Annotated in this window: 54 protein-coding genes and 1 pseudogene (1 of these 55 only partly in view); 17 read left to right on the forward strand and 38 right to left on the reverse strand. The window is 70.9% G+C overall.

Going from position 1 to position 55,546, the window contains the following annotated elements:
* Positions 1-46: 46 nt before the first annotated feature.
* The gene (locus tag ACIQM3_RS15235; protein WP_401623878.1) at positions 47-607 is read left to right on the forward strand and encodes a TetR/AcrR family transcriptional regulator; all 561 of its coding nucleotides are present in this window, start codon (positions 47-49) and stop codon (positions 605-607) included.
* Between the two features lie 73 nt (positions 608-680).
* Here ACIQM3_RS15235 and ACIQM3_RS15240 read toward each other — a convergent pair whose 3' ends face one another.
* A complete protein-coding gene (locus tag ACIQM3_RS15240) occupies positions 681-2,213 on the reverse strand; it encodes a PQQ-dependent sugar dehydrogenase (RefSeq protein ID WP_401623880.1) in 1,533 nt (510 codons plus the stop codon).
* Positions 2,214-2,447: 234 nt separating this feature from the next.
* Complete coding sequence (locus ACIQM3_RS15245) at positions 2,448-3,041, reverse strand: TetR/AcrR family transcriptional regulator (RefSeq protein ID WP_401623882.1); 594 nt, start codon at positions 3,039-3,041, stop codon at positions 2,448-2,450.
* 110 nt (positions 3,042-3,151) lie between these two features.
* On the opposite strand from ACIQM3_RS15245, the gene ACIQM3_RS15250 reads away from it, so the two are divergent.
* Positions 3,152-4,114 (forward strand): alpha/beta fold hydrolase, encoded by a 963-nt coding sequence (locus tag ACIQM3_RS15250; RefSeq protein WP_401623884.1) that lies wholly within the window; start codon positions 3,152-3,154, stop codon positions 4,112-4,114.
* Between the two features lie 43 nt (positions 4,115-4,157).
* Here ACIQM3_RS15250 and ACIQM3_RS15255 read toward each other — a convergent pair whose 3' ends face one another.
* The gene (locus ACIQM3_RS15255) at positions 4,158-6,521 is read right to left on the reverse strand and encodes a GH92 family glycosyl hydrolase (protein ID WP_401623886.1); all 2,364 of its coding nucleotides are present in this window, start codon (positions 6,519-6,521) and stop codon (positions 4,158-4,160) included.
* A 276-nt stretch (positions 6,522-6,797) separates the two neighbouring features.
* Here ACIQM3_RS15255 and ACIQM3_RS15260 point away from each other — a divergent pair, with 276 nt between their 5' ends.
* Positions 6,798-8,066 carry an MFS transporter gene (locus tag ACIQM3_RS15260; protein WP_401623888.1) on the forward strand — a complete coding sequence of 423 codons (1,269 nt, stop codon included), beginning with the start codon at positions 6,798-6,800 and terminating at the stop codon, positions 8,064-8,066.
* 15 nt (positions 8,067-8,081) lie between these two features.
* Here the strand turns inward: ACIQM3_RS15260 and ACIQM3_RS15265 are convergent, their stop codons facing one another.
* The 4 genes from ACIQM3_RS15265 to ACIQM3_RS15280 all read right to left on the reverse strand — a co-directional run bounded on the left by ACIQM3_RS15265 (position 8,082) and on the right by ACIQM3_RS15280 (position 12,954).
* On the reverse strand, positions 8,082-8,879 hold the full coding sequence (locus ACIQM3_RS15265; protein WP_401623890.1) for a VOC family protein: 798 nt from the start codon (positions 8,877-8,879) through the stop codon (positions 8,082-8,084).
* Positions 8,880-8,961: 82 nt separating this feature from the next.
* Complete coding sequence (locus ACIQM3_RS15270) at positions 8,962-10,320, reverse strand: carboxyl transferase domain-containing protein (protein ID WP_401623892.1); 1,359 nt, start codon at positions 10,318-10,320, stop codon at positions 8,962-8,964.
* Positions 10,313-11,770, reverse strand: coding sequence for an acyl-CoA synthetase (locus ACIQM3_RS15275; protein ID WP_401623893.1), 1,458 nt, complete (start codon positions 11,768-11,770; stop codon positions 10,313-10,315). Before ACIQM3_RS15275 ends, ACIQM3_RS15270 begins: the two co-directional genes overlap by 8 nt.
* 44 nt (positions 11,771-11,814) lie before the next feature.
* A complete protein-coding gene (locus ACIQM3_RS15280; protein ID WP_401624363.1) occupies positions 11,815-12,954 on the reverse strand; it encodes an MFS transporter in 1,140 nt (379 codons plus the stop codon).
* Between the two features lie 233 nt (positions 12,955-13,187).
* Here ACIQM3_RS15280 and ACIQM3_RS15285 point away from each other — a divergent pair, with 233 nt between their 5' ends.
* Positions 13,188-13,619: an Lrp/AsnC family transcriptional regulator gene (locus ACIQM3_RS15285; RefSeq protein WP_401623895.1), complete on the forward strand. Its 432-nt coding sequence runs from the start codon at positions 13,188-13,190 to the stop codon at positions 13,617-13,619.
* Here the strand turns inward: ACIQM3_RS15285 and ACIQM3_RS15290 are convergent.
* From ACIQM3_RS15290 to ACIQM3_RS15300, 3 genes are all read right to left on the reverse strand, one after another.
* Positions 13,597-15,102, reverse strand: a complete 1,506-nt coding sequence (locus ACIQM3_RS15290; RefSeq protein WP_401623897.1) for a GAF domain-containing protein — start codon at positions 15,100-15,102, stop codon at positions 13,597-13,599. The two genes, ACIQM3_RS15285 and ACIQM3_RS15290, sit on opposite strands and share 23 nt — an antisense overlap.
* 15 nt (positions 15,103-15,117) lie before the next feature.
* Positions 15,118-16,158 carry a rod shape-determining protein gene (locus ACIQM3_RS15295; RefSeq protein WP_401623899.1) on the reverse strand — a complete coding sequence of 347 codons (1,041 nt, stop codon included), beginning with the start codon at positions 16,156-16,158 and terminating at the stop codon, positions 15,118-15,120.
* A 132-nt stretch (positions 16,159-16,290) separates the two neighbouring features.
* On the reverse strand, positions 16,291-16,869 hold the full coding sequence (locus ACIQM3_RS15300; protein ID WP_401623901.1) for a hypothetical protein: 579 nt from the start codon (positions 16,867-16,869) through the stop codon (positions 16,291-16,293).
* Positions 16,870-17,088: 219 nt separating this feature from the next.
* On the opposite strand from ACIQM3_RS15300, the gene ACIQM3_RS15305 reads away from it, so the two are divergent.
* Entirely contained in the window at positions 17,089-17,682 is a 594-nt protein-coding gene (locus ACIQM3_RS15305) for a hypothetical protein (protein WP_401623903.1), read from the forward strand.
* Between the two features lie 31 nt (positions 17,683-17,713).
* Here ACIQM3_RS15305 and ACIQM3_RS15310 read toward each other — a convergent pair whose 3' ends face one another.
* The gene (locus tag ACIQM3_RS15310) at positions 17,714-18,148 is read right to left on the reverse strand and encodes a MarR family winged helix-turn-helix transcriptional regulator (protein WP_401623905.1); all 435 of its coding nucleotides are present in this window, start codon (positions 18,146-18,148) and stop codon (positions 17,714-17,716) included.
* Positions 18,149-18,261: 113 nt separating this feature from the next.
* On the opposite strand from ACIQM3_RS15310, the gene ACIQM3_RS15315 reads away from it, so the two are divergent.
* Positions 18,262-19,281: an NADP-dependent oxidoreductase gene (locus ACIQM3_RS15315; RefSeq protein ID WP_401623907.1), complete on the forward strand. Its 1,020-nt coding sequence runs from the start codon at positions 18,262-18,264 to the stop codon at positions 19,279-19,281.
* Positions 19,282-19,343: 62 nt separating this feature from the next.
* Here the strand turns inward: ACIQM3_RS15315 and ACIQM3_RS15320 are convergent, their stop codons facing one another.
* Complete coding sequence (locus ACIQM3_RS15320; protein ID WP_401623909.1) at positions 19,344-19,814, reverse strand: MSMEG_6728 family protein; 471 nt, start codon at positions 19,812-19,814, stop codon at positions 19,344-19,346.
* A 116-nt stretch (positions 19,815-19,930) separates the two neighbouring features.
* Here ACIQM3_RS15320 and ACIQM3_RS15325 point away from each other — a divergent pair, with 116 nt between their 5' ends.
* The gene (locus ACIQM3_RS15325) at positions 19,931-20,359 is read left to right on the forward strand and encodes an organic hydroperoxide resistance protein (protein ID WP_401623911.1); all 429 of its coding nucleotides are present in this window, start codon (positions 19,931-19,933) and stop codon (positions 20,357-20,359) included.
* Positions 20,360-20,535: 176 nt separating this feature from the next.
* The gene (locus tag ACIQM3_RS15330) at positions 20,536-22,053 is read left to right on the forward strand and encodes an alpha-N-arabinofuranosidase (RefSeq protein ID WP_401623913.1); all 1,518 of its coding nucleotides are present in this window, start codon (positions 20,536-20,538) and stop codon (positions 22,051-22,053) included.
* 54 nt (positions 22,054-22,107) lie between these two features.
* Here the strand turns inward: ACIQM3_RS15330 and ACIQM3_RS15335 are convergent, their stop codons facing one another.
* The 7 genes from ACIQM3_RS15335 to ACIQM3_RS15365 form a co-directional block, all read right to left on the reverse strand.
* Positions 22,108-23,274, reverse strand: coding sequence for an aldose epimerase family protein (locus ACIQM3_RS15335; protein ID WP_401623915.1), 1,167 nt, complete (start codon positions 23,272-23,274; stop codon positions 22,108-22,110).
* Positions 23,275-23,301: 27 nt separating this feature from the next.
* Positions 23,302-24,543 (reverse strand): multiple monosaccharide ABC transporter permease, encoded by a 1,242-nt coding sequence (mmsB, locus tag ACIQM3_RS15340; protein ID WP_401623917.1) that lies wholly within the window; start codon positions 24,541-24,543, stop codon positions 23,302-23,304.
* Positions 24,540-26,090: a multiple monosaccharide ABC transporter ATP-binding protein gene (gene mmsA / locus ACIQM3_RS15345; RefSeq protein ID WP_401623919.1), complete on the reverse strand. Its 1,551-nt coding sequence runs from the start codon at positions 26,088-26,090 to the stop codon at positions 24,540-24,542. The genes mmsB and mmsA overlap by 4 nt, the downstream gene beginning before the upstream one ends.
* 32 nt (positions 26,091-26,122) lie before the next feature.
* Positions 26,123-27,232, reverse strand: a complete 1,110-nt coding sequence (chvE, locus tag ACIQM3_RS15350; RefSeq protein WP_401623921.1) for a multiple monosaccharide ABC transporter substrate-binding protein — start codon at positions 27,230-27,232, stop codon at positions 26,123-26,125.
* A 130-nt stretch (positions 27,233-27,362) separates the two neighbouring features.
* Positions 27,363-28,346 (reverse strand): hypothetical protein, encoded by a 984-nt coding sequence (locus tag ACIQM3_RS15355; RefSeq protein WP_401623923.1) that lies wholly within the window; start codon positions 28,344-28,346, stop codon positions 27,363-27,365.
* Between the two features lie 111 nt (positions 28,347-28,457).
* Positions 28,458-29,477 (reverse strand): zinc-binding dehydrogenase, encoded by a 1,020-nt coding sequence (locus tag ACIQM3_RS15360; RefSeq protein WP_401623925.1) that lies wholly within the window; start codon positions 29,475-29,477, stop codon positions 28,458-28,460.
* Positions 29,474-30,628 (reverse strand): mandelate racemase/muconate lactonizing enzyme family protein, encoded by a 1,155-nt coding sequence (locus tag ACIQM3_RS15365; protein WP_401623927.1) that lies wholly within the window; start codon positions 30,626-30,628, stop codon positions 29,474-29,476. The genes ACIQM3_RS15360 and ACIQM3_RS15365 overlap by 4 nt, the downstream gene beginning before the upstream one ends.
* Before the next feature lie 111 nt (positions 30,629-30,739).
* On the opposite strand from ACIQM3_RS15365, the gene ACIQM3_RS15370 reads away from it, so the two are divergent.
* On the forward strand, positions 30,740-31,531 hold the full coding sequence (locus ACIQM3_RS15370) for an EI24 domain-containing protein (RefSeq protein ID WP_401623929.1): 792 nt from the start codon (positions 30,740-30,742) through the stop codon (positions 31,529-31,531).
* A 42-nt stretch (positions 31,532-31,573) separates the two neighbouring features.
* Here ACIQM3_RS15370 and ACIQM3_RS15375 read toward each other — a convergent pair whose 3' ends face one another.
* The 3 genes from ACIQM3_RS15375 to ACIQM3_RS15385 form a co-directional block, all read right to left on the reverse strand.
* The gene (locus ACIQM3_RS15375) at positions 31,574-33,508 is read right to left on the reverse strand and encodes a flavin monoamine oxidase family protein (RefSeq protein WP_401623931.1); all 1,935 of its coding nucleotides are present in this window, start codon (positions 33,506-33,508) and stop codon (positions 31,574-31,576) included.
* 125 nt (positions 33,509-33,633) lie between these two features.
* Entirely contained in the window at positions 33,634-34,626 is a 993-nt protein-coding gene (locus ACIQM3_RS15380) for an aldose epimerase family protein (protein ID WP_401623933.1), read from the reverse strand.
* 11 nt (positions 34,627-34,637) lie between these two features.
* A complete protein-coding gene (locus ACIQM3_RS15385) occupies positions 34,638-35,543 on the reverse strand; it encodes an SGNH/GDSL hydrolase family protein (RefSeq protein WP_401623935.1) in 906 nt (301 codons plus the stop codon).
* A 362-nt stretch (positions 35,544-35,905) separates the two neighbouring features.
* Between ACIQM3_RS15385 and ACIQM3_RS15390 the strand changes: the two genes are divergently transcribed.
* Entirely contained in the window at positions 35,906-36,400 is a 495-nt protein-coding gene (locus tag ACIQM3_RS15390) for a DUF3145 domain-containing protein (protein ID WP_401623936.1), read from the forward strand.
* A 102-nt stretch (positions 36,401-36,502) separates the two neighbouring features.
* Here ACIQM3_RS15390 and ACIQM3_RS15395 read toward each other — a convergent pair whose 3' ends face one another.
* The 6 genes from ACIQM3_RS15395 to ACIQM3_RS15420 all read right to left on the reverse strand — a co-directional run bounded on the left by ACIQM3_RS15395 (position 36,503) and on the right by ACIQM3_RS15420 (position 42,128).
* Positions 36,503-37,114, reverse strand: coding sequence for a hypothetical protein (locus tag ACIQM3_RS15395; protein ID WP_401623938.1), 612 nt, complete (start codon positions 37,112-37,114; stop codon positions 36,503-36,505).
* Positions 37,115-37,225: 111 nt separating this feature from the next.
* Positions 37,226-38,488 carry a beta-ketoacyl-ACP synthase II gene (gene fabF, locus ACIQM3_RS15400; RefSeq protein ID WP_401623940.1) on the reverse strand — a complete coding sequence of 421 codons (1,263 nt, stop codon included), beginning with the start codon at positions 38,486-38,488 and terminating at the stop codon, positions 37,226-37,228.
* 79 nt (positions 38,489-38,567) lie between these two features.
* Positions 38,568-38,816: an acyl carrier protein gene (locus ACIQM3_RS15405; RefSeq protein ID WP_014045780.1), complete on the reverse strand. Its 249-nt coding sequence runs from the start codon at positions 38,814-38,816 to the stop codon at positions 38,568-38,570.
* 63 nt (positions 38,817-38,879) lie between these two features.
* The gene (locus ACIQM3_RS15410) at positions 38,880-39,911 is read right to left on the reverse strand and encodes a ketoacyl-ACP synthase III (RefSeq protein WP_401623942.1); all 1,032 of its coding nucleotides are present in this window, start codon (positions 39,909-39,911) and stop codon (positions 38,880-38,882) included.
* 13 nt (positions 39,912-39,924) lie between these two features.
* Positions 39,925-40,839: an ACP S-malonyltransferase gene (locus ACIQM3_RS15415; protein WP_401623944.1), complete on the reverse strand. Its 915-nt coding sequence runs from the start codon at positions 40,837-40,839 to the stop codon at positions 39,925-39,927.
* A gap of 89 nt (positions 40,840-40,928) precedes the next feature.
* The gene (locus tag ACIQM3_RS15420; protein ID WP_401623946.1) at positions 40,929-42,128 is read right to left on the reverse strand and encodes a PucR family transcriptional regulator; all 1,200 of its coding nucleotides are present in this window, start codon (positions 42,126-42,128) and stop codon (positions 40,929-40,931) included.
* 78 nt (positions 42,129-42,206) lie between these two features.
* Here ACIQM3_RS15420 and ACIQM3_RS15425 point away from each other — a divergent pair, with 78 nt between their 5' ends.
* Both ACIQM3_RS15425 and ACIQM3_RS15430 read left to right on the forward strand, forming a co-directional pair.
* The gene (locus ACIQM3_RS15425) at positions 42,207-42,878 is read left to right on the forward strand and encodes a pirin family protein (protein ID WP_401623948.1); all 672 of its coding nucleotides are present in this window, start codon (positions 42,207-42,209) and stop codon (positions 42,876-42,878) included.
* A gap of 142 nt (positions 42,879-43,020) precedes the next feature.
* Positions 43,021-43,863: an endonuclease/exonuclease/phosphatase family protein gene (locus ACIQM3_RS15430; RefSeq protein WP_401623950.1), complete on the forward strand. Its 843-nt coding sequence runs from the start codon at positions 43,021-43,023 to the stop codon at positions 43,861-43,863.
* A gap of 37 nt (positions 43,864-43,900) precedes the next feature.
* Here the strand turns inward: ACIQM3_RS15430 and ACIQM3_RS15435 are convergent, their stop codons facing one another.
* The 4 genes from ACIQM3_RS15435 to ACIQM3_RS15450 form a co-directional block, all read right to left on the reverse strand.
* Positions 43,901-44,554, reverse strand: a complete 654-nt coding sequence (locus tag ACIQM3_RS15435; RefSeq protein WP_401623951.1) for a response regulator — start codon at positions 44,552-44,554, stop codon at positions 43,901-43,903.
* A gap of 1 nt (position 44,555) precedes the next feature.
* The gene (locus ACIQM3_RS15440) at positions 44,556-45,740 is read right to left on the reverse strand and encodes a sensor histidine kinase (RefSeq protein WP_401623953.1); all 1,185 of its coding nucleotides are present in this window, start codon (positions 45,738-45,740) and stop codon (positions 44,556-44,558) included.
* 4 nt (positions 45,741-45,744) lie between these two features.
* Positions 45,745-47,949 carry an MMPL family transporter gene (locus ACIQM3_RS15445; protein WP_401623955.1) on the reverse strand — a complete coding sequence of 735 codons (2,205 nt, stop codon included), beginning with the start codon at positions 47,947-47,949 and terminating at the stop codon, positions 45,745-45,747.
* A gap of 165 nt (positions 47,950-48,114) precedes the next feature.
* Positions 48,115-48,741 carry a DUF4232 domain-containing protein gene (locus ACIQM3_RS15450; RefSeq protein WP_401623957.1) on the reverse strand — a complete coding sequence of 209 codons (627 nt, stop codon included), beginning with the start codon at positions 48,739-48,741 and terminating at the stop codon, positions 48,115-48,117.
* 350 nt (positions 48,742-49,091) lie between these two features.
* Between ACIQM3_RS15450 and ACIQM3_RS15455 the strand changes: the two genes are divergently transcribed.
* Positions 49,092-49,664 carry a 1,4-alpha-glucan branching protein gene (locus ACIQM3_RS15455; RefSeq protein ID WP_401623959.1) on the forward strand — a complete coding sequence of 191 codons (573 nt, stop codon included), beginning with the start codon at positions 49,092-49,094 and terminating at the stop codon, positions 49,662-49,664.
* A gap of 86 nt (positions 49,665-49,750) precedes the next feature.
* On the opposite strand, the gene ACIQM3_RS15460 is transcribed toward ACIQM3_RS15455, so the two are convergent.
* From ACIQM3_RS15460 to ACIQM3_RS15470, 3 genes are all read right to left on the reverse strand, one after another.
* Positions 49,751-50,020 carry a hypothetical protein gene (locus tag ACIQM3_RS15460; RefSeq protein ID WP_401623961.1) on the reverse strand — a complete coding sequence of 90 codons (270 nt, stop codon included), beginning with the start codon at positions 50,018-50,020 and terminating at the stop codon, positions 49,751-49,753.
* 142 nt (positions 50,021-50,162) lie between these two features.
* Positions 50,163-50,669 carry an HAD domain-containing protein gene (locus ACIQM3_RS15465; protein ID WP_401623962.1) on the reverse strand — a complete coding sequence of 169 codons (507 nt, stop codon included), beginning with the start codon at positions 50,667-50,669 and terminating at the stop codon, positions 50,163-50,165.
* 63 nt (positions 50,670-50,732) lie between these two features.
* Positions 50,733-51,161 (reverse strand): MarR family winged helix-turn-helix transcriptional regulator, encoded by a 429-nt coding sequence (locus ACIQM3_RS15470; protein ID WP_401623964.1) that lies wholly within the window; start codon positions 51,159-51,161, stop codon positions 50,733-50,735.
* Positions 51,162-51,327: 166 nt separating this feature from the next.
* Between ACIQM3_RS15470 and ACIQM3_RS15475 the strand changes: the two genes are divergently transcribed.
* Entirely contained in the window at positions 51,328-52,155 is an 828-nt protein-coding gene (locus ACIQM3_RS15475; protein ID WP_401623966.1) for an MBL fold metallo-hydrolase, read from the forward strand.
* Between the two features lie 7 nt (positions 52,156-52,162).
* Here ACIQM3_RS15475 and ACIQM3_RS15480 read toward each other — a convergent pair whose 3' ends face one another.
* Both ACIQM3_RS15480 and ACIQM3_RS15485 read right to left on the reverse strand, forming a co-directional pair.
* Positions 52,163-52,429: a DUF397 domain-containing protein gene (locus ACIQM3_RS15480; RefSeq protein ID WP_401623968.1), complete on the reverse strand. Its 267-nt coding sequence runs from the start codon at positions 52,427-52,429 to the stop codon at positions 52,163-52,165.
* Positions 52,389-53,237: a helix-turn-helix domain-containing protein gene (locus ACIQM3_RS15485; RefSeq protein ID WP_401623969.1), complete on the reverse strand. Its 849-nt coding sequence runs from the start codon at positions 53,235-53,237 to the stop codon at positions 52,389-52,391. Before ACIQM3_RS15485 ends, ACIQM3_RS15480 begins: the two co-directional genes overlap by 41 nt.
* An 83-nt stretch (positions 53,238-53,320) precedes the next feature.
* On the opposite strand from ACIQM3_RS15485, the pseudogene ACIQM3_RS15490 reads away from it, so the two are divergent.
* Positions 53,321-53,728 (forward strand): annotated as a pseudogene (locus ACIQM3_RS15490) (ATP-binding protein); the annotation flags it as partial.
* 2 nt (positions 53,729-53,730) lie between these two features.
* Here the strand turns inward: ACIQM3_RS15490 and ACIQM3_RS15495 are convergent.
* The gene (locus ACIQM3_RS15495; protein WP_401623971.1) at positions 53,731-54,552 is read right to left on the reverse strand and encodes a serine hydrolase domain-containing protein; all 822 of its coding nucleotides are present in this window, start codon (positions 54,550-54,552) and stop codon (positions 53,731-53,733) included.
* Between the two features lie 87 nt (positions 54,553-54,639).
* On the opposite strand from ACIQM3_RS15495, the gene ACIQM3_RS15500 reads away from it, so the two are divergent.
* Together ACIQM3_RS15500 and ACIQM3_RS15505 are read left to right on the forward strand one after the other, a co-directional pair.
* Positions 54,640-55,101, forward strand: coding sequence for a MerR family transcriptional regulator (locus ACIQM3_RS15500; protein ID WP_401623973.1), 462 nt, complete (start codon positions 54,640-54,642; stop codon positions 55,099-55,101).
* 4 nt (positions 55,102-55,105) lie between these two features.
* On the forward strand, positions 55,106-55,546 hold the 5' portion of the coding sequence (locus ACIQM3_RS15505) for an aldo/keto reductase (protein WP_401623975.1). It continues 579 nt past the right edge of the window; the window shows 441 of its 1,020 coding nt (coding positions 1-441); it begins with the start codon at positions 55,106-55,108; its stop codon lies off the right edge, out of view.

A 55,546-nucleotide genomic window follows, 5' to 3' on the forward strand; every position in this document is an offset into this window, starting at 1 on the left:
CTTTCCGGGCGGCTAGAAGCAACGGATTCGCATTAAGGTGGGGAGTATGAGTCCCAAGCCCATGACCCGCCCCGGTGGGCGCAGCGCACGTGTGCAGGAGGCCGTCCACGCCGCGGTCCGTGAACTCATCGGTGAGGCGGGCCGCGAGGCGGTGACCGTCCCCATGGTCGCGGCGCGGGCCGGTGTGACGCCGTCCACGATCTACCGCCGCTGGGGCGATCTGCAGGAACTCCTGTCCGACGTCGCCGTCGAGCGGCTGCGCCCCGAGACCGACCCGGCCGATCTCGGGAGCCTGCGGGCCGACCTCGACGCCTGGGCGGAGCAGTTCCTCGACGAGATGGCCTCTCCGTCCGGGCGTGCCTACATCAGGGACGCGCTCCTCGGCGACCCGGACGGCACCAACGCCGGCCGGTGCTCCGCCTACGCCGCGGAGCAGATCGACGCCGTGCTGAGCCGTGCGGTCCGGCGGGGCGAGCCGGTGCCCGACACGGAGCTGGTGATCGACCGCGTCGTGGCGCCGATCATGTACCGCATTCTCTTCCGCCCCGGCGGGCAGGGTGCCGACTACGCGCGCGAACTCGTGACGAACGCCCTGCACCGCCCCTGACGCGTCGCGGGGCTCGATCGAGGGACGCCCGACTCCCGCGCTCCGGAGGAGGACCTTCCCTCCCGTCGGCTGCTCAGCCGCCGAGGGCGCAGGCGTCCCCGTTGAGCATGAACCGCGGTGGTGACGACGCGTCACCGGTGTGCTCGACGAGATAGCCGAGGGTGATGCTCGCGCCCGGAGCGATCGTGGCGTTGTGGGCGGCGTTGGCCGCCTCGATCGTGTTGCTCCCCTGGGTCAGGTCCGTGTTCCAGTCGGAGATGACGGTCTGTCCGAGAGCCAGCGGGAATTCGAGCGTCCAGCCGTTGACGGGTGTGGTGCCCGTGTTGGTGACGGTCAGGTCGACCGTCGTGCCCGTGCCCCAGGCCTTCACGGTGCGGTCCACCCGGCAGGTGGGTTCCTCCTGCGCGAACGACACCCGGTGCAGTCCACCGGGCAGGTCGTTGACCACGTAGAACTCCCCGTCGGCGGTCGCTCCGATCGACGTCACCTGGGTGGGCATCTCCCCGATCTCCGCCTGCTCGTAACCGCCGTCGCCGTCGGGGCGCAGGGCCCAGACCGTGGACGAGCAGTAGTCGGTGGCGATGTACGTGCCGCCGACCAGGTCGGCGTACTCCTCGCCCCGGTAGACGCGGCCGCCGATGACCGAGCAGCCGCCGGTGTACGGCGAGTACGTGAAGACCGGCTCGGTGTACGTCTCGCCGGCCTTGCAGTCGCCGCCCTCGAACTTCTCCAGTCCCTCGTAGCAGGACCAGCCGAGGTTCAGCCCTCCCTGTCCGGGGGCGAGGTGGTCGACCTCCTCCCACCGGCCCTGGCCGACGTCACCGATCCACAGCGAGCCGTCGGCATCGTCGAAGGAGAACCGCCACGGGTTGCGCAGCCCGTACAGCCAGATTTCCTCGCGGGCGCCCGGGGTGCCCACGAAGGGGTTGTCGCCGGGAACGCAGTAGGCGAGTTCGCCGCAGCTCCGGCTCACGTCGATACGCATGATCTTGCCGAGCAGGGTGTCCAGCCGCTGCGCGGCGCGGAGGGGGTCCGCGGAGCCGCCGCCGTCGCCGATGCTCCAGTACAGATCGCCGTCCGGGCCGAACGCGAGCTGGCCGCCGTTGTGGTTGCTGTTCTCGGCGTGCTCCTGCGCGAGCAGGACCTCCAGGCGGGACTCGTCGAGCCGGTAGCGGGCGAGGGTGACCGCGCCGTCCGGCAGCGCCGTGTACGCCAGGTACAGGTCCTGGCTGTCGGCGAAGTCGGGCGGGACGGCGATGCCGAGCAGGCCGCGCTCGTTGCCGGACTCGTCCACGGCCGACTTGATGTCGACGATCGGAGTGGCGGCCAGGCCGGTGTCCGGCCGGTAGACGCGGACGGTGCCGGACTTCTCGGCGATGAACAGCCGGTCCGTGCCGTCGTCGGGGGCGACGAGCGCGGTGGGCCGTTTCAGTCCGGAGGCTACCTGGGTGGTGGTCGCGCTGAGCGAGGGGAGGGGGACGGGAGACGTGGCTTCCGCCGCTCCCGTCCGGGGCGGCACGGTATCGGCGGCGGTGGCGGGGAGCGAGAGGGGAGCGGTCAGCAGGAGGGCCAGCAGAAGTGGCCCTGCCCAGCGGCGTCTTGACATGTATCGGCTCCAGAGAGGGGGGACGCTTGCGCAGCGGTGGTCTTCGCACATCGGTGGTGCTTGCACGCGGTGGCGGTTCCATGGAGAGCGAGCGCGGCCAGGCCGCGGCAGCATGGGAGCGCTCCCGCACCAGGCTGCTCGTCGCGGAACGGGGCGGCAACGCGTGATTGCGCCACCTTCACGCCGTGTGGCGCAGAAGCGACCCCGGTGGTGGGCCCGGGGCGTCCCCCGGCGCTACCGGCTGCTCGCGCCGAGAGTCCGCGCGAGCGCGTCGAGGGTCACGTCGACGACGGCACGCAGGTCCTCCGCGCCCGCCCCTGCTCTGCTCATGACGGCGAGGGACTGGTTCACGGCCGCCACGTGGACGGCGAAGGTCCCGGCCGTTCCGTCGTGCAGGCCGGCGGCCTCCATCGCGGCCCGTAGCCGGGTGCGCTGGAAGCCGACCGCCTCCTGCGCGCGCGCCGCAACGCCCGGACTCAGCACGGGTGTTGCCATGACGGACTGGGCCACCAGACATCCGTCGGGCAGGCCGGGGTCCGCGATGCGTTCCAGCGTGACCCCGAAGAACGCCCGCACGGCTGCGAGTGGCTGTTCGGCGGCGCAGGACAGTGCCGCATCGTACTTCTCCCCGTAACGCGTGGTGTAGCGCTCCAGGCAACGCGTGAAGAGCGCGTCCTTGTCGCCGAACGAGGAGTAGATGGAGCTGCGGTTGAGGCCGGTCGCCCGGGACAGGTCGTCCACCGAGGTGGCGGCGTAGCCGGCCCGCCAGAACTGGATCATCGCGGCGTCCAGCGCCGTGCCGATGTCGAACCGCTTCTTCCCCGCCATGCCGCACCTCCCTGCTGCCGTGTTTCCGTGCCGCACCATTTTATCTTGAACCGAACAGTTCAAGATGGGCTAGGCTCGGCGCATGCTCTCGCGTTCGACGGAGAAGATCCATGGCTGACCCCGTACTCACCGCCCGCGTCCCCGGCCGCACGGTCCACGACCTGCCACTGCGCGATCTGCCCGGCTTCGACCACCGCTGGGTGGACGCGGAGGGTGTCCGCCTTCATGTGGTCGAGGGCGGTGATCCGAACGGCCCGGCCGTCGTGCTGCTCGCCGGTTTCCCGCAGAGCTGGTGGGCATGGCGAAAGGTGATGCCGGTTCTGGCCGGGCGGTCCCACGTCATCGCGATCGACCTGCCGGGCCAGGGCCACTCCGAACGGCCGGACGGCAGCTACGACACCCACACGGTCGCCGCGTACGTCCACGGCGCGGTGAAGGCGCTCGGAGTTTCGACGTACTGGCTGGTCGCCCACGACATCGGTGCGTGGGTCGCCTTCTCCCTCGCCCTGAAGTACGAGAGCCGGCTGCACGGGCTCGCGCTGCTCGACGCCGGCATCCCGGGCATCACACTCCCCGACGCCGTCCCGACCGATGCCGAGGGGGCCTGGAAGACCTGGCACTTCGCGTTCCATCTCGTGCCCGACCTGCCCGAGACGCTGCTCGCGGGCCGTGAACGCGAGTACGTGGGCTGGTTCCTGAAGGCCAAGTCCCTTTCCCCCGGCACCTTCGACGACTCCGAGATCGAGCAGTACGCCGCGGCCGTCGCCGCCGAGGGCGGACTCCGTGCCTCCCTGGCCTACTACAGGGATGCCGCCGAATCGGCGCGGAGGAACCACGAAATCCTTGAACGACAGCACCTGAGGGTGCCGGTCCTCGGCATGTCCAGCAGTCACGGCTCCATTCCTGACATGGCGGCGTCCATCAGGCCTTGGGCACCCGGCGCCACGGGGGTCGTCGTGCGGGACGCCGGACACTTCATCCCGGACGAACAGCCCGACGCCGTCGCTGCCGCTCTGGCCGGTTTCATGGCTGACCACCGGACGGGCGAACCCGCGCGGTCACCGCGCCGGTAGGGGGGGGCGGCCCCTCTCGCGGGAGGGAACCGCCCCCGAGGCTTCAGCCCTTGGGGGCCATGGCCGGCGGGGCGGCGTCGACGCCCCAGTTCGTCGGCTTGCCGGAGAGCTTGATCTTGATCGTGCCGGAGCGGAGCAGGTCCTCGTGAGAGACCCAGCTGCGGCGCAGCTTGCCCTTGTCCGTGCCCACGGAGGACACGTACTGGAGCTTCGACGCGCTCGCGCCCGGTGCCTCGATGCTGATCCTGCGTCCGTGCTCAGGCCGGATCTCGACCTTCTCGAACATAGGCGCGCTGACGATGTAGTTGGCGGAACCTGGCTGGGCCTCGAAGACGCCGGCCATGGCGAAGACGAGCAGCGACGAGGTGGAGCCGAGGTCGTCGTTGCCGGGCATGCCGTAGGCGTTGTCGGTGAAGAGCGTCCGCATCGCGCGCAGCACGGCTGAGGTCTTCCACGGTGCGCCGGTCCAGGAGTACATCCACGGCGCGTGGAAATCGGGCTCGTTGTTGGGATTGAAGGCGAAGTTGTTGTGGTAGTCGTACGCGCCGGTCACCCATGACTCCGAAGCGGCCTTCGCCGGGTCGGCGAGCACGGTCGGCATGTCGAAGAACGTGTCGAGCCGCTGCTCGGCCTTGGCCTGACCGCCCATGAGACCGAAGAGGGTCTGGGGGTCCTGCTGGGCGAGCCACTGGTACTGCCATGCGGTGCCCTCGTGGAACGCACCGGGCTGGGTGGGGTCGGGGTCACCGGCGACGGTGCCGTCCGCGTTCCTCGTGACGGGGAACCCAGAGAAGCCCTGCGAGGTGACGTCGGTGTCCCAGAGCTTGGTGAAGTTCTCGCAGCGCGGGGCGAGAGCCGCGGCCTTGTCCTTGTAGCCGAGGTCGTCGGCCATCGTGGAGAGCGCGCAGTCCGCGAGCGAGTACTCGAGCGTGGCCGACCCCGCCTGGCGGCTGTCGCCGTACAGGTAGCCGGGCAGGTCCTGGTAACCGACCCAGCCGTTCTCCACGTACGTCGGGTTGCCGTCACGGCCGCGGAAGGCCGACTGATCCGAGGGGAGTTCGTTGACGTTCTTCCAGAGTGCGTCGAACAACTGCCGCGAGGTGCGGTCGTCGAGCAGGCCGCGGTTGTGGATGTCCACGATCCACGGGGTGACGGGATCGCCGCTCATCACGTTGGTCTCGCCGTTGCCGAGCGCCCAACGCGGGAGCCAGCCGCCGTCCTGGTGGATACGCAGCACGGACCTGGCCATGTCCGCGGCCTTGTCCGGGTGCAGCAGGGCCACCAGCTGGTTCTGCGAGCGGTAGGTGTCCCAGAGCGAGAACATCTGGTAGTACGTGGCATCCGCGCGGTGGACCTTGTCGTCGAAGCCGCGGTAGCGGTTGTCGACGTCGGACCCGATCGACGGGTGCAGCAGCGAGCGGTAGAGCGCGCTGTAGTAGGTGCGCTGGTCGGCGGTGCTTCCGCCTGCCACGCGCATGCGGTTCAGCTCGTCCTGCCAGGCGTCGTGCGCGCCGGTCCGGGCCTTGTCGAACGACTTCGGCTGCTCGGCCCGGCGGTTGAGGCGCGCGCCGTCGACCGAGGTGTAGGACAGGCCCACCGATGTACCGACCTGATCACCCTCGGCCGGGTCGAAGGTCAGCCAGGCGCCGGCGCGCTTGGTGCCGCGCGACGCCTCGCGCCGGTTCGGAGTGAGGGTGCCGTCGGACCAGGTGCCGAACTTCGAGAACTTCCGGTCGAACTTGGCGCTGAAGAAGATCCGGTAGCGCTCCTTGCCGGTCTCACCGCAGAAGTTGCCGCCCTGGAGCCAGCCTTCCACGGTGTCCCGGCCGACCACCTTGATGTCCCCGGCGTAGGTGCTGCCGTTGCTCTCGCCGGCCTCGATGAGGACGTTCTCCGGTCCCGATCCGGCGGGGAAGGTGTAGCGGTGCTGGCCGGTGCGCTCCGTCGCGGCGAGCTCGGCCTGGATGCCGTTGTCGAACTTCACGCCGTAGGAGCCGGGTGCGCGGGTCTCGTTGTCATGGCTGAACTTCGCACCGTACTGCGCCGGGTCGGACGACGTGACCGCACCGGTGGTCGGCATGAACCGGAAGTTGCCCATCGTCTGACAGCCGATGCCGGAGAGGTGTGTGTGGCTGAAACCGAGGATGGTGTCCTGCGCATAGTCGTAGGACGCGTACTTGTTCAGCTGCGTGTCGGGGCTCAGCTGCACCATGCCGAACGGGGCGGCCGCGCCCGGGAAGGTGGTTCCGTCACCGTTGTTGCCGATCGAGGTGTCGACGAGCGTGGTGGGGTCGGCGGCGAACTTCGGTCCCTGCTCCCTGGCGTCGGCGACGCCGGAGGTGACGGAAAGCGTGGCCAGGGTGGTGGTGATCAACAAGGCGGTGAAGGTGCGCTTCAGCACTCTCATCCCGGTCCTCTCGTACGACAACGTTGTCAAATTCGAGCTCGATGATCCTTTCCCTTGCGACACCTGTCCGTCAACCCATCGTTGCTCACGTCCGGTCACCCGTGGTGCGGGTTCGGATTCGGTTATTTCGGCGCACGACCGCAGTGCCTGCTCGGGGTACCGGCCCGCGGGTGCGCGTCAGCTGGAAGGCGCGCCGATGGCTGTCGCGTGCTCAGCCGCGGCCGGGGCCGGAGACCGCTGCCGCCCCCGCTCCACAGGGGGCCGTTACCATCCCCTGTGACCGAAACAGCCGAACAAGGTGTATCCCGCACCCGCATACTCGCCGACCTGACGCCGCTGCGTTCCTCCCCGGACTACCGGCGGCTCTGGTTCGGGAACACCGTCTCCTGGATCGGGCAGGGCATGACGGCGCTGGCCGTCTCCCTCCAGGTCTACGACATCACCGGGTCCGCGTTCTCCGTCGGGCTGATCGGTCTCTGCTCACTCGTCCCGCTGGTGCTCCTCGGTCTGTACAGCGGAGCCGTCGCCGACACCGTCGACCGGCGCAGACTGGGGCTCTTCAGCGCCACCGGGTCGTTCCTGCTCTCCCTCGTGCTGGCCGCGGTGACCTTCGCCGGGGTCGAGCACGTGGGGCTGCTCTACACGGTCGTCGCCCTCCAGGCCGTGTGCTTCGCGCTCAACTCCCCGGCCCGGAGCTCGATGATCGCCCGGCTGCTCCCGGCCGAACAGCTGCCCGCCGCCAACGCGCTCAACGCCATGACGTCCACCACCGGCGGCCTGGCAGGCCCGATGCTCGGCGGCCTCATCGTCGGCTGGTGGGGCTACCGGGCGGCGTACACCGTCGACGCCGTCACCTTCACGGCCTCGCTGTACGCGATGTGGCGGCTGCCCTCGATGCTGCCCGACCGGGCCGCGGGGGAGAAGGGCGCCCGGCGGGCGTCCGTCATGGACGGCCTGCGCTTCCTCGGCACGAGGCCCAATCTCCGGATGACCTTCTTCACCGACCTGAGCGCCATGGTGCTCGCCCACCCCCGTGCCCTCTTCCCCGTGGTCGCCGTGGTCTGGTTCGGCGGCGACGCGAAGACCACCGGACTCCTGGTCGCCGCCCCGGCGCTGGGGGCGCTGCTGGGCAACGTCTTCTCCGGGTGGCTGGGCCGCGTCCACCGGCACGGGTTCGCGGTGCTGATCGCCGTGGCCTGCTGGGGCGGAGCCGTCGCCGTGTTCGGGCTCACCCGGCAGCTCTGGCCCGGGCTGGTCCTGCTCGCACTGGCCGGGTGCGCGGACTCCGTCTCGATGGTCTTCCGCAACACCATGCTCCAGGCGGCCGTGCCGGACGACATGCGCGGCCGGCTGCAGGGCGTGTTCATCGTCGTCGTGGCGGGCGGCCCACGACTCGGGGATCTCGTGGCCGGCTCCGTGGCCGACCTGACCTCACCGGCCGTGGCGGTGACCGGCGGCGGCATCGCGTGCGTGCTGGTGGTGTGCGTGCTGGGGCTTCGCTGGCGCGGCTTCGCCCGGTACGACGCACGCGATCCGCAGCCGTAGGGGCCGGGGGACCGGTCAGGAGGCGTCCGTGACGCCCGGCATCTCGCCCCCGGTCGTCGTGGGGTCGAACAGCGAGAACACCGCGCCCTGCGGGTCCGTCAGGGACGCGAACCGGCCGAACGGGATGGTCATCGGACCGAAGCGGAGCTCCGCCCCGAGCGACTTCGCCTTCTCCACCGCCGCGTCGCAGTCGGCCACGCCGAAGTAGACGTTCAGATGGGCCGGCACCTGGGGCGGGAACTCCTCACCCATCTTCATCCGGCCGAGCACCGGGTCGGCGCCCAGGTCGTAGAGCGAGAAGTCGATCGCGTCGTCGTCCAGCTGCTTCACGCCGTATCCGAAGACGGACCGGAAGAAGGAGTCAGCCTTCGCCGGTTCCCGGGTGTAGATCTCGGCCCAGGCGAAGGCGCCGGGCACCACCCGGGCCTCGAAACCTTCGTGGCTGCCGGCCTGCCACACCCCGAAGGCCGCCCCGCCCGGGTCGGTGGCCAGCACCATCGTCCCGAAGTCGCCGACCTGCATCGGCTCCACCAGCACCTGGCCCCCGTACTCGCGGATCTTCGCGGTGGTGGCGGCGGCGTCCGGTGACGCGAGGTACAGACACCAGGCGTTCGGTGCCTCCTGGCCGGGCATGGGAGGCGACAGCGCGGCGACCGCCCTGCCGTCCACGTGGGCCTGGGTGTAGTCGCCGTACTCCGGCATCGAGTCGGTGTACGTCCAGCCCAGGAGCTCACCGTAGAAACGTTTCGCCCCTTCGAGGTCGCCGAACGTGCCGTCGGCCCAGCACGGAGTGCCCTCGGATTCTGCGGCCATGACTCGGACCCCTCTTCACTCGGCGGATGGTCCTTTCTGTCACGCTAGCCAACCGTCGCCCGAGCGGCGCGCCGAGCGCGTCTCAGCCCTCCGGCCCGGCGGGGCCGACCACTGAACGGGCCACTCCGAGCTCCACCAGGTCCTGGGGGCGCAGCCGGAGCTGGTCGGCGGTGGGCCGCACCTCGTCCGGGCCGCGCTTCAGGATGGCCGCCGCCAGTTCGGGCGCGATCACCGAGAAGTAACTGTCCGTCGTGACATGGGTGTTGTCCGGCGCGGCCAGCGCCAGCGCCCCGCCGGAGCCGCCCTCGCCGATCACGAGCGTCGTCACGGGGACCCGGGCCCCGGCGACCGCCGCGAAGGCGTCGGCGATGGCGGCGCCCGCGCCCGCCCGTTCCGCCTCCGCGTCGTTGGCGGCGCCAGGGGTGTCGATCAGGGTCAGCACGGGGAGACCGAGCCGGTCAGCCATCCGGATCACCCGGGCCGCCGTACGGTAGCCCGCCGGGCGGGTCGCGGTGCCGCACTGCGCGGCGTACGCGACGGGGCGCCCGGCGTGCAGACCGACCCCGCAGAGCAGCCCCGGGTCCCTGCCGCCGCACCGGTCGCCGTTCAGCGGCAGCCGGTCCTCGAAGTACGCGTCCAGATAGGCCTCGGCCCGTGGCCGCGCCGCCGCCCTGGCCTGCTCCACCGCGTCCCAGCCGGTCGCCGGCAGCCCCGTGGCCGACAGCGCGCCCGGCACCGGGGCGGCCCGCACCGGCTCCGCGACCGTCAGCGCGGCCAGCCAGCGGCCCAGCGTCCCCGGCAGCTCCTCCGGCGTGACGACCGCGTCGACCTGGCCCGCGGCGAGCTGCCCCTCGGCGGTGTACGCGTACGGATCCGCGTCGGCGGGCCGCACCCGGGAACCCGCGAAGCCGATCTGCGCACCGGGCAGCGCCAGCACCACGTCGGAGCCCGCCCCCACGGTGGCCCATCCGCCCCCGGTCGTCGGATCCCGGAGCACCGCGATCTGCGCCAGCCCCTCGGCCCTCAGCCGCGTGGACGCGCGGGCCACCCGCTGAAGCTGTATGAGCGCGATCATGCCCTCCTGCATCCGGCTGCCCCCGGTGGCGACGAGGGAGACGAGCGGCAGCCTCCGCTCGCCCGCCAGCGCGTACGCGGCTTCCAGGCGGTCACCGGTGTGCCCGCCCAACGAGCCGCCCAGGAAGCCGAATTCGAACGAGACGAGGACGCACTCCCGGCCGCCGACGACGGCGGTCCCGTACAGGACGGACTCCTCCTCGCCGGTCCGCGCCGAGGCGCGCGCCCTGGACTCCGCGTAACCGCTCCAGCCGAGCGGGCCGTCCGGCGGGACGGGCCGCTCGGCCGGACGGTGTTCCGTGAAGCTCCCGGTGACCGCGGCGATCGCCTCCCGCGCCGACAGGCGGGCGCACGTGGGGTCAGACACCGAGCGACCTCTTCATGATCTTGCCCAGCTCGTTCCGGGGCAGTACGTCGAGGTAACGGACGACGCGCGGGCGCTTGTGCGGGGCCAGCAGATCCGCCACATGGTCCGCCAACTCCCTCTCGCCCGGGGGCGATCCGGGGTCGGCCGGCACCACCCAGGCGACGATCCGCTCGCCGAGGTCCGCGTCCGGCTCACCGGTGACGGCCGCCTCCCGGACACCGGGGTGGTCGAGCAGGGCGTTCTCGATCTCTCCCGCACCGATCTTGTAGCCGCCGCTCTTGATGAGGTCGGTGGCCTTGCGTCCGACGATCCGCACATAGCCGTCGGGGTCGACGGTGGCCATGTCGCCCGTACGGAAGAACCCGTCCTCGGTGAAGGCGGCGGCCGTGGCGTCCGGGCGGTTCAGATAGCCGGTGAAGAGGTTCGGGCCGCGCACCTGGATCTCGCCGATGGACGCGGTGTCCTGGAGCACGGTGCCGTCCTCCTCGACGAGCCTGAGCTCCACGCCCGGCAGGGGCGGGCCGACCGTCCCGGCGCGCGGTGCCCCGTCGGCCCGTACGCCCGTGTTCATCAGGGTCTCCGTCATCCCGTACCGCTCGATGACCCTCCGGCCGGTGGCGGCCGCGATCCGTTCGTGGTCGTGGACCGGCAGCGCCGCCGAGCCCGAGACCAGCAGCCGGGCGCCCGCCAGGGCCTTCGCGAGGTCGCCGGCCCCGGCCGGACCGTCCAGGGCGCCTGCCAGCCGGTGGTACATCGTGGGCACCCCGAACAGCATCGTCCCCCCGGAGCGCAGCTCCCGGGCCACCCCCTCCGCCGAGAACCGGCCGAGGTGGCGCACGGAGCCGCCCCGGCGCAGCGGGCCGAGGATGCCCAGGATCAGCCCGTGCACATGGAACAGCGGCAGGGCGTGGACCAGGACGTCCTCGCCGGTCCACAGCCAGGCGTCCTCCAGCGCGTCCAGCGTCGCGGCGATCGCCCGTCGGGGCAGGACGGCGCCCTTGGGCGGGCCCGTCGTGCCGGAGGTGTAGACGACCAGCGCGGGGGAGTCCGCGGAGGGCTCGGGGAGGCCGGCCTCCGCCGAGCGGGCGGCCGTGTCGACATCCAGCCGCTCCGGACCGCTCAGCGCGGACGGCAGTACGTCGTCCGCCCCGGCCAGCACCACCGAGGGCGCGCTGTCGGCGGCGATGTGCGTGAGTTCCCGCTCGCCGGTCTTCGGGTTGAGCGGCACGGCGGGCACCCCCGCCCGTAGCGCCGCCACGACGGCGACCACCGTCTCCGGGGTGGCCGTGGCCCAGACGGCGACGCGTCCCGCTCCGGAGATCCGGGCGGCGAGGGACGCGGACGCCTCGTCCAACTGTGCGTAGGTCAGGACGTGTTCGCCGAACCGGACAGCCTCGGGGGAGTCCGTCCGGCCGGACGCTCCGCGCAGCGCGGGCAGAAGAGAGGTCACCTGGGGAAGCCTAGGCCGTTTCCGTGAAGTCCCGAAGAGGGCCGTCAGCCGTCGCGCCGGATGGTCCGCATCCGGCCGTAGGCGTAGACGGCGCCCGCCAGCGCCAGGTCGGAGAGCAGCATGAAGCCGATCGAGTACGAGTCCTTCGCGCTGTAGATCGCTCCCATGACCAGCGGCGGCACGAACCCGCCGAGCCCGCCCATCGCGCCGACGATGCCGGTCACGCTGCCCACCTTGGCCTGCGGGGTCACCTGCGAGACCAGGGCGAAGACGCTTCCGCTCGCGGTGCCGAGCCCGGCCGCCATGCAGAGCAGCGCGACCGTGCCGAGCGGATTCAGCGGGGGGTCGAAGGCCTGGACGATGGCCATCAGCGCGGCCAGCAGCAGAGCCCCGGCCGTGACCAGGGCGGGGTGGACCCGGTCCGACAGCCAGCCGCCGATCGGCCGGAAGATGACGGTGACCAGGGCGAATCCCGCCGCCTTGGTGCCCGCCTCCGTCGGTGACATCTCGTACCAGGTCTTCAGATACGTCGGCAGATACACCCCGAACGCGACGATGCCGCCGAAGCCGATCGCGTACAGCGCGGACAGCTCCCAGGTCACCCGCAGCCGGCTCGCCTCGCCCAGCCGGTGGGCCAGCGAGTCCGCCGGGATCTTGCGCTCCGGGTGGTCGGTGATGAGGGCCGCGGCGAGCAGCGAGTAGACGAGGAGCGCGCCGGCGACGATCCAGAACGGCAGGTTCTCGCTGTGCTTGGCGATCCTCGGCGTGAAGTAGCCGGACAGCGCGACACCGCCCATACCCATACCGAACACGCCGAGCGCGAGACCCCGCTTCGCGGGCGGGAACCAGGAGTTGACCAGAGGGATGCCGATCGCGAACGTCGTACCGCCGAGCCCGAGCAGGAAGCCGACTGCCAGCATCGCCCCGTAGGAGTCCTTCGCGGGGATGAGCAGCAGCACCGGGACGATCGTGAGGGCCGAGACGACCGGGAACATCAGCTTGGCGCCGAACTTGTCCGTCAGCGCGCCCGCCGGGATCCGGCCGAGCGAGCCGACGAGCACGGGCACCGCCACCAGCAGCGACTGCTGGAAGGAGCTCAGACCGAGCCGCTCCTTGAAGTCACCGGACAAGGGGGAGATCAGGTTCCACGCCCAGAAGGTGAGCGTGAATCCGATCGTGGCCATGATCAGGTTCCGGTAGGCGGCGGCGGACTGTTTCCGGTCCGGGGCGGGGGCCTGCTTGGCGGTTGTCTCCACACCGCAAGTCAAGGGCGGAGGGCAGGGCGCGGCACGGTGGGCTGCGCCATCCGGGTAAGGCCGTCGCACGGCAGACGCCCCATGGGCGGAGGGCCTCCCGGCGGCCCCGGGACGGGCCTCTCACCCGCCGTTTCCCGCCCCGAGCTGCGACAATCACCGGTATGGACCGGTTGGACAGAGAGATCCTCGGCATTCTCCAGGAGGACGCCCGGATCTCGTACCGCGATCTGGGCGTGCGCGTGGGACTCAGTGCCAACGCGGCGGGTGACCGCGTGCGCCGGATGCGCCGCCACGGGGTGATCCGCGGTTTCACGGTGATCGTCGACCCGGCCGCCGACACCCGCTCCGGCCTCGTCGTCTTCATCGACGTGTCGTTGCGTCTCGACACGACGAACGAGGAGTTCGAACGCTCGGTGCTGACCCTGCCCGGCATCACCGAGGTGGTGCACGTGACGGGCGGCCACGACTACCTCGTACGCGCCACCGCGGCCGACCCCGGCTCCCTGGACACGCTGCTGCGACGGCTGAAGAAGGACGCGGGCGTCGCCCACTCCAACACCCGGATCGCCCTCAGAGCGGCACCTGCCAAGTGACGGTCCGTGACCGTTCGCCGTCCTCGGCGCGCCCGTTGTCCGCGACCACCAGCCGCACCGCCGCACGCCCGTCGGGCAGCCGCGCCGTCGCGTCGACCTCGACCTCGACGGCCGACACCCCCGCCCGCCGGTGCGCGGCCGCCAGCGCGCCGCGCAGCACGTCGAGCAGTTCGCCGTCCACAGGTTCCCTCACGAGGGCGTCCACCGCGCCGGTGAACTGAACCGACGGCTGGAAGCCGAGCACCGCCGCCGCTCCGCCCGTCTCGCGCAGGACCCGGCCGCGGAAGGTCGTGGGGGCCTCGGCCGGCGGCTGCTGGAGCGCGAAGATCGCGGTCCTGACCTCCTGGATCGTGGAGTCCAGTTCGTCGACCGCGTGTCCGAGCAGCTCGGCGGTCCCGGTGTCGCCCGCCAGGTCCTTGCGGCGGGTCGACTCCAGCATCATCTCCGTCGCGAACAGCCGCTGTACGACGAGGTCGTGCAGGTCCCGGGCGATGCGGTCGCGGTCCTCGTAGACCGCCAGCTGCTCCCGGTAGTGCTGCGCGTCGGCCATCACCAGGGCCAGTGCCGCCTGGGAGGCGAACTGGGAGGCGAGCAGCCGGTCCATCGCCGTGTACGGGGCCTCACCGCGCCGCCGGGGGAGGGCGAGCGTGCCGATGAGCCTGCCCCCGTTCTCCAGGGGCAGCATCATGCTGGGGCCGAACCGGGACCGTACGGGCGTCGTCATCCGGTCGTCCGTCGCGGAGTCCTCGATGAAGACCTCCTCGCCGCCCAGCAGCTGCACGAGGACGGGGGAGCCCGGCTCGATGGCGGTGCCGACGAGGCCGGCCGGATCGTCCAGCGTGGAGGCGGCGACGATCTCCATCCCGCCGCCCGGGGTCGGCTGGAGGATCACCCCGGCCGCCGCGCCGGCCAGCACCCTGGCCCGCTCGGCGACGGTCGTCAGGGCGTCCGTCGTGCCCGCTCCGGTCAGCAGCGCCCGGGTGACGGCCGCCGCGCCCTCGATCCAGTGCTCCCGCTGCCGTGCCGCCTCGTACAGATGGGCGCCGCTGATCGCCGCGGCGGCCTGGGAGGCGAGCAACCGCAGCAGCGCCGACTCGGTGTCCGTGAAGCGCCCCGGCTGCCCGGCTGTGAGGCAGAGGCTGCCGAGCACCTCGGTGTGCACCCGGACGGGCGCTCCGAGGAAGGAGCGCATCGGGAGGAGCGGCTCCGGAAGGGTGCGGGGGTGCGGACCGGCCGTCAGATCGTCGACGCGTACGGCCTGGGCCTCGTCCACGAGGGCCCCGAGGATGCCCGTACGCCCGTCCAGGAGCGGGCTCGCGGCGCGGCGTTCGCCCTCGGAGAGGCCGGTGGTGAACAGGTCGGTGACATGGCGGTCCTCCCCGTGGAGGAGGGCCAGGGCGCCGTAGCGCGCCCCGGCCAGCGCCGTCGCGGTGTCCACGATGTGCTGGAGGGTGGTCCGCAGGTCGAGATCCGTCCCGTCCACCGGCGAGCCCGCCGGCTATCGGCCTGCGAGCGGGGCGAGGACCAGCGGCTGGACCGTGCCGTCCAGCATCGCGCCGAGCCCCAGCACCGAGCACACGTCGGGCCGCTCGGCGATGTTCACCGGCACGCCCGTGGCGTCGCGCAGCATCTGGTCGAGCCCCGGCAGCAGGGCGCTGCCGCCGACCATCATGATCCCGGACTCCGCGATGTCCGCCACCAGGTCGGGCGGGCAGTCACGCAGCACCTTCCCCAGCCCGTCGAGCACCGCGGTCAGCGGGGCGTGGATCGCCTGGCGTACGGCGGCGGTGTCGACCTGGACCGAACGGGCCAGACCGGTCGCCACGTCACGGCCGTGGATCTCCGTCATCGCGGGGCCGGCGAGCGTGAGGCCGTTGCCCCGGAGCGCCAGCTGCAGAGGGCGCACGGACTGGCTGGGCAGCATCAGCTCGTGGTGCTGGCGCAGATGCTGGATGACCGCGTGGTCGATGGCCTCGCCGCCGATCGGGATGCGTACCGCCGTCACGATCGAGCCGAGCGAGAGCACGGCGATCTGGGTGGTGGCGGCCCCGCAGACCATGATCATGGTTGCGGTCGGCTGCTCCACCGGCAGTCCGCAGCCGATGGCCGCGGCGATCAGGGTGTCGACCAGCTCCACCCGCCGCGCGCCGAGCCCCACGAGGGTCTCGACGGCCGCCCGCTGGGCCAGCGGATCGGCGTCGTGCGGGACACAGGCGGCGGCCCGCAGCCGCGGCTTGCGGCGCAGCTGGCGGCGGAGCTTCTCACCGAGCAGATGGCGCAGCATGCGCTGCGCCATGTCGATGTCGACGACGGTTCCGCCGGAGACCGGGCGGGCCACCCGGATGTACGCGGGCGTACGCCCCGTCATCTGCTCGGCGAGCGCGCCGACGGCGATGAGTGAGCCGGTGCGCGTGTTCACGGCGCAGACACTGGGTTCGTCGACGACGAGCCCCACTCCCTTGATGTACACACGGGTCCTCGCGGCCCCGAGATCGACGGCGACATGGCAACGGCGCAACTGTTCGAGACTGACGGTCACGGCAGGTTCTCCCGAGAGCGCTGACGGGGGGCACCGGCGGCAGCCGGCTGTCCTGGCATCGTCGCGCCGTGGCCGGGGCGGCGCGCGCTGGGTGAGCCGTAGGGGGGAACCGAGCTGACGGCGCGCCAGATCTCAGGGGCCGTCAGGCAGCAGCCGCTGGAACAGTCCCCAGGTGAACTCGGCGACGCGGGGCCGCCCGCCGGGCGTGGCCGGATCGGTGAAGGCCAGTGCCCAGCGGGTCGGCGCGCTGCCCTCCATGGGGCGCGCCGGGGCGAACGCCCTGGCCACCTCGTCCACGGTGCACGACCAGGGGGGCAGGTCGGCGGCCGTACGCAGCTCAGGGCCCGCCACGCCCGGGGCGCGGACCAGCCATTCGTTCCACACGGCTCCGCCGGGGCCCGCCATCACCTCGAACCGCAGGTCCGGCCAGAGCGGCAGCGGCCACAGCAGCGCGTCGCACTCCAGGTCGCCTACCTCGCGGCGTACGGACGACTCGGGCTCGCCCAGGACCGAGCGGTAGCGGCGCAGCGCGCCCCGGCCGCGCGGGGCGCGCAGCATCGCCTGCCAGCGGCGGTTCGCCTCCCGCATCTCGGCGAGGGAGGCGCTCAGTTCATGGCGGGCGTCCTCGACGAGGTCCGGCTGGTGGTCGGCCATCCGGCGCAGCAGGACGAGCTGGAACTGGAGCGGCCCGAACGGGGCGGGAGCGGTCATGGGCCCCATCCTGCCGATTGTCGAACGTATCGGGCGGCCCACGCCGGATTCCTGGATTCCACACAGGATTTTCACCTGCGCGGCTTCCTGTGTTGTTCCGTGCACGTCTAGTCTGCGGGCGCCATGGATTACTGCCACCCGTGCCAACGGCACCTCAACGGGGCGCTGGCCTGCGCCGGTTGCGGGACCCCCGCAGACGCGCTGGTCCCCTACGCCGTCTTGGGTCCCTCCGGCGGTGACCCGGAGCCGCCCGGCGAGACCCTTGAGGCGTCCGGGGCCGCCGGTCACCGCCGCCGCGCCCGGGGCAGCGCCGGTCGCCGCCGCAGGGGGCACCGGCGGCGTGGCCGTGCGCTGCTGCTGACGGCGGTGGGCGTGGTGCTGGCGCTGGGCGCGCTGAGCCTCGCCGAGCTGGCCATGGAGCCCGAGGGCGACAGTGGTGCCTCGGAGTACGTGAGTGAGGCCACGGCCACCGCGACCGAGCCCGTCCCGTCCGCGTCGTCGAGCACGGACCCCGACGATCCCGGCCCGGTGGAGGCGCCCACCGTCGTGCCGGTCACCGACTCCCACTCCGCGACCGCGACGGGCGGCCCGGCCCGCACCACGGCGCCCGGGGCGCCCCCGTCGTCCTCCGCCCCCGAGGCCGCCTCGCCGTCCGCGTCCGCGCCCGCGGACCCTGGGGAAACGGAAGCGCCGGCCGAGCCGTCGGGCTCCGGGAAGCCGACCGTGGACCCGACGCCGCCGCAGCCGTCGGAGGACCCGACCCCCACCCCGTCGCCGACGGAGACCTGCCACTGGATCATCTTCTGCTTCTGACGCGGCAGAGGTTCCGGACGCGGCAGAGGTTCTAAGCCGCGTCCTCGCCGAGCATCCGGCGCAGCAGGTCGCGCAGCACCGTCCGCTCCGACTCCGACAGCTCGGCGAGCGGCTCCCGGGCGAAGTCCAGCGCGTCCCGCAGCTGCCGGGCCGTCCGGACGCCCTCCTCGGTCGGGGCGGCGAGCTTCACCCGCCGGTCGGCCGGGTCCGGGCGGCGTTCCACCAGGCCACGGACCTCCAGCCGGTCGACTATGCCCGTGATGTTGGACGGTTCGCACTTCAGTTTCCGGGCAACCTTGCGCATGGGCATCGGTTCCAGGGACAGCAGTCCGAGCACCCTGGCCTGCGCGCCGGTCAGCGCGTGTGTGGCCGCGGCCCGCTCGTACTCCTCGTGGTAGCGCGCCACGACGCCACCGATGAGCTGGATGACGTCGAGGGTGAGCGGATCCGTGCGCGAGGTGGCCATGACACCCAGGGTACCGAATTACTTGACAAGGTGAAATATCTGGACGCATGGTTGTTTCATGTCCTGAAGCTTTTCGGCTTCCCGCCCGCACGACATCGAGGAGACCCGAGCCCATGTCCGCACTTCCCACGTCCAGCCGCGAATGGCACCTCGTCGCCCGTCCGCACGGATGGCCCGAGGCCTCGGATTTCGCGCTGCGCGAGGCGCCGGTGGCCGCCCCCGGTGAGGGCCGCGTCCTCGTCCGCAACCTCCACTTCTCGGTCGACCCCTACATGCGCGGCCGGATGAACGACGTGAAGTCGTACACCCCGCCCTTCAAGCTCGACCACCCCATGGACGGCGGCGCGGTCGGCGAGATCGTCGCGTCGAACGCCGAGGGCTTCGCCGTGGGCGACCACGTCCTGCACGGCCTCGGCTGGCGCGAGTACGCCGACGTCCCCGCCAAGCACGCGGTCAAGGTCGACGGTTCGATCGCCCCGCTCTCCGCCTACCTCGGTGTGCTCGGCATGCCCGGGCTCACGGCCTACGCCGGCCTCTTCGAGGTCGCCTCCTTCAAGGAGGGCGACGCGGTCTTCGTCTCCGGCGCGGCCGGTGCGGTCGGCAGCCAGGTCGGCCAGATGGCGAAGATCAAGGGGGCCTCCCGGGTCATCGGCTCGGCCGGCTCCGACGAGAAGGTCAAGCTCCTCGTCGAGGAGTACGGCTTCGACGCGGCCTTCAACTACAAGAACGGCCCGGTCAGGGACCAGCTCCGCGAGGCGGCCCCGGACGGCATCGACGTCTACTTCGACAACGTCGGCGGCGAGCACCTGGAGGCCGCGATCTCCTCGTTCAACCTCCACGGCCGCGCCACGATCTGCGGAATGATCGCCCAGTACAACGCGACGGAGCCCACCCCGGCCCCGCGCAACCTCGCGCTCGTCATCGGCAAGCGGCTCCGCCTCCAGGGCATCCTGGTCGGCGATCACGCCGCGCTCCAGCCGCAGTTCGTCCAGGACGTGGCCGGCTGGCTGGCCTCCGGCGAGCTGAAGTACCGCGAGACCAAGGTCGAGGGCATCGAGAACGGCTACGACGCCTTCGTCGGCCTGCTGCGCGGCGAGAACACCGGCAAGATGATCGTCTCGCTGGACGCCTGACGGCTCCCTGCCGGTGGCGGGCCCCGGGACACGGGCCCGCCACCGGCGCCCGGGGCCGCCCGTCATCGCCCCTCGCGGTCCGAGGAAGGCCACACGTAGGGCAGATCCGTCGGCACACCGGGAAACAGCGGGCGGTAGTACCCCGGGTCCTTGCGTACGAGCGCGGAGCGATGGCTCCTGTGGAACGCCCTGTCACCCAGCCACGGGGGCAGTTCGGCCGCCGCCGCGAGCTCCGCGGCGGACCGGACGGCGGTGCGCCCGAGCGAGGCGGCGAGGTCCTTGCGCAGGGTCGCCGCACAGGTGTCGGCCCTGCCCTCCGCGGTCCACGCGGCGCACATGTCCAGGCCGTAGCGGACGAGCGCCTCCTCGTACCCGGTCCACATGTGGACGGCCGGGTGGTGCCGCCAGCCGTAGCCGGGGACGGTGAGTCCTCGCAGCACCTGGATCGTCTCGACCCGCTGCTTGCCGAGCCGGCGGGGGTCAAGGGTGAGGGCACTCCGGGAGAAATCGGCGTACGGCAGGAAAGTCTGCATGAATCATGCCTACCGCGTCCGGGCCCGGGTATCCGCCGAGGTCACCCGCTAGGCTCGGCGCAGGCCGTCGCGATCGTGGGCGCGAGTCGCGGCGCACCAGCAGGAGGAATGACCGCATGAGCATCCAGAACATCGACGTGGCCTACACCGCCGTCGCCACCGCTGAGAACGGCCGCGACGGCCGCGTCTCCACCGACGACGGCAAGCTCGACGTCGTCGTCAACCCGCCGAAGGAGATGGGCGGCAGCGGCGCGGGGACCAACCCCGAGCAGCTCTTCGCCGCCGGCTACAGCGCGTGCTTCCAGGGCGCGCTCGGCGTGGTCGCCCGTCAGGAGAAGGCCGACATCTCCGGTTCGACGGTGACCGCGTCGGTCTCCATCGGCAAGACGGAGGCGGGAGGCTTCGGCCTGGAGGTCGCGATCAGCGCCTCCATCCCGAACGTCGACTCCGCCACCGCGCAGGCGCTCGTGGAGAAGGCGCACCAGGTGTGCCCGTACTCGAACGCCACCCGGGGCAACATCAAGGTCGAGCTGTCCGCCGGCTGAGCCTGCTCGCATACGTCCGAGGGCCGCATCCCGTCACAGGGGTGCGGCCCTCGGTCGTGTGCGGCCGCCCGTATCCGTAAAAGCGCGCAGAGGCATTGACGACCGTGGAGGTTGAACTCTACGGTCCCGTTCGAGGTTACGAGCAGCATCCGAAATATCGAACGAGTAAGGAAGCCATGACCCGCACCGCGCGCTTCACCCTCGACCCGGCCTTCACCGTCGGCGCCGTCGACCCCCGGCTCTTCGGCTCCTTCGTCGAGCACCTCGGCCGCTGTGTCTACGACGGCATATTCGAGCCCGGCCACCCGTCGGCGGACGAGGCCGGACTGCGCACCGACGTCCTGGATCTCGTCCGCGAACTCGGCGTCACCGCCATCCGCTACCCCGGCGGCAACTTCGTCTCCGGCTACCGCTGGGAGGACAGCGTCGGGCCCGCCGACGAGCGGCCCCGCCGCCTCGACCTCGCCTGGCGCTCCACCGAGACGAATCGTTTCGGCCTCTCCGAGTACATCGACTTCCTCAGGAAGGTCGGCCCGCAGGCCGAACCGATGCTCGCGGTCAACCTCGGCACCCGCGGCGTCCAGGAGGCCATCCAGCTCCAGGAGTACGCCAACCACCCGTCCGGCACGGAGCTCTCCGACCGCCGCGCCGCCCACGGCGACAAGGACCCCTTCGGCATCAAGCTGTGGTGCCTGGGCAACGAGATGGACGGCCCCTGGCAGACCGGCCACAAGACCGCCGAGGAGTACGGGCGGCTCGCGGCCGAGACCGCGCGCGCGATGCGGCAGATCGACCCCTCCGTCCAGCTCGTCGCCTGCGGGTCCTCCAGTCGCGCCATGCCCACGTTCGCGGCGTGGGAGGCGACGGTGCTCGCCGAGACCTACGACCTCGTCGACTACGTCTCGCTGCACGCCTACTACGAGGAGACCGACGGCGACCGTGACTCCTTCCTCGCCTCGGCCGTCGACATGGAGTCCTTCATCGAGAGCGTCGTCGCGACCTGCGACCACGTGGGGGCGCGCCTGAAGTCCACGAAGAAGATCAACCTCTCCTTCGACGAGTGGAACGTCTGGTACCAGAAGCGCTTCCAGCAGGAGACGGAGGAGAACCCCCTCGACTGGCCCGAGGCGCCGCGGCTGCTGGAGGACAACTACAGCGTCACCGATGCCGTCGTCTTCGGCAGCCTGCTCATCGCGCTGCTGCGTCACGCGGACCGGGTGACCGTCGCCTGCCTCGCCCAGCTGGTCAACGTGATCGCGCCGATCATGACCGAGCCCGGCGGGCCGGCCTGGCGGCAGACCACCTTCTTCCCCTTCGCCCAGGCCGCGCGGTACGGACGGGGCCAGGTCCTGGACGTACGGGTGGACTCGCCCACGTACGGGACGGCGAAGTACGGCGAGACGGACCTGCTGCACGCCACCGCCGTACGCGACCCGGAGACGGGTGCCGTCACGGTGTTCGCCGTCAACCGCAGCCAGCACGCCGTCCTGCCGCTCGAAGTCGCCCTGGCGGGGCTGGATCTGGACCGTGTCGCCGAGCACCAGGTCGTCGCGGACGCCGACCCGGAGGCCCGTAACACCCTTGCCGAGCCCGAGCGGGTCGTCCCGCACACCGCCGAGGGCACGGAGCTGGCCGGCGGCACGCTGAAGGCCGTGCTGGAGCCGATGTCCTGGAACATGATCCGGCTGGTGTGACAACGCCGTACGGCGCCCTCCCCGCTCGGGGGAGGGCGCCGTACGTGTGACCGGTCAGCGGGCCGAGAAGGCGTGCACCGTCGTCGAGCGGTACGTCTCACCGGGCCGCAGCACCGTCGAGGGGAATGACGGCTGGTTGGGGGAGTCCGGGAAGTGCTGGGACTCCAGGCAGAACGCGTCGCCCTGGCGGTAGACCCGCCCCGAGGTGCCCGTCAGCGTGCCGTCGAGGAAGTTCCCCGTGTAGACCTGCATGCCGGGCTCCGTCGTGTACATCTTCATCACCCGGCCGGAGCCGGGGTCCGTCACGGTCAGCGCGTACTCCGGGCGGGCCGTGATCCCCTTGTCCAGCACGTAGTTGTGGTCGATCCCCTGTCCGTAACCCACCTGCTCGTGCGGGGTGCGGACGGCCTCCCCGATGGCCCGGGACCGCCGGAAGTCGAACGGCGTACGCGCCACCGGCGCGAGCTCGCCCGTCGGGATCAGCGTGGACCCGACCGGCGTGTAGCGTGCCGCCGCCAGCTCCAGCAGATGCCCGTCGACGCTGCCGCTGCCCTCGCCCGACAGGTTGAAATACGTGTGGCTGGTCAGATTGAGGACCGTGGCGCGGTCGGTCGTCGCGGTGTAGTCGATGCGCCACTCACCCCGGGCGGTGAGGGTGTAGACGACACGGACGGCGAGCGCGCCCGGGTAGCCGGCCTCGCCGTCCGGGCTGGTCCGGGTCAGGACCAGCCCCACGTCACCGCGTCCGGTGAACGGCTCCACGTCCCAGACCCGCTTGTCGAAGCCCTGGTCGCCCCCGTGGAGGCTGTTGGGGCCGTCGTTGACGGGCAGTTGGTGCGTGACTCCGTCCAGGGTGAAACGCCCCTCGGCGATGCGGTTGCCGTACCGCCCGATCAGCCCGCCGAAGTACGGGGACTTCGCCACGTAGTCCGGAAGGTTGTCGAAGCCGAGCGCGACGTTCTCCGTGCGTCCCCTGCGGTCGGGGGTCTCCAGGGAGTGGACGACACCGCCCCAGGACAGGACCTTCAGCCGGGTCCCGCCGTTGGCGAGGGTCCAGCGGTGCACCTTCGTCCCGTCGGCGAGCGTGCCGAAGAGCTCCCTGGACGGGGTGCGCCCGCCGGCCGCGGCGTGCGCGGCCGGTGCGCCCGCCGCCACGGCCAGCCCGGTGGCGGCCGTGGCCACCAGGACGGTGCGTCTGCTGGTTCCGGTGGTGAAGGTCATGAACAACTCCTGTCGTGAGAACGGGTGTTACGAGCCGACCTTGCGCTTGTTCCAGACGTCGAAGCCGACGGCGGCCAGCAGCACCGCGCCCTTGATGACCTGCTGCCAGTCGGTGCCGATGCCGACGAGGTTCATACCGTTGTTCAGCACGCCCAGGACCAGGCCACCGATGATCGCGCCGAGGACCGTGCCGACGCCGCCGCTCATCGACGCGCCACCGATGAAGGAGGCGGCGATGGCCTCCAGCTCGAAGTTGAGGCCGGCCTTGGGCGAGGCCGCGTTGAACCGGGCGGCGAAGACCAGACCGGCCAGGGCCGCGAGCATGCCCATGTTCAGGAAGACCAGGAAGGTGACCTTCTTGTCCTTCACGCCCGACAGCTTCGCCGCGGGCAGGTTGCCGCCGATCGCGTAGATGTGGCGGCCGATGATCGCGTTGCGCATCAGGTAGCCGAACCCGACGACCAGCACGCCCAGGATGAGTAGCACGACCGGGGCGCCCTTGTAGCTGGCGAGCAGCAGCGTGACGACCAGGACGGCGGCGACCAGGGCGACCAGCTTCAGCAGGAACAGCTTGACCGGCGGCACGTCGAGGGCGAACTCCTGCTGCCGCTTGCGGTCGCGGACCTCCTGGAAGACCACGAAGGCGATCAGCGCGAAGCCCAGCAGCAGGGTGAGGTTGTGGTAGTTGGTGTTCGGCCCGACCTCCGGCAGGAAGCCGTTGGCTATCTTCTGCAGGTCCTTCGGGAAGGGGCCGAGGGTCTGGCCCTTCAGGAAGATCTCCGTCAGACCGCGGAAGAGCAGCATGCCCGCGAGGGTCACGATGAACGACGGTATGCCGAGGTAGGCGATGAAGAAGCCCTGGACCGAGCCGGCGACGGCGCCGATGGCCAGGCACAGCACCACCGCGAGCGGCCAGGCGAGATCGTGCTCGACCATCAGCACGGCGGACATCGCGCCGATGAACGCGGTCAGTGAGCCGACCGAGAGGTCGATGTGGCCCGCGATGATGACGAGCATCATGCCGATCGCGAGGATCAGGATGTAGCTGTTCTGCAGCACCAGGTTGGAGACGTTGCGCGGCAGCAGCAGGTCGCCCCCCGACCACACCGCGAACAGCACCACGATCAGGCCGAGGGCCATCAGCATGCCGTACTGGCGCATGTTGCGGCGCATGCCGCCGATCATCAGCTGCAGCAGGCCGCCGCCGGAGGCCGATCCGCCGCCTGTCGGCGCGGGGGACGGTGTCTTGGCAGTCGTGTCCGTGCTCATCGGGTTACCTCTTTGTCCTTCGTCATCTGACGCATCAGCGCTTCCTGCGAGGCCTCGGCCCGCGAGAACTCACCCGTCAGCCGTCCCGCGGCCATCGTGTAGATGCGGTCGCACATGCCGAGCAGCTCCGGCAGTTCGGAGGAAATGAAGACGACCGCCTTGCCCTGGGCGGCCAGCTGGTCGATGACCGTGTAGATCTCGTACTTGGCACCCACGTCGATGCCGCGCGTGGGCTCGTCCAGGATCAGCACCTCGGGACCCGCGAAGATCCACTTGCTGAGGACGACCTTCTGCTGGTTGCCGCCGGAGAGCTTGCCCACCGGCTCGAAGACGGTCGGCGCCTTGATGTTCATGGACGTGCGGAAGCCCTCGGCGACCTGCCGTTCCCCGTGCTCGTCGACCACACCCCGCTTGGAGACCTTGCCCAGCGCGGTCAGCGAGATGTTCCGGTTGATGGTGTCGATGAGGTTGAGGCCGTAGTGCTTGCGGTCCTCGGTGGCGTACGCGATGCCGTGCCTGACCGCCTCCGGGACGGTCTTCGTACGGATCTCGGTGCCGTCCCTGAGGACGGTGCCACCCGCGTACCGCCCGTAGGAGCGGCCGAAGACGCTCATCGCCAGCTCGGTGCGGCCGGCGCCCATGAGCCCGGCGATACCGACGATCTCGCCGCGCCGCACCTCGATCGAGACGTCGTCGACGACCTTGCGCTGCTGGTCGATCGGGTGGTGCACGGTCCAGTTGCGGATCTCCAGGGCGGGAGCGCTCCCCTCCTCCGGGTGGTGCGGGGTGCGCTCCGGGAAGCGGTTCTCCAGGTCGCGGCCGACCATCCCGCTGATGATCCGGTCCTCGGTCGTCTCCGCCGCCTTCACGTCGAGCGTCTCGATGGAGCGCCCGTCGCGGATGATCGTGACCGAGTCGGCGACCCGGCGGATCTCGTTCAGCTTGTGCGAGATGATGATCGAGGTCATGCCCTGTTCCTTCAGTTGAAGGATCAGGCCGAGGAGCTTGCCGCTGTCCTCGTCGTTGAGCGCCGCCGTCGGCTCGTCGAGGATGAGCAGCTTCACCTTCTTCGACAGCGCCTTGGCGATCTCCACCAGCTGCTGCTTGCCCACGCCGATGTCGGCGACGCGGGTCTCGGGGTGCTCGTCGAGGCCGACCCGGCGCAGGAGTTCACCGGCGTGCCTGAGGGTGTCGTTCCAGTTGATCAGTCCGCGCTTGGCGTGCTCGTTGCCGAGGAAGATGTTCTCCGCGATGGAGAGGTACGGCACCAGAGCCAGCTCCTGGTGGATGATCACGATGCCGTGCTCTTCGCTCGCCCGGATGTCCTTGAACCGGCAGGCCTCGCCGTCGAAGAGGATGTCCCCCTCGTAGCTGCCGTGCGGATGGACTCCTGAGAGCACCTTCATCAGGGTCGACTTGCCGGCGCCGTTCTCGCCGCAGATGGCGTGGACCTCGCCCTGACGGACGGTCAGTGTGACGTCCGAAAGCGCTTTGACACCGGGAAAGGTCTTGACGATCGAGCGCATTTCCAGGACGGGTCCCGCCATGGTCTTGCCTTCCAATCCTTGAGGGTTCCCGGTTACTTGAGGTCGTTCTCGCTGTAGTAGCCGTCGTCGATGAGGGCTTCCTTGTAGTTGGCCTTGTCGACGCTGACCGGCTGCAGCAGGTAGGCGGGGACGACCTTGACGCCGTTGTCGTAGGACTTGGTGTCGTTGGTCTCGGGCTTCTTGTCGTTCAGTGCGGCGTCGACCATGTTCGAGGCGACCTCGGCGAGCTTGCGCAGGTCCTTGTAGACGGTCTGGGTCTGCTCACCCGCGATGATCGACTTCACGGATGCGAGCTCCGCGTCCTGACCCGTGACGACGGGCATCGGCTTGGCCTTGGAGCCGTAGCCGTCCGACTTCAGGGCGGAGAGGATGCCGATGGAGATGCCGTCGTACGGCGAGAGGACGGCGTCGACCCGGGTGGAGCGGTAGCTGGACGTCAGCAGGTCGTCCATGCGCTTCTGCGCCGTGCCGCCGTCCCAGCGGAGAGTGGTGACCTGGTTGAGGGCGGTCTGCTTCGACCTGACGACCAGCTCGCCCTTGTCCACGTACGGCTTGAGGACGTTCATCGCGCCCTGGAAGAAGTACTTGGTGTTGTTGTCGTCGTTGGAGCCGGCGAACAGCTCGATGTTGAAGGGGCCCTTCTTGCCGTCCGTCAGACCGAGCTTGTCCGCGATGTACGTGCCCTGCAGCTCGCCGACCTTCTCGTTGTCGAACGAGGCGTAGTAGTCGACGTTCTCCGTGCCGAGGATCAGTCGGTCGTAGGAGATCACCGGGATGTCGGCGTCCTTGGCCTGCTGCAGCACGTTGTCGAGGGACTTGTTGTCGATCGCGGCGACGATCAGGGCGTCCACGCCCTGCGTGATCATGTTCTCGATCTGCGAGACCTGCTGGTCCGGGTCGTCCTCGCCGTAGACGAGCTTGGTCTTGTAGCCCTTGCCCTTCAGTTCCTTCACGACGTTGGCGCCGTCGGAGATCCAGCGCTCGGAGGACTTGGTCGGCATCGCGACGCCGATGGTGGCGCCGTCGGCACCGCCCTTCTTCTCCTCGCTGCCGCCCTCGCCGCTCTGGCCGCAGGCGGTCAGAGTGAGCGCGAGGGAGGCGGCGGAGGCTATGGCGGCAAGTGCGGCTCTGCGGTTGCGCATAGTCATCATCCTTGATGTGGGTCAGGACTCGGTCCGGTGGTGCCGGAAGGCTGAGGGCGGTCGACCGAGAACAGGTGTTGTGGGATTGTGCGCGGCTCTGTCTTTTTTTGGGGAGAGTGTTTCCGAAGCGTTATGACGAGATTCCGAACCGGTTGAGCGGGCCCGGCAGCCGGCTGCCGAGCGCGGCCATGTCGCCGTCCGCCCCGTGCCGCGCCAGCAGGTCCAGCGCGAGCCGGCCGCGCCGCACCCGCTCCTTCGCGGTGGCCAGCGCCAGCTCCCGCAGGTGCTGGCCGTACGGGTAGATCCCCGGCGACTTGGAGAGGCCGAACTTCAGGTACAGCGGCGCGCCGCGCCGGATCAGTTCGGCGACCTCGTACATCCGCACGTAACCGCCCAGGTCGTCCGGGGCCTCGATGTAGAGGTCCATCGGGGCCCGGGAGACCCGGCGGATCTCGGTGAACTGGGCCAGCGTCAGGTCCGACGGGATGTTGATGGAGTCGGCGCCGAGCTGCTCGAACACGGCGTACGAGGCCGGGTTCACCGGTCCGATGAGCGCCGACACCTTGAAGGTGGTGTCGGCGGGCAGGACGCCCTGCTCACGCAGCCGGTGCAGGGTCCACAGCACGCCCTCGTCGGCCACGAGCAGGCACTTCACTCCCAGCCCGGTGGCGCGCAGGGCGTCCTCCACACAGCCCGCCAGGGCGTCGTGCCCCCGGGAGCGCAGCCCGGCGCCACCGGAGTCCGTACGGACGGACGCACCGGTGTCCCAGGTGCCGCGCGGGCCGGTGAACAGGCAGAGCTCGATGTCCCGTTCGGCGCAGCCCTCCACCATCTCGGTGATCTCCGCGTCGGTCAGCATCCAGATGCCGCTGCCCTGGCTGATGCGGTGGACCGGGACGTCGAGCCTCGCGGACTCCTTGAGTACGACGCCGAGGGCCTCCGGCCCCTCCACGGACGGCACCTCGGTGCGCCAGCTCCCGCCGTCGGGGAAGGAGTGCGGGGAGGCGTCGGCCGGGGACAGGGGCGCCGGCCCGAGACCGAGCGCGGTGAGCGCGGCGTCACCGGGACGGCGGGCGCCGGCGGCACCGGGGGGAGAGACAGGGGCGTCGTTCACGACTGGTCCTTCATGTTCGGTATTTCGGACGACATTCGGGTCTTTGGGGGTGCGCCGGTACGGAGGCGGTCAGGACGCCGCCGTACCGGCACACGGATCAGGGCGGGCCCGTCACGGCCGCAGCAGCACCTTCCCGGTCTCCGGGTCCCCGGACCCCACCAGCGCGACCGCGTCGGCGAACCGCTCCAGCGGGAACTCGTGGGTGATCAGCGGCGCCGGATCGAGCAGCCCGGCCGTGAACGCCCGCACCGCGTAGGACCAGGCCGCCGAGGGAGCGCCGAAGACGCTGCGCACGGTGAGCTGGCTCAGCGACAGGTGCACCGGGTCGATACCCGCGGCGCCCGGGGTGAACATCCCGGTCAGCACCACCCGCCCGCCGCGCCGCGCCAGGAGGCACGCGTCGGCCGCGGTGGACGGCGCCCCGGCCGTCTCCACGACCAGGTCGTAGCGGCCCCGCACCTCCTCGGCCTCCTTGGGGACCCGGGCCTCGCTCGCCCCGAAGTCCAGGGCCTGCGCGGCCCGTCCCTCCCTCGGGTCGATCACGGTGAGCTCCGCGGGCGAGACCGCGGCCAGCAGCTGCACGGCCAGCAGGCCGAGCGTGCCCGCGCCCAGGACAGCGATCCGCTCACCCGGCTCGGGCGCCCCGGCCCGCACCGCCGCCGCGATCACCGCGGCGGGCTCCAGCAGCGCCGCCGCACGCAGATCGGCGTCGTCGGCCAGCGGGTGCAGCAGCCGCGCCGGGAGCACCAGGTGGTCGGCGAACGCGCCGGGCCGGGTGAATCCCGTCTCGTCGTACCCCGCCGTGCACAGGGAGGTCTCCCCGTAACGGCACCGCTCGCAGCGCCCGCAGGCCCGGAAACCCTCGGCGACCGTGCGCCGTCCGGTCAGCGCGGGATCGACGCCCTCGCCGACGGCGTCGACGGTCCCCGACCACTCGTGACCCGGCACCACGGGATAGCGCACATAGGCGGGGTCGCGGTGGCCGTCGTACACCTCGCGGTCGCTCATGCAGATCCCGGCCGCGGCGACCCGCACCCTGACCTCACCGGGGCCCGGCTCCGGGAGCGGCCCCTCGGTCAGCGTGTGGCTGCCGGGCCGGTCCACGGTCAACGAGCGGGAGCGTGACGTCACTTGGGCTGCCTCTTCTCCCAGCCGTCCGCCCACAGGTCGAACCGCGCCTGCTGCTGCGGGAATTCCGCCGCCGCGTCCACGTCCAGCTCCACGCCGAGCCCGGGCGCGTCGGAGAGTTCGAAGCAGCCGGTGGCCGGGTCGACCGTCGGGGCGCCCTTGACGACCTTCTTGATGTCGGCGTCCGCGAAGTCGTTGAAGTGCTCGAGGATCTTGAAGTTGGGCGTGCAGCCGGCCACCTGGAGGCTCGCCGCGGTCAGCACCGAACCGCCCACGTTGTGCGGGGCGACGAGCGTGTAGTGGGTCTCCGCGGTCGCCGCGAGCTTGCGGGTCTCCAGGATGCCGCCGATGTGGCCGACGTCCGGCTGGATGATGTCGACGGCCTGCGACTCGAAGAGCTCGCGGAACTCGATCCGGTCGTGGATGCGTTCACCGGTCGCGATCGGCAGGTCGACCTTCTCCGCGACCTTGCTCAGCGCCCTGAGGTTCTCCGGCGGCACCGGCTCCTCCAGCCAGGCCGGCGTGAACGGCGCCATCTCGCGGGCGATCCGCACCGCCGTCGACGGGCTGAACCGCCCGTGCATCTCCAGCATCAGCTCGGTGTCTGGCCCGATGGCGTCCCGCACGGCCTCGATGAGCGACACGGCGTAACGCGTCTCCTCCTGGCCGAGCTCGAAGTGGCCCGTGCCGAAGGGGTCGATCTTCAGCGCCCGGTAACCGCGCTCGACGACTCCCTGCGCCGCCTTGTGGTACGCCTCCGGGGTGCGCTCGGTGGTGTACCAGCCGTTGGCGTACGCCTTGACCCGGTCGGTGACCTTCCCGCCGAGCAGCTGCCACACGGGGACGCCGAGCGCCTTGCCCTTGATGTCCCAGCAGGCCATCTCGATGACCGCGATGCCGGACATCACGATCTCGCCGGCGCGCCCGTAGTCGCCGTACTTCATCCGCTTGACGAGGTCCTCGATCGCGAACGGGTCGGAGCCGTTGATGTGGTTGGCCGAGGCCTCACGCAGGTAGCCGAGCAGTGCGTCGGTGCGGCCCAGCATCCGGGTCTCGCCCACTCCGGTGAGACCCTCGTCGGTGTGGACCTGGACGTAGGTGAGGTTGCGCCACGGCGTGCCGACGACATGCGTACTGATTCCGGTGATGCGCACGAGGGATGCCTCTCAACGTGTTCGGTATTTCGTCACTCGTTCGAAATGCTGGCGTGACGGTAATGACGGGCCAGGGGACGTGTCAATGGTTTGCACACGTAGGCTGGCGCCATGAGTGATCTCGGGGCGGGTTTCGGGTACGTGATCAAGGGCCAGCGCTGGGTCCTCGGACACGGCAAGTGGTTCGGCTTCGGCCTGCTGCCCGCGCTGGTCACCCTCGTCGTCTACGCGGGCGCGCTGGTCGGACTGGGCTACGGAGCCGACGACTTCGTCGCCTGGGCCACGCCGTTCGCCGACGACTGGTCCTCGCCCTGGCTGGGGCTCCTGCGCAACACCCTGGTCGTCCTGGTCTTCGTGTTCGGGACATTCCTCGCGGTCATCACGTTCACCGCGGTGACCCTGCTGGTCGGCCAGCCGTTCTACGAGTCGCTCTCCGAGGAGGTCGACCGCAGCGAGGGCGGCGAGGTGCCCGAGTCGGGTCTGCCGCTCTGGCGCGAGCTGTGGATCTCCGCCCGCGACTCCGTCCGCATCCTGCTGCGCGTCGCGCTCTACGGGGTGCTGCTCTTCGCCCTCGGGTTCATCCCCGTCGTCGGACAGACCGTGATCCCCGTCCTCGGCTTCTGCGTCTCCGGCTACTTCCTGTCCGAGGAGCTCACCGGCGTCGCCCTCCAGCGCCGCGGCATGGTCCTGAAGGACCGGCTCGCGCTGCTGCGGGGCCGCCGCATGATGGTCCTGGGCTTCGGGGTCCCGCTCGTGCTCGCCTTCCTCGTCCCCTTCGTGGCCGTGCTCCTGATGCCGGGCGCCGTCGCGGGGGCCACGCTGCTGGCCCGCGAGCTGACGGCGCCGCCCGGGACCGACCCGGAGCCGGTTCCTTCGTCGCCGTACACCCTCCACAAGGACTGAGGAGGCCCCCGGACCGGTCGGGTCCGGGGGCTCCGCACCGGGTCAGGCGCCGTGGACCTCCAGCGCCGTCCGGACCGCGGACTCCAGGGCGCCCTCGATCCAGGCCGGCTTGATGGACGTGTGGCAGCCGGCGAAGTGCAGCGGACCCTCAGGCGTCCGCACATCCGGGAACAGCTCGGTGTGCTGGCCGGGCAGCAGCACCGACGCCTCGCCGTACGCGTACGGGTCACGCATCCAGGACTGGGTGCGGCCGACGCCCGTGTAGAACACCTCGATCCGCTGCCCGTACACGTCCTGCACGCCGCCCAGGGTGCGCGGATAGCGCTCGTCGTCCTCCAGCGAGTCCCACTTCAGGGCGTCGTCGGCCCAGCTGTACGAGGCGAGCAGGACCCCGCCCTCGCTGCCCTCGACCCGGTGCGAGGGCTGGTACATGAACCGGTTGGCGTTGTCGGTCACCGAGCCACCGCCGATGACGTGGGCCGCCTCCGGCTGATTGCGGGCGGTGGCCCGGCAAGCGGCGTAGTGGACACGCTGGTTCGGCGGGATGTGGCCGCTCGGTACGGAGGGGTGCGTGCCCAGCAGCGAGCCGTCGGCCGGGGCCTTGCCCAGCCGGTAGGCGTCGTACAGACCGGGACGTACGGCCTCCAGCTCACGCTTCCAGTCCGCCTCGTCGAACTCCCACCAGCGGCGGCTGAATTCGAGCAGCACCTTGGTCGCCGCGTCGTAGTGGACCTCGGTGATCGCGCGCCTCTTGCCGTACGAGAGCGCCGGGGCGACCGGGATGTGCCGCAGCCCGGAGAAGGGCACCGTGACGATGGCCCGGTCGCCGGTGAAGGTCTCCCGGACGACGGGACCGCCCCGCCCCTCGGAGACCGTCTCCACACTCACCCCGTCCTCGGAGTGGCTGATCCGGGTGGCCCGGCGGTCCAGGTGCACCAGATCCTTCACCTGCGCGTACATCGCGTCGGCCAGGGTCGCGGTGCCGTCGGGCAGCTCGAAGAAGGAGGTCGCGGGGCTGATCAGCGACGCCCCGATGAAGCTGTGCAGGAAGGCGAGATGGAGCCGCGAGGTCATGTTCTCGACCGTGCCGATGAGGTCGACGGTGCGCTCGTCGAGCTTGGCCACCTCGGTCATGTACCGGAACATCGAGAAGTGCCCGTAACGCTGGAGGACGGTCGCCCAGCCGTCGACCAGGGCGCTGCCCTCCTTGCCCTCGATCTCCGCGCGTACGGGGGCGAACGCGTCCCGCACGATCTGCGAGGCGGGGGTGTTCTCGTGGGCCGCGGGGACGCCGAAGGAGCGGTTGACCGCCTGCGGCTTCGCGGCGTAGTCGGCGCGGCGGACCCGGACGCCGTTGACATGGATCCAGGTGCGGTTGGCGGGACGCCCTTCCGTGTCCACGTCGGTCAGGTGGAAGCGCCGGGTCTTCAGCCCGAGATGAGCCATCAGCCCGGTGACCAGCGGGTGGCTGTCCGGGATGCGCATGGCGCCGGCTTCCGCGTACTGCTTCGGATCGGCGAAGGGCGGCTCCGACTGCTCGTGGCCGCCGGCCCGGAAGGTCTTGATGCGGCCGCCGACACGGTTGCCGTTGGCCTCGATCACGGTGACGTCGTGACCGGCCTCGTGGAGCAGCCGCGCCGCCGTGAGTCCGGCCGGTCCCGCACCGACGACCAGCACCTTCTTGCGCGCGGCACGGGTGCGGGGCAGGCCCTTGCCCAGCAGGACCTCACGGTAACCGGGCACCAGGTCCTGGTCGTTCTCGTCGCGTACGAGGATGGCGCGGGCGACGAGGAGAGCGGCTTCCCGGTCGGATCCGGGCGCCGCTTCCGGCGCGGCGGCCGTGGCCCGGGGCGCCGCGGCCCCTGCGGGCGGGGCGGCGCCGGTCACGGCGAGGGCCGCGGCACCGGCCGTGGCGCCCGCGATCACGGCACGGCGGGAAGGCAGGGTGGGGGACGATTCATCAACAGGTGAGGTCATGTTGATCACCCTGCTGTGCGGGACCTGACGAGACCGTCGTGGACGCGCGCCCACCGCTCTGATTCACCCGGTGGTGATCTTGGTCGACCGGTGTTGACACGGGCCGGACCAGCGGGAGTTGAGGCTCAGCGCACGGAGAACCCGTACACCGTCGTGGAGACGAACTCCTCGCCCGGCCGCAGCACCGTGCTCGGGAACTCCGGGTGGTTCGGCGAGTCGGGGAAGTGCTGCGTCTCCAGCGCGATCCCCGCGCACGCCCCGAACGGACCGTCGTCGATGTGGTCGGCGGTGTACAGCTGGAGCCCCGGCTCCGTCGTACGCACCGTCAGCAGGCGGCCGGACGCCGGGTCGTACAGCTCGGCGACCGGATCGTCGCCGGTCTCCTCCAGCGCGTAGTTGGTGTCGTAGCCGGGCCCCACAGGCTTCGGCTCCCGGAAGTCGAACCGGGTCCCCTCCACCGGCAGGAGTTCGCCCGTGGGGATCGACTCCTCGTCCACCGCCGTGATCCGCCCTGCCGCGACCCGCAGTTCGTGCCCGAGCGCGCTCCCGCTGTCCGTGCCGGCCGGATTCCAGTACGTGTGGTTCGTCAGGTTCACCACGGTCGGCGCGTCCGTCGTCGCCCGGTAGGCGATCCGCAGCGCGCCGTCCTCGTCCAGGGTGTACGTCACCGAGACCTCCAGCCGCCCCGGGAAGCCCTCCTCGCCGTCCCCGGAGACCAGGGAGAGCCGCACACCGTCCGGAACCTCCTCGGCGTCCCACACCCGCTTGTCGAAACCCCGCTCGCCGCCGTGCAGGGTGTTGCGGCCCTCGTTCGGTGTCACCCGGTGCGTCCGCCCGTCGAGGACGAAGGAGCCGCCCGCGATCCGGTTCGCGTACCGCCCGACGGTGGCGCCGAAATAGGGGCCCGTGTGCGTCTCGTACCCCTTGGCGTCCGGCAGCCCCAGGGCCACCTCGGCCCGGGTGCCGTCCCGCCCGGGCACCACGACGGACTGCACCACGGCGCCGTACGTCAGCACCCGCACCCGCACGCCCCCGCGTTCCAGGGTCCAGCGCCGGACCGGTGTGCCGTCGCCGAGCGTGGAGAAGTCTTCGCTGTGTACCGCTGCACCCGTAGTCATGATCAATAACCTTAAGGCCGACCGGCCGCCGTGATCTCGCGGTAAGCGATTTCTGCCAGCCTGGCCTGGCCGTTGCGTCCCGGGTGGAACCAGTCCCACTCGCTGAGCTGCGCACCGGTGAACCGGTAGTCGAAGACCGCCCCGCCGTCGTAGCGGCAGAGCTCGTCCCGCGCGCAGACGTCCCGCAGCGCCTCGTTGTACGCGACGACCCGCGCCAGCACCGCGTCGCGCCGCGCGACGGCCGCCGTCCCCATGTCGTCGGCGTCGCCCAGCATCGACCGGCAGATCCCCAGCTTCCAGATCTGCTTGCCCAGCGGGTTCTCCCGCCCGGTGGACCAGAGCCGCTTGAGATCCGGCACGCTCGACACGTACACCTGCGACTTCGGGGCCGAGGCCCGCAACTGCCGCATCGACGCCTCGAAGGAGGCCCGGAAGTCGGCCACCGGAGTCATCAGCCGCACCGAGTCCCGGCAGGCGTCGTTCGCGCCGATCATCACCGTGACCAGCCCCGGCCGGTCCTTCGCGGCCAGCGCCATCTGCTCCGGCAGCTGCGCGATCCTGGCCCCCGACACGGCGTGGTTCCAGCTGTGCGAGGCCGCCTTCGACGCCCCCAGGAGGCGTACGGCGAGGCTGCGCACCCCGCCGTCGGTCCCGGTCGCCCAGGACACCTCGGGGCAGTCGGCCAGCACCGAGCAGGCGTCGAAGCCCCGGGTGATGGAGTCCCCGACGGCCGCGATGGAGGCGGGGCTCGCGTCCCACGCCGGCGTCGGCGAGGGGCTTCGGGCGCCCGGGGTGCTCCGCGACTCCGTGCCCCCGTCGGAGGTGCAGCCCGCGAGCGCGGCCGCGGCGACGAGCGCGACCGCCGCCAGAGTGGCCGCGGCGCCGCGGGCACGGCGGCGTGGCGAACGCTCAGGCATCCCTGTTTCCCCTTCGGTCACACGGGTGATTGTGCCCCTGGCACACCCGGACAGCCCCAGGTGGCGGGCCCTCGCGCCCTCGCGGGTGAGTGCTGGGCGAATCAGGGGCCCGGGACCGACGGTACGTCACACACCCGACCCCGGCGCACGGTAGCTTTTCCCCGTCGAGCCAGTGGCGCCCGCCCGGCCCGCGGACGAATCGGCGGGTCCGGTAAGTTATCTCACGTCACATACTGTCCCTTTTCTGGAGATTCACTCCCGATGCTGTTTACTGATGACAACCTCGGGAGCCGGCCGGGAAGAGACCGTACGGGCGCGAGGCCGCTGGGGAAGGCGAACCTCGTCCCACACTGGAGGTCCCGGTGACGACACGTGGAGTCCTTTACGTTCACTCCGCACCGCGCGCGCTGTGCCCGCATGTCGAATGGGCGGTGGCGGGCGTACTCGGTGTGAGGGTCCAGCTGGACTGGACCAGACAGCCGGCCGCGCCCAACACCTGGCGGTCCGAATTCTCCTGGAAGGGCCGGGCGGGCACGGCGTCGGAGCTTGCCTCGGCCCTCCGCGGCTGGGACCTGCTGCGCTTCGAGGTGACGGCGGAACCGTGCGCCACGGCGGAGGGCGAGCGCTACAGCTCCACGCCGGGTCTCGGCATCTTCCACGCCGTCACCGGCATGCACGGTGACATCCTGGTCCCCGAGGACCGGCTGCGGGCGGCCCTGGCGCGGTCCCTGAACGGTGAGACGGACCTGGAGGCCGAGGTCGCCAAGCTCCTGGGCAAGCCGTGGGACGACGAGCTGGAGACCTTCCGCCACGCCGGTGAGGGCGCGCCCGTGCGGTGGCTGCACCAGGTGGTGTAGCAGGGGCCTGTTCAGGCCCCGAGCCCTGGCCGGGGAGTGCGCAGAAACGTTTGGCCGCGGCCCTCTGCGCATGTGGTCCGGGGCGGGGCACCGGGCCGGCACTCAGGCCTGGGACTCGGCCCAGAAGTTGAAGATCCTGGAGAGGCCCGCCCGGACCGCCCCACGCCGGGTCAGCACGGACCGGTCGACCCCGGTGAAGAGGACCGCGAGGGCGACGTCGGCGGGCAGGACGCGTCCACCTGCCCGCACGGTCATCCGCCTGCCGTTTCCGAGGCCGGACTGCCGCACCGTGACGACGGAGCCCGGGTCCTCGGAGTCCGGCTTCCGGGACAGCTCGTACGCCCGGCGGCCGACCGCCCTGAGCACGTACACATCGCCCAGGTACGTCATCCGCAGGGCGCGCCCCCGGTGTGTCGGCGCCCACCGGTTCCGGCTCATCCGCACGAGCCCGTCGCCGACACGGAGCGTCGAGCGGTTCAGGGTCGGCATCGACACGATCTCCGCGTGCGGGCCCCGTGTCTCGAACACCGCCGTGGGGATCAGCCCGCCGCGCGCCTCGGTGACGATCGCGTCCGGAGTGTCCCGGCCCGCCGGGTACACCACCCGGATGTCGCCGAACTCCGCGGAGGTGCCCTGCCAGCCGTACTTCGTGAGCCCGACGGGCTGCCTCTCCTTCAGGTACGCGAGCGTGAACGGGCTGATCGTCGTGTGCATGTCTTTCCCTCGCTGGTCGGACGTGTCGGTGCGCCGCCCCCGCGACGGCGCGCACATGCGCGAGGCCCGCCTCCCGAAGGGGGAAGCGGGCCTCGCGGCAGGATCAGCCGGTCAGACCGAACGGAACGCCAGCACCACGTTGTGGCCACCGAAGCCGAACGAGTTGTTGATCGCGGCGATCGGTCCCTCCGGCAGCGCACGCGGCTCACCGCGCACGACGTCCGCGTCGACCGCCTCGTCGAGGTCGTCGACATTGATCGTGGGCGGCGCCATCCGCTTGTGCAGCGCCAGGACCGTCGCCACGGTCTCGATACCGCCCGCGCCACCCAGCAGGTGGCCCGTCATGGACTTCGTGGCGGAGATCGCGACATGGTCCAGGTCGTCGCCCAGCACCGCACGCAGCGCCTTGATCTCCGCGATGTCGCCCTGCGGCGTGGACGTGGCGTGCGCGTTGAGGTGGACGACCTCCGACGGCTTGAGGTCCGTCGAGTCCAGCAGGTTCTGCATCGCGGCGGCGATCCCGCGCCCGGTGGGCTCGGGCTGCGCGATGTGGTGGGCGTCCGCGGACAGACCCTGGCCGAGCACCTCGCAGTAGACCTTGGCGCCACGCGCGGCGGCGTGCTCCGCGGACTCCAGGATCACGACGCCGGCGCCCTCGCCGAGGACGAAGCCGTCACGGGACGTGTCGTACGGACGCGAGGCCTTCTCGGGCTCGTCGTTGCTCTTGGACATCGCCATCATGTTGGCGAAGGCCGCGATCGGCAGCGGGTGGATGGCCGCCTCGGTGCCACCGGCGACGACCACATCGGCACGGCCGGTGCGGATCATCTCGACGGCGTACCCGATGGCCTCGGCGCCCGACGCACAGGCGGAGACCGGAGTGTGGACACCCGCCTGGGCGTTGACCTCCAGGCCGACGTTGGCGGCCGGGCCGTTGGGCATGAGCATGGGAACGGTGTGCGGGGAGACGCGGCGTACGCCCTTCTCCTTGAGCACGTCGTACTGGTCGAGCAGGGTGATCACGCCGCCGATGCCGGAGGCGATGACCGAGCCCAGGCGCTCGGGCTGGATCTTCTCGTCCTCACCGGCCTTGCCGGTGAAGCCGGCGTCCGCCCACGCCTCACGGGCGGCGATCAGCGCGAACTGCGCCGAGCGGTCCAGCTTGCGGGCGAGCGGTCGGGGCAGTACCTCGCCGGGATCGACGGCCGCGAGGGCGGCGATCCGGACGGGCAGTTCGGCGAAACGTTCGCCCTCGAGAGGCTTGACGCCGGAACGGCCGGCCATCAGACCTTCCCAGGTCGATGCGGAGTCGCCACCCAGCGGAGTGGTTGCGCCGATACCGGTGACGACCACGGTGCGATTGGTCGGGCTCACTGGAAAATCTTCTCCACGTGTAGAGGGTCGTGAATCAGCGGCGCCACCGCCGGGTGGCGACACACGGGACGGGCTGGGATCAGCCCTGGTGCTTCAGGATGTAGTCGGCGGCGTCGCCGACCGTCTTGAGGTTCTTGACGTCCTCGTCGGGGATCTTGACGTCGAAGCGCTCTTCGGCGGCGACGACGACCTCGACCATGGACAGCGAGTCGACGTCCAGGTCGTCGGTGAAGGACTTGTCCAGCTGGACGTCCTCGACCGGGATACCGGCGATCTCGTTGACGATCTCGGCGAGACCGGTGACGATCTCTTCCTGAGTGGCGGCCATGTTGGCGCTCCTTCGATATGTTTCTGCAGGGTTCGGGCGTGCGGACCGAAAGGTCCGGTGTGCCTAGGGGAGGGTAACGACCGTCGCGGCGTAGACGAGACCCGCCCCGAAGCCGATGATGAGCGCCGTGTCGCCGCTCTTGGCCTGACCGGTCGCCAGAAGCCGCTCCATTGCGAGCGGAATCGAGGCGGCCGACGTGTTGCCGGTGGTTTCCACGTCACGGGCGACCGTGACGTGCTCCGGCAGCTTGAGCGTCTTCACCATCGAGTCGATGATCCGCATGTTCGCCTGGTGCGGAATGAAGACATCCAGGTCCTCCGGGGAGATCCCGGCCACTTCCAGCGCCTGCTGGGCGACCTTCGCCATCTCGAAGACGGCCCAGCGGAAGACCGCCTGGCCCTCCTGCGTGATGGCCGGGAACTTGACCTCGCCCCGTTCGTTGAGAGGCAGGTTCGAGACGTCGCCGATGTGGAAGTCGTTCCACGACACGGTCTGCTTGATCGTCTCGGACTTGTCGCCCTCGGAGCCCCAGACCGTGGGGCCGATGGCCGGCTCCTGGGAGGGGCCGACCACGACCGCGCCCGCGCCGTCGCCGAACAGGAAGGCCGTCGCGCGGTCCTCCAGGTCGGTGAGGTCGCTGAGCCGCTCGACGCCGATGACAAGTACGTACTCTGCCGAGCCCTCGACGATCATGCCCTTGGCGAGCGTGAGGCCGTAGCCGAAGCCCGCGCAGCCGGCCGAGATGTCGAACGCGGCGGGCTTGCCCGCGCCGATCCTGTGCGCGATGTCGGTGGCGACGGCGGGGGTCTGCTTGAAGTGCGAGACGGTGGAGACGATGACTCCGCCGATCTGCCCGGGATCGATGCCGGCGTCCGCGATCGCCTTGCCGGAGGCCTCCACGGACATCATGGACACGGTCTCCTCGTCGGAGGCCCAGTGCCGGGTGGCGATACCGGAGCGGGAGCGGATCCACTCGTCGGACGAGTCGATCGTCTCGAGGATCACCTCGTTGGGCACGACACGGGTCGGGCGGTAGCCGCCCACACCCATGATCCGCGCGTACGGGGCGCCCTTGCTGGGCTTGATCTTCGACATGCTCTCGGGCTCCTTAGGCGCCTGCGTGCTCGGAGATGAGCGCGCGGGCCGCGTCGAGGTCGTCGGGGGTCTTGAGCGCGAGGGTCCGCACACCGGGCAGCGCGCGCTTGGCGAGCCCGACCAGGGTCCCACCGGGCGCGGCCTCGATGAGGGCGGTGACACCGAGCTCGGCGAAGGTCTCCATGCACAGGTCCCAGCGGACCGGGTTGGCGACCTGGCCGACGAGCCGCGAGATGACCTCGTCGCCGGTGGCGACCGTCTTCCCGTCGGCGTTCGACACGTACGTGATCTTCGGGTCGGTGACCGTCAGGGCGGTGGCGGCTTCACGCAGCTTGTCCACGGCCGGAGCCATGTGCGACGTGTGGAACGCGCCGGCCACCTTGAGAGGCACCACGCGGCGTACGCCCTCGGGCTTGTCCTCGACCAGCGCGGCGATCTGCGCCGCGGTGCCGGCGGCGACGATCTGCCCGCCGCCGTTGACGTTGGCCGGGGTGAGCCCCAGCTTCTCGAGGTGCGGGACCGTGACGTCCGGCTCCCCGCCGAGGAGCGCGGCCATGCCGGTCTCGGTCACCGCGGCGGCCTCGGCCATGCCGAGTCCTCGGGTGCGTACGAATCGGAGCGCCGCCTCGTCGTCGATGACACCGGCCAGCGCGGCGGCGGTGATCTCACCGACGCTGTGGCCGGCGACGACGCCGGGGGAGGCGTCCAGGGCGGCGGCGGAGAGGAGACCCGCGGCGACCAGCAGCGGCTGGGCCACCGCCGTGTCGCGGATCTCGTCCGCGTCGGCCTTCGTGCCGTAATGGGCAAGGTCGAGCCCGATGGCGTCGGACCATCCCGCGATGCGGTCGGCGGCACCGGGGAGTTCGAGCCAGGGAGTCAGGAAGCCGGGCGTCTGAGCGCCTTGGCCGGGAGCGACGAGTACGAGCACCCTCACACTCTCTCTTGTGGACGGCCCCGGATGCCCGTGGGGACAGGGACGAAGAACCGTCAGGGGAATTGTTGAAGTTCGACAAAAGTCTAGGACTGAGTGTCCCCGGCGGCCAAGCGCCCCAGGATGAGGGCGATCCGCAGCGTGAACGCGGAACGGACGTCGGAGGGTGACCAGCCGGTGACGTCGGTCACACGTCGCAGCCGGTAGCGCACGGTATTGGGGTGCACGAACAGCATCCGTGCCGCGCCCTCAAGACTGCTCGCCTGCTCCAGATACACACTCAGCGTCTCCAGAAGTGCTGAACCCGCTTCTTCGAGCGGTCTGTAGATCTCCTCCACCAGCTGATCGCGCGCGGCGGGGTCTCCCGCCATCGCACGCTCAGGAAGGAGATCGTCCGACAGGACGGGCCTCGGAGCGTCCTGCCACGCCGAGCAGGCTTTGAGACCGGCGGCCGCGGCCTGCGCGGACCGGGTGGCCGCGAGGAGGTCGGGCACCACGGGCCCGGCGACGACGGGGCCGGCCGCATACGGTCCGATCAGCGACTTCGCGACGTTCAGGGGATTGTCGCTGCCGCCCGCGATCACCACCAGACGGTGTCCGAGGACCCCGGTCAGGACCTGGAGCTTCGCGTGCCTGGCCGCCCGACGGATCGCCTCCACCGTGAGCTCGCTGTCACCCTCGGGGGCGGTGCCGAGGACGACACACACATGCTCGGGGGAGTTCCAGCCGAGGGCGGCGGCCCGGGACACGGCGCCCTCGTCCGCCTCGCCGGACAGCACCGCGTTCACCACGAGCGACTCCAGGCGGGCGTCCCACGCACCGCGGGCCTCGGCGGCCTGCGCGTAGACCTGCGCGGTCGCGAAGGCGATCTCGCGCGCGTAGACGAGGAGCGCCTCGCGCAGCACCGACTCGTCACCGGGCGCCGCGACCTCCTCGATCGCGGTCTCCATGACCTCGATCGTCGTGCGCACCATCTCGACGGTCTGTCGCAGGGTGATCGCCCGCGTCAGCTCCCGCGGAGCCGTGCCGAACACATCGGTGGAGATCGCCTGCGGTGTCTCCGGATGCCGGAACCACTCGGTGAAGGCGGCGATACCGGCCTGGGCGACCAGGCCGATCCAGGACCGGTTCTCCGGTGGCATCGCCCGGTACCACGGCAGCGTCTCGTCCATGCGGGCGATGGCGTTCGCGGCCAGCCGGCCGGAGGACTGCTCCAGGCGTTTCAGGGTCGCGGCGTGGAGATGCGGGTCATGCGAGGCGGGCTGCTCAGGATCGGGTTGGGGCACGCACACAAGACTGCCTTATCGGGACAGGTGACCGGAGGGGCGGGGCGGAAGACCGGCCGACGGGGATACCTTGGTGGCGTGATGTACGTACGCCGCTCCGGGGACCGGTTCCGCGGCGGGGACCCGGCCACGGGTGACTCCGCGGGCATCGAGACCCTGCACGCGTTCTCCTTCGGGCGGTTCTACGACCCGGACAATCTGCGCTTCGGCCCGATCCTGGCCTGCAACGAGGAGCGTCTCGCCCCGGGCGCGGGCTTCGACGAGCATCCACACAGCCACACCGAGATCGTCACCTGGGTGGTGGAGGGCGAACTCACCCACCGCGACTCGGCCTCGCACGCCACCGTCGTACGGGCCGGGGACGTCCAGCACCTCAGCTCGGCCGCCGGGGTGCGGCATGTCGAGCGCAACGACGGGGAACACCCGCTGACGTTCATCCAGATGTGGCTGGCCCCTCTGCGGGCCGGCGGGGAGCCCTCCTACACGCACGTCGCCGGGATCGCCGATTCCACCCCCTACGCCCTCCCCGAGGCGGGCGCCATGCTCCATGTGCGCCGGCAGACCGAGGGCGAGCGAACCGCCGTGCCCGACGCGGCGGGCGTCTACGTCCACGTCGTACGGGGCCGTGTGCTCCTCGCGGGCGAGGAACTGGGGCCGGGCGACTCGGCCCGGATCACGGAGTCCCGGGGGCTGGAGGCCGAGGCGCTGGAGCAGGCCGAGGTGCTGCTCTGGGAGCTCGCCTCGGTGTGATGCGGGGCGGACGGGAGCTCCTTGCGGGGTCCGCACCCCGACGGCATCCGCCGGGGGGAGGATCTTCACCTCGCGGCCACGCGGGCGCCAGTGGGCCCGGCCATGATCGGGGCCGTCCGTGACCCCGTGCCAGGAGGCTCCCATGTTCCGCCGGACCCTGTCCGTCATCGCCACCGTCGTCGCGCTCGCCGCCGCGGGATCCGTCGCCCAGGCATCGGCCGCCGACGCCGCGCCCCTCCCCGGTGCCCGCGTGCTGGACGTCATGTCGTTCAACATCCACCATGCCCAGGGGACCGACGACGTGCTGGACCTCCGTCGGATCGCCCGCGTGGTCCGCGAGAGCGGTGCCGACGTGGTGGGCCTCCAGGAGGTCGACAACCATTACTCGGATCGCAGCGAGTGGGCCGACCAGTCCGCCGCACTCGCCGAAGCGCTGGGTTACCACGTCGTGTTCGGCGCCAACATCGACAACGCCCCGCCGGCCCCCGGCGGCCACCGCGTGCAGTACGGCACCGCGATCCTGTCCCGCTACCCGATCACCGCCTCGGAGAACACCTGGCTGTTCAAGTCGCCGGATCAGGAGCAACGCGGCCTGCTGCACGCCACGATCGACGTCCACGGCAGGAAGGTGGAGTTCTACAACACCCACCTGTCCGCCAGCTCGCAGACCGACCGCCTCGCGCAGGCCGGCCAGGTCGTGGAGCTGATCGGGACGACGAAGCCGGGGATCCTGGTGGGCGACTTCAACGCGCTGCCGACCGCGCCGGAGTCCCAGCCGCTGCAGAAGGCCTACACCGACGCGTGGGCCCGGTCGCCGCACCCGCGCGGTGACGGCGCGACCCACCCCTCCGAGGCCCCGGCCAAGCGGATCGACGTCATCTACACGAACCGCGGGGCGACGCCCCTGGTCACCCGGGTGGTGCACACCGACCCGGCCGCCTCCGACCATCTGCCGCTGCTCAGCAAGGTCCTGGTCACCCGCTGACCGTCCCGCAGCCCCCGTGGACCCGACCCCGCCGGGCCTACGGGCGCCGCTCCAGCAGTCCCAGTTCGAGCGCCGTCACCACCGCGTGCGTGCGGTCGCCGACGTCCAGCTTGGCGAAGACCCGCAGCAGATGCGTCTTCACCGTGGCCTCCGTGATGACCAGCCGGCGGCCGATCTCCACGTTGGACAGCCCGTCCGCCACCGCGCCCAGCACGTCCACCTCCCGTCTCGTCAGCGTCACCGGGGCCGGCATCCGCATCCGGGCCACCAGCCGCGCCGCGACGCGCGGAGCCAGCACCGTCTCGCCCCGGGACGCCGAGTGGACGGCGTCCACCAACTGCTCGCGGGTGGCGTCCTTGAGCAGGTAGCCGATGGCGCCGGCCTCGACGGCGCGCTCGATCTCCGCGTCGGTCTCGTACGTGGTCAGGATCAGCACCCGGGTCCGGGCGGGCCCGGCGACGATCTCCGTGGTGGCGCTCGTCCCGTCGAGGACGGGCATCCGCAGATCCATCAGCGCCACGTCGGGCTCCAGCCGTTCCACGAGCCCGACGGCCGCCCGCCCGTCCTCGGCCTCGCCGACGATCTCGATGGTGGGTTCGTCGGCCAGCAGGGCGACGACCCCGGCGCGCATCACCGTATGGTCGTCCGCCACGATGATCCGGAGCTTCTTCTCCGCTGCCCCTTGTGTCATTTCAGCCCTGTCCGTCGGTGGGAATCATGGCCAGGACACGTGTGCCGTCACCGACCGAGCTGGTGACGGTGAGCTCACCGCCGAGCTCGGCCAGCCGCTTGCGCATGCCGTGCAGCCCGAAGCCGTGGGAGTCCTCGGCCACGAAGCCGCGGCCGTCGTCGGTGATCTCCAGCTCCACCCCGTACGGCTGCGCGGTGAGGACCACCTCCACGGCGGAGGCCGCCGCGTGCTTGCGGATGTTGGCGAGGGACTCCTGGGTGCAGCGCAGGAGAGCGATCCGGGTCTGCTGGTCGCAGGCGACGTCCGGCAGTTCGGAGGCGACGCCGATCCCGGTGTCCTCGGTGAAGCGGTCCAGGGTCCGCCGCAGGGTGTCCGCCACCGAGCCGGCGGCGACACCGCTCCGCGGGGCGGAACCGACGAGGACGCGCGCCTCGGCGAGGTTCTCGCGGGCGGTGTTCTCGATCGCGAGCAGTTGCTTCCCGCTCCGGCCCGGGTCGTTCTCCAGACCGGATCTGGCCGCTTCCGCGAGCACGATGATGGACGCGAAGCCCTGGGCGAGCGTGTCATGGATCTCCCGCGCGAGACGTTCGCGCTCGTCCGCCGCCCCCTGGCGGTGGTGCGCCTCGACCAGCCGGAGCCGGGCGTCCTCCAGTTCGGCGTTCAGCCGGCGGGCCCGCTCTTCGGCGTCCTCGGTGATGTGGCGTACGCCCAGCCCGATCAGCACGCCGGCCGCGTAGCCGATGACCGTGAAGATCACGTTGCCGGTGAGGAACTCCCCGTCCCAACCCTGCCGTACGACGTTGCCGGCCACGACGCCCGCCGCGGCGACCCCGCTGAGGACGATCGCGGCACGCGCGCTCGTGGTGTAGATCCAGAAGTGCGGCAGCGTCACCGCGTAGAGCGCCGCGCCGCCGTCCAGGAGGTACGACATCGCGCCCAGGCCCACGACGAGGACGTACAGGTAGGGGCGGGGGCGCAGGACGGGGCTGCCGGGGAACAGCCCCACCGCGCCGTACGACAGGGCCAGCACGACCAGCAGCGCCAGCACCGGATACCTCGTCGTGTCGGGCGCGTCTGCGACCGCGACGGCCGGCGGGACCACGCCCAGCAGCACCCAGAACACGGCGTTCCACCGGTGCAGCGACGGTACGGTCAACTCGATCTCGGGCTGCGGCCGTTGCTTCACCGCGTCAGCCTACTTCCGCCGGCAGCCCGGCGGCAGGGACCTCGGCCCGCTCGCCCCGCCGCCCGGGGCGCCCCGGCCACCAGGCACGCTCGCCGAGGAGCAGCAGCACCGACGGCAGGATCATGAGCCGGATGACCACGGCGTCCAGCAGGACCGCCACGGCCAGGCAGAAGCCCATCTGCTTCATCTCGGTGAGGTGCAGGGCCACGAACGCGCCGAACACCGTCACCATCACGATCGCCGCGCTGGTCACCACCTTGGCCGACCGGTTGATGCCCTCCAGCACCGCCTCCCGGGCGGACAGGCCGTTCTGCCTGGCCTCCTGGATCCGGCTGACCACGAACACCTGGTAGTCCATCGACAGGCCGAAGAGGATCACCACGAGGAACAGCGGCACCCTGGACGCGATCGCCCCGAGGGAGTCGAAGGCCAGCAGGCCCTCCGCCCATGTCCCCTGGAAGACCAGGACCAGCATGCCGAGGGAGGCGCCGGCGGACAGCAGGTTGAGTACGACGCCGATGGCGCCGATCACCACCGAGCGGAACGCCCACACGGTCATCAGGAAGGTCATCAGCAGCAGGAACCCGAGGACCAGCGGCAGCTTGTCGCTCTCGTGAGCCACGTAGTCCTGGCCCCGGGCCACGTCGCCGCTCACCCCCGTCTCGACTTCGGACAGTTGGCCGACGGTCGCGGGGATGTGGTCCTGCCGGAGGTGTTCGAGCGACTCGATCGCCTCGGCGGAGGGCGCCGGGTGGGGGACCGAGAGTTCCAGCACGCTGATCCGGCCGTCGGCCGACGTACGCACCGTGGGCTCCGCGTCCTTCACCCGCTCCGTGAACAGCGGATCCGCCTGGACGCGCCGGCCGAGGTCCACCAGCGCCTGCTTCACCTCCGCGGCCCGCTCCGGGGTGGAGCGGGTGACGACCTCGTGCGTGACGAAGAGTTCGGGGAAGCTTCCGGTCAGCCTGTCGTAGACCTGCATGGCCGGGATGCCGCGGGAGAAGGTGTCCTTGCCCGGGTCGACGAGCTTCAGGCCGAGCGCGGGCGCCGCCAGGCCGAGCATGACGAGGACCGACAGGCACAGGGTGAGGACGGGCCGGGTCCGGGCGGGGCGCAGAAGGGCGCCGAACACCCGCCCGGTCTCCGGCTTTTCGGTGCGGGCCGGCTTGCCGCGCTTCGCCCGGCGGGCGGCGCGGCGTTCGGTGCGGTGGCCGATCTTGACCAGCAGCGCGGGGAGCACGGTGAGCGAGCTGGCGACGGCGACGGCCACGACGAGGATGGTCCCGGTCGCCAGTGAGGAGAAGATGACGTCCGTGGCCAGATACAGGGTGGCCGTGGAGACGATCACGGCGAGCCCCGAGACCACGATGGCCCTGCCCGCTGTCGCCGCGGCCAGCTCCACCAGCGCCTCGGAGCTCAGTAGCCCGCCCGCGCGGGCCCGTTCCTCACGTTCACGCTTCAGGTAGAAGAGCGTGTAGTCGACGCCCACCGCCAGGCCGATGAGCAGGATGAGGTTCATCCCGACCCCGGCGTCGGGCATGACGTGCGACGCGACCATGGACAGCCCGATCGCCGCGGCGATCGAGGAGAGCGCCAGCAGCAACGGCACGCCCGCCATGATCACCGAGCCGAAGACGATCAGCAGGGTGATGACGGTGACGGGCAGGCTGATGCGTTCGGAGAGTGCGAGATCCTCACCGCGCTGGTCGTTGACGCCCTTGCTGATGGCCGGGGACCCGGTCTCCTCCACCACCAGGTCCGGGTGGTCCGCACCCACCGCCGCCGTCTGCTCCAGGAGCGGTACGACGTTCTTCTTCCCCTCCAGCTCGGGGCCGTTCAGGACCACCGATACCAGCAGGACCTTGCCGTCCTCCGAGCCGACGGGAGCGGCCACGCTCTCCACCTCGGGCAGGTCCCGCATCCGCGCGGTCACGTCCTGCGCCGCCGCACCGGCGGCTGCCATGTCCAGCTGCCCCGACCTGGCCCGGATCATGATCCGCTCGGTGGGGGAGCGCTCCAGGCCGCCCTCGGTGGCCATCGCCTCGGCGCGTCCCGCCTCACCGACCCAGAAGTCCTCGGTGGTGGCCTGGTTGGTCCCCATCGCGATGCCGGCCACGAGGCACAGGACGACGAACGCGAACCAGCCGGCGATCGCCCGCCCGGTGTGCCGGGCGCTCCATCGGGCCATGCGTACAGGTAGTTGTCTCATGCCGGAAAGCCTGGCCGGAGACCCCCCACCCCCGAAACGACCTCCCGACTGAACCCCGTGTCCACCACCTGGTGGACAACCCCAAGGCTTCACTGGGAACTTACGGACAGAAATCGGGCCGTTTCAGGGAGCTGGGCGGTCCGTATCTTTCCAACGACCGTCGTCCTACTGCTTGCCGGTGCCTACGGGGTCGACCGTGACCTTCTGGTCGGCGCCTTCGGCGATCTGGAGGCGGAGGGAGACCGGCAGGGACTTGGAGTGGGTCTCGTCGGGCGGGGTGACCTCGATGGCACTGACGTACGCGCCCGAGCCCTCGGCCGACGGGTAGTGAAGGGTGAAGCGAGTCGTCTCCCCGTTGCCGAGGTTGACGACCGGGGCGTCGAGCTCGCTGCGCTTGGCGCTGAGGGGCCCGGAGGCGTCCTCGGACCTCAGGTCGACTCCGGGGAAGCCCTTGAGGGTGCACGCGTCGCCGGTGTTCTTGAGGCTGACGAGGAGGTCGCCCTCGCCCATGCCGTGAGCGGTGCCGAACGCGAGGTTCGCGGTCTGGCAGGGGCCGGTGTTGATCTGCCCGTTGCCGCTGCCCTCGGCGGACTGCGTGGTGGTCGACTCGTCACCGCCGGTCGAGGCCTTCTCGTCGGAGGCGCTGCCGCCCCCGGAGGTTCCGGAGAGCTCGGCCGAGGAGGACGCGGACTCGCTCGTGCTCGTGGCGGAGTCCTCGTTCCCCTGGCAGGCGGTGAGCGAGAGTCCCGCGGTGAGGACGAGAGCGGCGAGGGTGAGGTTCTTGGTGCGCATCGTTTCTTCCTTGCGGTCGGTGCCGTCCGCTCGGTATGAGCGAGCCTTACTGCTCACCAAGACCCTCAGCAGCCCATGGGACGTTCCTCCCGGCCGCTCCCTAATACGTGCCCGTTACATGCGAATGTGCGGTACGGGGGCTCGCTGCCAGTCGCGAAGCGCCGTCAGGCGGGCCGTGGGCGGCTTACGGGCTCCTGACCGCGGTCGCCGGCGCCTGGGACAGACCCGTGACCCTGCACCCCTTGAACATCGCCGGCGGCACAACCTCCTCACCCGCGCCACACCTCACGCCTCCACCGGTACGAGGACACCGGGCAGGATGGAGGCCCGCGCACGCTGAAGGAGCCCGCATGGCCGTTATCCACGCCACCAACATGACGCCCACCAAGCTGGAGCTGCTCACCGACTGGCTGCCCCGGCAGGACTGGTACGTGGGCGGCGAGGAGCCGCCGGAACTGGACCGGGCCGGTGGGTTCCGTCTGGACGACCCTGACGGCGCGGTCGGGATCGAGTTCATGGTCGTGGTGGACACCGCCGCCCCGGAGCCAGTGGCCTACGCGGTCCCGCTGGCCTACCGGGGCGAGCCGCTGGAAGACGCCCCCGGCGAGGCGCTGATCGGCACCTCCGAGCACGGGGTGCTCGGCACCCGGTGGATCTACGACGGTGTCCACGATCCGGTCGTGACGGCGCAGTTGCGCGCGCTCCTGCGCGGTGAGGCGATGCCGCAGCACCTGACCCTGAGCGACACCCCCGACCCGACCGTCACCGTGCAGGGAGCCGGCCCCGACGACGCCCAGGACGTCCGGGTCAACCGCGTCCTGCGGCCGACGGAGGCCGAGCAGGCGTCGCCGGCAGGCATCGTCGCCGGGTGGACCTGGCCGGACGGCACGGCTGCACGGGGTGCAGTCGTGGTTGTCGCGTAGTCGAGAGAGGCGGCGCGGGCCCCGGACGTCCCTGCCGGGTCGGCGCCGGCACGCTCAGCCCGAACATCCCCGCCCGGCTTCCACGCCTAGTCCTTCGGCGTGTTCGTCATCTTGTCCAGTTCACGTATGGCCTGGCCGTGGGCGCTCATCCGGCGCGAGACCGTGCCGATCGTGAAGAGCGATCCGCCGGCGACCGAGACCGGTACGGAGGCTCCGAGTACGGCCAGGACCTCCGGCCAGTCGCGTTCCTTCGCGCAGCGGCTGCCGTACTCGCCCGTGTTGGCCGTGCCCCTCTCCGTGAACAGCGGGGCCTTGCAGTCGGCGGTGCCGGCCTCGTACGGCAGCATCAGCAACATGGCGCACCAGACCCAGAGGACCCCGGCCAGGGCCAGCAGGAGCAGGCCCCAGGTGCGGGTCTTCCCGGCCCGGTCCCGGAAGTCTTCCCGGCCCGGTCCCGGAAGTCCATGTCGTAATAGTGTGATCGCATAGCGGTCGAACCTATCCGAGGCCGGGTCCCAGCCAAGCGTCCAGTACGGCGAAGTCCGCGCCGGTGAGGCCGCGCCAGGCCTCGACGCGGTGGAGAAGTGCCCGCCCCGGATGGTGTGCCTCCACCCAGGCGCGGTCGGCCTCGGTGATCTCGTCGTCGACCCACGCGAAGGGGCGCCCGGCGGCCCACCGGACGAGTCCGGGGGTCTTCCAGTGCAGCCCCTTCGGTTCGTCCTCGGGGGCCGGGTCCGGCCATTCCACCAGGGGCAGTTGAGGCAGTCCGAGCCAGGGTGAGATGCAGTCGTTCGCGTCGGACATCCACGTCGTGGCCCACACCAGCTCGCACGGCAACGCCCTCAGCCGGCGTCCGTGGTCAGGATCGATTCTCGCGATCAGCGGATTCGGTCCGCCCTCCCCGAAGGTGGGATATCCGTCCGGGAGTTGCTCCCGGGTAGCGCCGAACGGGATCAGCGGCCCGTCGACATCGAGGAAGAGGACAGGGGGCGCGGAGGCGGGCACGCCTGCACGGTACCGGCGTTCGGGCGCGGGTGCACCGCGATGACTCCGGCGGCGCGTCCGCTCTCAGTGGTGGAGGACAGCCTGTTCGAGCAGGCCTTGGAGGGCGCGTTGCTGCTCCGCGGAGAGTCCGGCCAGCGGTGAGTCCTCGACGAGGGATTCGAGGAGCCGCTCGCGGAGAGCGCCGCCTTCGGGGGTGAGCACCAGGTGCTTGGCCCGACGGTCCGTGGGATGCGCGCGGCGCTCGACCAGCCCTTGCTTCTCCAGCTTGTCCGCGACGAACGTGGCGTTGGAGGGCTCGCAGCTCATGCGTTCGGCGAGCTCGCGCATGGTCATCGGGCCGGTCATCTCGCGCAGTGCGGTGGCCTGGGCCGCAGTGAGCCCCAGGGGAACCGCGCGCGTGCGTACGTGATCGGCGATCCGCTGGGCCAGCCCGTTCACCAGGCCGCACAGCTCCCGCTCGGCGATGGCGTGCGCGTCCGGTGATGTCGTCATGGACGCCATCCTAGGTGATTCCATCAAGACAGTATATTTCAAGCTTGCATGATTCGAGCTTGATGCTTATGGTGGGGATCGTCGCCAATCGGGAGGGCCAAGGGCCATAAGCGGTACGGCAGTTGATGAAATCGAGCGGTTCCGGCGGGCGGGGGTTGTCCGCTCGGTGTGGCTCGGGGAGACGAAAGTGTCAGTGGTCCCGGACGGCGTCGTGCGGCTCAGGCCGCGTGCGCTGCTCCCCGACACCACCGACGACGTGTGGGCCGCGCACCCCGAGTTCCTGGATGCGTCCGGCACTCTCGCGGGGAGCCTCGGAGGCCTGCTCGTGGAGAACGGTGGTCGCGCACTGCTGATCGACGCAGGGTTCGGGCCGCAGGCGCTGGAGGCGGATCCGGTCGGTCCTCGCGGCGACATCTACGGAGGCGCGCTCCTCGACAGTCTGGCCGAACTCGGGCGTGGGCCGGAGGAGATCGAGGCGGTGGCCTTCAGTCATCTGCACCCGGATCACATCGGCTGGGCCTGGCTCCCCGCCCCGGGGGAGGCCCGGCCCGCGTTGGTCGGCGCCGAGTATCTGGTGACCGAGCCGGAGTGGGCCGAGCGTGGCCTGCTGGAGGAGCAGGGCATGGCGAAGGAGGTCGACGGTCTGGCGCCGCGCGTCCGCACCGTGGTGGACGGGCAGGAGATCTTCCCCGGCGTACGGGTCCGGATCGCCGCAGGTCACACGGCGGGCCACGCGGAGTTCGTCATCACCTCGGGCGGCCGGCGGCTGATCGCCTTCGGGGACGCCCTGCACTCACCGGTCCAGGTCGGCCACCCCGAGTGGTCGTGCGCGTTCGACCACGATCCGGCCCGCGCCGCTGACCATCGGCGCGCCCTCGTGGCCGAGTTGGAGGATTCCGACACGATCGGCTTCGGCATCCACTTCGCCGACGTACCGTTCGGGCACGTCCGACGGACCGAGGAGGGCCCTGCCTGGGTCCCCCTCGCCGCGTGACCGACGGTCAGCGCAGCCCGTCCACGAAGGCTTGCCAGGCGGCGGTGCTCATGACGAGCACGGGGCCCGCGGGGTTCTTGCTGTCGCGGACGGGAACGGATGCGGAGCAGCCTTCGGCCACCTCGACGCAGTCGCCCCCGGTGTTCCCGCTGTACGAGGACTTCCGCCAGGCTGCGCCGCCGGTGACGGTGCACTCGACGCATTCGCCGCCGGTGTTACCGCTGTAGCTGGACTTACGCCACGGCGCGCTCTTCAGGTTCCGGCCGGTTGCCATAACGCTCCTCCATCACACGGGTGATCAGTGCCGCCGAGTCCTCGATGGAGAGGGCAGCGGCCTGCAAGTGAGCGTAACGGCGCGCGGCCTCCCTGATGGCTTCGGGGCTGGCGGTCATGTGGCCGGAGATGAGGTCCTCCGTGTAGACGATGTCTGGGTCGTTCTCGAAGCGCATGGCAGTGAACGACCCCGCCAGGCTTGAGTGTTCGCCTGTCACGAACGGCAGCACCTGGATCCGCATCCACCGGTGCCTCGTGAACTCCAACAAGCGCGCCAGTTGGTTCCGCATCACCTCGCGCCCGCCGATCGGTCGGTGCAGCACCGCCTCGTCCAGGATCGCCCAGGCCAGCGGCGGCTGCTCCCGTTCCAGGATCCGCTGACGTTCCATCCGGGCTGAGACGAGCCCCTCCAGGTCGTCGGGCATACCGGTGGCCAGGACCGCCCGCGCGTACTCCTCCGTCTGCACCAGCCCGTACACCAACTGCGCCTGGTACGTCGAGATGTACGTCGCCCGCGCCTCCATCTCCGCGTACGGCTGGAACCACGTCGGCAGTTGGCTCCGCAGGACAAGGCCGACCAGCCGTGAGAACACCCCGTCCGTGCCGAGCGCCGCGTCCAGGCGCTCCGAGAAGTCGCGGGTCGGGACCTTCTTCGTCGTCTCGATCTGGCCGATCAGTGAACCCGTGCAGAAGATGATCTCGCCGAGCTGGCCCTGCTTGAGGCCGACGGCCTCCCGTCGGCGGCGCAGCTCCCAGCCGTAGAAGTCCAAGGGGGATGCGCTCGGGTCGAGTGACTGCACATGGGCCACGGCGGGTGCCTCTCGCTCCAACGCCTGGCGGCGTTTGTTCCAAGTCGTAGCCGAGAGTAATCAACCCACTGCATCCTGGTGACATGAATCACGTATCCGGCACCCGGACCGGTGACATGGAAGCTGTCTACCGTGCCGATCTCGCGATGGGCGCGCACTCGGCCCGTCATCTGCGCCGCATCCTGCGGCTCTACCTCACCCGCTGGGCGCTGCTCGATGTGGCGGACGCGGCGGAGCTCGCCCTCACCGAGCTGATCGCCAACGTCGTACGGCATGTTCCCGGCCGCCGCTGCCAGGTCTTCATCTTCCTGCTCCCCGCCGGGGGCGTGCGCGTCGAGGTCGCGGACGCGTGCCCCCGGCTGCCCCTCCCTGTGGACGGGGACGTGCTCGACGAGGGCGGCCGGGGGCTGCTCCTGGTGGACGCCGTCGTCGACAAGTGGGGCGTGGAGGAGCGCCGTGACGGATGCGGGAAGACGGTGTGGTTCGAGTGCGCTCAGCGGGAGGCGGCGAGCTCCGCGAGCACCGCGTCGCTGAACGGCGTCCAGACCTCGGCCGCCCACGGTCCGAAGGCCCGGTCCGTCAGCGCGACGCAGGCCGCTCCCGCCGCCGGGTCGATCCAGAGGAACGTGCCGGACTGGCCGAAGTGGCCGAAGGTGGCGGGGGAGGAGGAAAGCCCGGTCCAGTGCGGCGACTTGGAGTCGCGGATCTCGAAGCCGAGCCCCCAGTCGTTGGGGTTCTGGTGACCGTAACCGGGGAGCACGCCCTTGAGGCCGGGGTGTACGACGGTCTGCGCCTCCAGGACCGTACGCGGGTCGAGGAGGCGCGGGGCCTGTACCTCGGCGGCGAAGCGCACGAGGTCGTCCACGGTCGAGACGCCGTCCTTCGCGGGGGAGCCCTCCAGGGACGTCGACGTCATGCCCAGGGGTTCCAGGACGGCCTGGCGGGCGTACTCGGCGAACGGGATCTCCGTGGCCTTCGCGATGTGGTCGCCGAGCACCTCGAAGCCGGCGTTGGAATAGAGCCTGCGGGTGCCGGGAGGCGCGGTGACCCGGTGTTCGTCGAAGGCGAGGCCGCTGGTGTGCGCGAGGAGGTGGCGGACGGTCGAGCCCTCGGGGCCGGCCGGCTCGTCCAGCTCGACGGCGCCCTCCTCGTAGGCCACCAGCGCCGCGTAGGCCGCCAGCGGCTTGGTCACCGAGGCCAGCGGGAAGCGGTGCGCGGTGGGACCATGGGTACCCAGGAGCGTGCCGTCCGAGGTGACGACGGCGGCTGCCGCGGTGGGGACGGGCCAGTTCTCGATCATCGCCAGGCTCTGCATGCGTATGAGACTAACGGGAGCCGAATCCGGGATCGCCACCCGATTGCGCTTGCTTGGAGTGCACTCCAACGTTCTAGCGTGGAGGTCATGACGGTGATGGAGAGCAGTTCCGCACGGACGGACACCCGCGCTTCCGCCCCGAAGGCGCATCCGCGCCCCGAGGGCCAGGACCACTACACCATCAGCGAGGTCGTCGCGTTCTGCGGGCTCACCGCCCACACGCTGCGCTGGTACGAGCGGATCGGGCTGATGCCCCACGTCGACCGTTCCCACACGGGCCAGCGCCGCTTCAGCAACCGCGACCTGGACTGGCTGACCTTCGTCGGCAAGCTGAGGCTGACCGGAATGCCGGTCGCCGACATGGTCAGGTACGCGGAACTGCTCAGGGAGGGCGACCACACCTTCGCCGAGCGGCAGGAACTGCTGGAAGCGACCCGGCGCGACGTCAGGACACGGATCGCGGAACTCCAGGGGACGCTCGCCGTGCTCGACTTCAAGATCGACTTCTATGGTGGCGCCCGCGCGGCGTCGGAATCGGAAAGGGCCTGACCACATGAGCGAGACCGGAAAGATCGCGACCGTACAGCTTGCCGGCGGAGGCCCGCAGGTCGGTGTCCAGGGGCTCGGCTGCATGGGGATCAGCGAGTTCTACGGGACCACCGATGAGTCCTCCGCCCGGGACACCCTGGAGGCGGCGCTGGAGGCCGGCGTCACCCTCTTCGACACCGCGGACATCTACGGGAGCGGCGCCAACGAGACGTTCCTCGCGCCGTTCGTCGGGGCGCACCGCGACGAGATCACGCTGGCGACCAAGTTCGCCATCGAGCGGAGGGACGACGACCCGCACTACCGGGGTGTGCGCAACGACCCCGCGTACATCCGCCAGGCCGTCGAGGCCAGCCTGCGCCGGCTGGGTACCGATGTCATCGACCTGTACTACATGCACCGCCGCGACCCGCTCGTCCCGTTCGCCGAATCGGTGGGCGCGATGGCC

Origin of the sequence: Streptomyces sp. NPDC091271 (assembly GCF_044757505.1) — a bacterium.
Taxonomy (GTDB): Bacteria; Actinomycetota; Actinomycetes; order Streptomycetales; family Streptomycetaceae; genus Streptomyces.

Coding starts and splice junctions, on each gene's coding strand:
- ACIQM3_RS15235 (WP_401623878.1), top strand. CDS start 47: ATGAGTCCCAAGCCCATGACCCGCCCCGGTGGGCGCAGCGCACGTGTG.
- ACIQM3_RS15240 (WP_401623880.1), bottom strand. CDS start 2,213: ATGTCAAGACGCCGCTGGGCAGGGCCACTTCTGCTGGCCCTCCTGCTG.
- ACIQM3_RS15245 (WP_401623882.1), bottom strand. CDS start 3,041: ATGGCGGGGAAGAAGCGGTTCGACATCGGCACGGCGCTGGACGCCGCG.
- ACIQM3_RS15250 (WP_401623884.1), top strand. CDS start 3,152: ATGGCTGACCCCGTACTCACCGCCCGCGTCCCCGGCCGCACGGTCCAC.
- ACIQM3_RS15255 (WP_401623886.1), bottom strand. CDS start 6,521: ATGAGAGTGCTGAAGCGCACCTTCACCGCCTTGTTGATCACCACCACC.
- ACIQM3_RS15265 (WP_401623890.1), bottom strand. CDS start 8,879: ATGGCCGCAGAATCCGAGGGCACTCCGTGCTGGGCCGACGGCACGTTC.
- ACIQM3_RS15280 (WP_401624363.1), bottom strand. CDS start 12,954: ATGGCCACGATCGGATTCACGCTCACCTTCTGGGCGTGGAACCTGATC.
- ACIQM3_RS15285 (WP_401623895.1), top strand. CDS start 13,188: ATGGACCGGTTGGACAGAGAGATCCTCGGCATTCTCCAGGAGGACGCC.
- ACIQM3_RS15300 (WP_401623901.1), bottom strand. CDS start 16,869: ATGACCGCTCCCGCCCCGTTCGGGCCGCTCCAGTTCCAGCTCGTCCTG.
- ACIQM3_RS15310 (WP_401623905.1), bottom strand. CDS start 18,148: ATGGCCACCTCGCGCACGGATCCGCTCACCCTCGACGTCATCCAGCTC.
- ACIQM3_RS15315 (WP_401623907.1), top strand. CDS start 18,262: ATGTCCGCACTTCCCACGTCCAGCCGCGAATGGCACCTCGTCGCCCGT.
- ACIQM3_RS15320 (WP_401623909.1), bottom strand. CDS start 19,814: ATGCAGACTTTCCTGCCGTACGCCGATTTCTCCCGGAGTGCCCTCACC.
- ACIQM3_RS15325 (WP_401623911.1), top strand. CDS start 19,931: ATGAGCATCCAGAACATCGACGTGGCCTACACCGCCGTCGCCACCGCT.
- ACIQM3_RS15330 (WP_401623913.1), top strand. CDS start 20,536: ATGACCCGCACCGCGCGCTTCACCCTCGACCCGGCCTTCACCGTCGGC.
- ACIQM3_RS15335 (WP_401623915.1), bottom strand. CDS start 23,274: ATGACCTTCACCACCGGAACCAGCAGACGCACCGTCCTGGTGGCCACG.
- mmsB (WP_401623917.1), bottom strand. CDS start 24,543: ATGAGCACGGACACGACTGCCAAGACACCGTCCCCCGCGCCGACAGGC.
- mmsA (WP_401623919.1), bottom strand. CDS start 26,090: ATGGCGGGACCCGTCCTGGAAATGCGCTCGATCGTCAAGACCTTTCCC.
- chvE (WP_401623921.1), bottom strand. CDS start 27,232: ATGCGCAACCGCAGAGCCGCACTTGCCGCCATAGCCTCCGCCGCCTCC.
- ACIQM3_RS15370 (WP_401623929.1), top strand. CDS start 30,740: ATGAGTGATCTCGGGGCGGGTTTCGGGTACGTGATCAAGGGCCAGCGC.
- ACIQM3_RS15375 (WP_401623931.1), bottom strand. CDS start 33,508: ATGACCTCACCTGTTGATGAATCGTCCCCCACCCTGCCTTCCCGCCGT.
- ACIQM3_RS15380 (WP_401623933.1), bottom strand. CDS start 34,626: ATGACTACGGGTGCAGCGGTACACAGCGAAGACTTCTCCACGCTCGGC.
- ACIQM3_RS15385 (WP_401623935.1), bottom strand. CDS start 35,543: ATGCCTGAGCGTTCGCCACGCCGCCGTGCCCGCGGCGCCGCGGCCACT.
- ACIQM3_RS15395 (WP_401623938.1), bottom strand. CDS start 37,114: ATGCACACGACGATCAGCCCGTTCACGCTCGCGTACCTGAAGGAGAGG.
- ACIQM3_RS15405 (WP_014045780.1), bottom strand. CDS start 38,816: ATGGCCGCCACTCAGGAAGAGATCGTCACCGGTCTCGCCGAGATCGTC.
- ACIQM3_RS15410 (WP_401623942.1), bottom strand. CDS start 39,911: ATGTCGAAGATCAAGCCCAGCAAGGGCGCCCCGTACGCGCGGATCATG.
- ACIQM3_RS15430 (WP_401623950.1), top strand. CDS start 43,021: ATGTTCCGCCGGACCCTGTCCGTCATCGCCACCGTCGTCGCGCTCGCC.
- ACIQM3_RS15435 (WP_401623951.1), bottom strand. CDS start 44,554: ATGACACAAGGGGCAGCGGAGAAGAAGCTCCGGATCATCGTGGCGGAC.
- ACIQM3_RS15445 (WP_401623955.1), bottom strand. CDS start 47,949: ATGAGACAACTACCTGTACGCATGGCCCGATGGAGCGCCCGGCACACC.
- ACIQM3_RS15450 (WP_401623957.1), bottom strand. CDS start 48,741: ATGCGCACCAAGAACCTCACCCTCGCCGCTCTCGTCCTCACCGCGGGA.
- ACIQM3_RS15455 (WP_401623959.1), top strand. CDS start 49,092: ATGGCCGTTATCCACGCCACCAACATGACGCCCACCAAGCTGGAGCTG.
- ACIQM3_RS15460 (WP_401623961.1), bottom strand. CDS start 50,020: ATGTTGCTGATGCTGCCGTACGAGGCCGGCACCGCCGACTGCAAGGCC.
- ACIQM3_RS15470 (WP_401623964.1), bottom strand. CDS start 51,161: ATGACGACATCACCGGACGCGCACGCCATCGCCGAGCGGGAGCTGTGC.
- ACIQM3_RS15480 (WP_401623968.1), bottom strand. CDS start 52,429: ATGGCAACCGGCCGGAACCTGAAGAGCGCGCCGTGGCGTAAGTCCAGC.
- ACIQM3_RS15495 (WP_401623971.1), bottom strand. CDS start 54,552: ATGCAGAGCCTGGCGATGATCGAGAACTGGCCCGTCCCCACCGCGGCA.
- ACIQM3_RS15500 (WP_401623973.1), top strand. CDS start 54,640: ATGACGGTGATGGAGAGCAGTTCCGCACGGACGGACACCCGCGCTTCC.